The organism is Rhizobium sp. 22-785-1, from assembly GCF_053521965.1.
In genome coordinates, this window is sequence record NZ_JBNWDI010000001.1 from 857,727 (window position 1) to 914,055 (window position 56,329).

The following is a 56,329-nucleotide window of genomic DNA, read 5'->3' on the forward strand; positions in this document are numbered from 1 at the left end:
TTAAAAGAGTGGGAACGTCATGCTTTTCGGCCAGTCGGTTTTTCAGTCTGTTGTCACCCGCCTTGAGCGCGAAGCGGAAGAACTGCCCGAGGAGGAAAATCCGGCAATCTTGAGCCGCCGCATCATCTTCGATCCTGGCCCACTCAAGACATCCGACATGCCGGAGATGGAGGCGGACAATCGACCGCTCTCGGCCTATCTCGACCTTCTGGAAGATGCGCCACTCTTGGAAGGGCCCGTGCCGGCACAAGAGATAGAAGACCCGCCTCCAGCCGTCATGCCCGCCTACCTGCAGAAGACATCGCTCGCCGAGGTGAGCGATGAGCTTGGCATTGGCGAACACGATACGCTGGACAGCCTGACCGAGAAGCGCCGCCGCTTCGCGCGGCTCAATCATCCAGATGCGGTGTCCGCCGCATTTCGCCAGAACGCCCATCTACGCATGACCGCAGCCAATCTCCTTATCGATCAGGCCATCCGGCTTCTGGAATTACAGGGCGTAAACCGTCGCTAACTGATCCTTCAATCCTGCTCTGATGTCGAAATGGTTTCTTCAGGCTTATCCACGGAGGGCTTGAAGGTCAGCAGCAACGCATAGGCAGCATAGAACGCCAGTCCACCGACAAGCGTCGACCAGAAGGGTTCATGATTGACGAATTCAACGACTGCCCAGCCAGCGCAGGCGCCGACGATCAAGAGCCGCACCCAGAGCGGACGATACATGGGGTGGTTGGTGTCGATAAAAAGCATGGTTTCTCCATCGTGCCACGCGCGCCTCTCCGTAAAGAAACCGGCGCAAGCTCGAGATCAGCGCGTTCGGGCAGCATATCCCCCCAAGAGGCGGCAGAATGCAAGACCGCAAAGGTGAGAGCGGGAGGATAATCGAACGTTCAACTGGATTGTGATCGATCGGAAATCTTCTTCCACCCGAAAATTAACCGATACCGGTTGCGCAGGCTATCTCAGCTCACGCGTAAAGAACTCTTATAAAACAAAAACGGTGCGCACCGGCACCGCTTCGTCATCGTTCCTAAATGCGGGGGCGATGAGTGATGATCACTCTTCGATCTTGCGCAACAGGCCGACCAGCTGATCGCGGGCTTTCTCGCCGCCCAGCCTGCGAACTACCTTGTCCTCATGCGCCTTCCATACCCGCTGGATATCGTCGAGCAGGGCGTTCCCATCTTCTGTCATTTCCAGATAATGAACACGCCGGTCGGTCAGGGATTTGCGTCGGCTCAGAAGCCCCTTCTCCTCAAGCCCGTCGATGATCGCGACGAAATTCGCCCGCTGAATGCCGAGCGCTTCAGCCACATCGCTCTGCTTTAGATCGGAATTGTTGGACACGACGACAAGAACGGAAAAATCTGCCGGCCGAAGACCGTAGCCGAGAAGATTTTCGTTAAACTCACTGACCACTGCAAGTTGTGCCTTACGAAGCCGATAAAGCACTGCATCGGACAGGATGGAGTAGTCGATATCCAGCTTCGCACGTTTGGACTGATCAGGAGACGACTCTTTCGTCTCCGAATATTTCCCCTTCGCCCGACCTTGCTCGAAAGCGATATCCAAAGTCATCCCGGTCTCCTGTCGACAATCGTCATATAGTGGAAGCTGTTGAAATATGTTTATTAGAACAATGTTTAATAGTAATTAATCCAGCGGTCTAGTCTTTGAAGGAGCGAAAACTTATAGAGCGCTGATCGCCATGCGCCGCTTCTATACTGAAGGACTGAATATTAGCGTCGATAACCAATATATTGTAAATGCATCATTAATTCAGTCTCCGACACCCTTTAGAACACTCCCAGAAAGCGTCGCTGCGCCCGGGTAATTGCGGTTCAGTCTTCGAAAAAACGCCGACTGTTAATTTACGCCCGCAAGAAATTGGGTGCAATCCAAAGATGTGACATATAACAGATGATTTATCATGCTTCTTCACCTTTCAGCCTTTGGTCGGAGCCAGCGGCATTTTAAAGATTGAAGAGACGTGAAAGCTGGTTTAAGAAACCGACCATATTAAAACGCGACTCGAAACCGCGTCTTAAGGGCACCCGTAGCTCAGCTGGATAGAGTGTTGGATTCCGATTCCAAAGGTCACAGGTTCGAATCCTGTCGGGTGCGCCAAATACCGCCGATTTCCCTCCGCAATACGCTATAGCCGCCGAGCGTGCCACGCTTCGTTTCGGGTTTCTGGAGAATACCGCGCTAACGCGTAGAAGCGACGGCGGTTGACGATAAAAAGTTCGAACAGTGTTGGGCCGAAAAGGCGTGCGCCTTCGACGATTGTTACCACGGAACGTCACGTCCTTCCCGGTCGAGATAGCGAAGACCGGGCTTTCCCTGCTGTGTGAGAAGCGTGGTGACGATTTGCGGTATGGTTTCTTCCATACCAAAGGGCGCATCGGGGCCGCCGAGCCCGGTGCGTATCCAGCCTGGCGCCATCAGCACCAGGGAGCGAGAATCGTGGGCATGGCGAGCCGCGTAGCTGCGCATATATTGGTTTAGCGCAGCCTTGGAGCCGCGATAGACCTCATGACCGCCATTGGTATTGTTGGAAATGCTGCCTTGCCCGGACGACATGACGCCGATCAGGCCAGCCGGCGTCACACAGTCCTGCAAGCCTTCGACCACCCGCATGGGGCTGAGTGCATTCGTGACCATCACGCGGATGAACTCATCGGTTGAAACCTCCGCAATGGTCTCATCCTGATTGGTATTCGCCGTACCAGCGTTCACGAACAGGATGTCGACCTGTGTCTCTGCCAGCCAATCACGCAACCCTGCGATCTCATCCGGCCGCGTGATGTCGAGTTGAGCAATTTCGACACGGCCTGGATGTGCATCGCTGAGGTCATGCAACAATGTTCGATCAGGTCCGCGCACCGTTCCGATCACATTCCAGTCGCGTGCCAAAAATTCCGCCGCCATTGCATGGCCAAGTCCGCGCGATGCGCCGACGATGAGTGTGGTTTTATTGGTTTTGTTTGCATGGTTCGAGGTCATGATCTCACTGTTCCTTCTTGGTGTCGGACGCCATCATCCTCCCCGCAAATAAAATGCGCCAGACGCATAGGATGCAAACTATTGTTGCATGAAGCGCTATCCATCTGTCGGGTATCGGATAGAGTGTTTCGATGGACACCATTGACCTCAATCTTTTGCCGGCACTCGATGCGCTTCTGACAGAAGGCAGTGTAACGGCGGCAGCGCGGCGATTGGGCCTGAGTGCATCCGCCATGAGCCGGACGCTTGCCCGATTGCGTACCGCGACCGGCGATCCTCTGCTCGTGAGGGCAGGTCGTGGGCTGGTACCAACGCCACGCGCCATCGCCCTGCGTGAGCGCGTTCATGTGCTGGCGCGCGATGTGCGCGCCGTTCTCAGCCCGCAGGACGCCACCCTCGATCTGGCCACTCTGGAGCGGACCTTCACGATCCGGGCCAATGAAGGTTTCATCGCCTTGTTTTCCGCTCCCTTAGTGGCCGCGGTGGTCGCGACCGCTCCCCATGCGCGACTGCGCTTTGCGCCAAAGTCGGTTAAAGAGGCAGGTCCGCTCCGGGACGGAACGATCGATCTGGAAATTGGAGTGCTGGGGGACTTTGCGCCCGAGGTTCGAACGCATCTTCTCTTTCGCGACCGCTTTGTCGGCGTTGTCCGAAACGAGCATCCGCTGCTCTCAGCACCGGTGACGCCTGAGCGATATACCGCCGCCCGGCATGTCGTCGTGTCACGGCGCGGGCAATTCACAGGGCCGGTCGATGACGCTCTTGAGGCGCTCGGCCTTACCCGCGAGATCGTGGCCGTGGTGCCGGGCTTCCCCGATGCGTTTAGGATTGCGCGCCAGTCCGATCTCGTCGCGCTGGTGACGCAATCCTGCTTATCCGACCCACAGTTCGAAGAAGGGTTGGTAAGCTTCCCCCTGCCGGTGGAAACACCGGCGATCGCCGTCGTCGCGTTCTGGCATCCCCGCACGGAAGCCGACCCTGCGCATCGCTGGCTGCGCGAAACAGTTATGTCCGTTTGCCGGCCCTCCCAGTTTTCGTTGAAACAGCAGGACAATGGCGGCTCAGCAGAATCTGCAAGCCACGTCCGCCACGACAAAAGTGACAGGCAGTCCACATAATTCTCCAAGCTCGCATCGACGGAGCCCGTCCCACCGGCTGTCATGCGAATTTGCCTCTGACGCTTGATACTGTGATCCACGTCGACATCGCCTCTATCAAGGGCAGGTCCGTCCAGTTGCACGTGTGCCTGCGTGATGACGCTGGCTGGAGGAGCCTCTCAGCCAGCGAAGACACGATCCGTGCCATGCGCGTGCGGGCAGCCGGTGGCAACGGCGTCTCAAAGCAAACTTACGCCAGGGGTGGCCCGCTGCCCGCTTGGCACAAGCGCCTGCCAAATCAAGGTTTGTCGATAGAGCCAGCTTATCGCGATACAAGCCTGACCAGATTGTAGAGTGAGGCGTTGTTCCCGGTTTCTGTTCCTCGGATCATTGCGTCGCCGCAGAACGACATTACCTGAACCATCATATGGACCTTGGTTCCGCCGTCCCGATCTTCGAGCAATGTGGTGATAAGACGCGCCGCCAAAGGTCTAGCCTCCCGATTGCACAACTTCACACCACACGATCCGGGCATTGGGGACGATGGAAATATAGGTGGCGGTACCCGTGTACTGCGGATCATCCTTCCTCCATAGGAAGGTACCCTGGCAGCCTTTTCCCGGAAATCGTCCAGATGCCACCAAGCGAACTCGACGGTTTTTATCTTGCCCAAAAGTGCGCAGCGTCCTGGCCGGAAATTGGTATCATAATCGCGTCCGGACAGATTGAACCGAAAGCCGACGACCTGCCGGAAGGCGCAGTTTTCGTGAGGAAGCCGTTCAGCGCAGACGTCGTTCACGATCATCATCAGCAACTGTTGCCGGACGGAAAGAAGCCCGAACCGCTCAAACGGCGTGCGTCTTCATTAGGCTGACATTTAAGGCGACGAGACCCCGCGACGCAGACCCACGCCTTGTCACGCGCGTTCATCGCATTGGGGCATGTTACAAAACTTCGTGCCGCCAGATCGCGGCGCAGGAGTGACAACGGGTCAGCACGACGGCTCAGGCCAACGTCTCGTTACCCCTCGACCACGTTGTGGCCCTCGATCATCTGCCCGAGTCCGACTCCCGGCTCGTGGTAATCCATCGATCCTCAACGCCAGTCCGATTTTCATGCCGGGTAGCATAATTTCAGAGTGAAACGGGCGAAGGTGTGGACGAGCAAACAGACTTCACTTCGAGCCGAAGTCGGAATGTTCTCATGTAAAATCGTGAGATCGATAAGGATGCGAGCGCCAACGCTCAGACCTGCCAGCGGCTTCTCCATCACCTGAAATGCGGCGCGCAGCCGGCCTCACTGTTCGATTGCGCCGCAAGGCATACGCAAGGCATAGCCGGTATTTACCAGCGACAATCCCAGTCTGGCTGCAGAATAAAGGCCTCCAATGAGCACCCCGAATAACGGTATGCAGACCATCCACGCGATGGCAAATTTCATGGCTGAGCAACACCCCGAAATTCTGCTGATCATGGCGCAGAAATTGAGGCTCCATCTATCGAACTCCCTGGCCAGTTTTCACGGCAACAGGGTTGCGCATGGGCCGTTCAAGGGTTTGCTGCTCGGCGCGGATACGCATTGGGGAGAAGGTGCTGATAGAGGGGGCATGATCCTTGGGCTCTACGAGCAGGAAATTCTCAATATAGTGGACGAGATTCCGGCCAGGTATCGGACATTCATCGATCTGGGCGCTGCCGACGGATATTACGGCTTGGGCATGCTGGTGAACAACCGGTTCGATACGTCCTACTGCTATGAAATAACCGAACGTGGCCGCGAGGTGATCGCCGCTAACGCCGTTCTGAACGGTGTGGCAGACAGGGTCATCATCCGTGGCGAAGCGACCCGTAAGTTTTATAACGACCTTCCCGCGGAAGTGCGTGACCAGTCGCTGGTCCTTGTCGATATCGAGGGCGCCGAATTCGATCTCATCGATGCCGGTACGTTCGCCGCCTTTTCCAAGGCTATGATCGTCATCGAGATTCACGATTGGATGGTTGAGAACGGGCCTGAAAAGATGGCCAAGCTGCAGGTCGATGCTGCACGCACGCATCGCGTCACAGAAATCAAGATGGGTGCCCGCGATCTCTCCGGCATCCCAGAGCTTCAAAGCATGCCCGACACCCAACGCTGGTTGCTATGCTCGGAAAACCGCGCGCGGGTGATGGTGTGGCTCAGATTCGATCCCATCGAGATGGACGACACTCCTGACGCGTGAGTTAGGCTCATTCGTTGCTCTTCGGGCAACGGTAAGCGCCGGGCAAACGGATATCGCAGATGACAGCTCCGGCGCGGATGCGGCAGAGCTGCGATGAACATCCAGCAGGTTCCTGAGAGTGTCTAATCCATACCGGACCGGACGGGCATCACACTAGCGGCTGTATGACCGCCCTCCTCAAGGGTGATTTTCCCTCTCAGACGAACAAGCCCGTTCTCCCGACCTTGGCAAACCGGCTTATACGAAATTTTTCTGCAGGAGCACCTGCGCTATCGTCAGTCGCAGTTCGGAGGTCTTGTCGGTCTTTGTCAGCGCATTGAGAACATGGACCAGGGTATGTGGGTTTTGTACCGACACGCCGGACGATGAGCGGACGATCTGCACGTGCTTGTCCATCAGCGTAAAGTCGCCGGCGCCCAGCGCATGCAAAAAGAAATTGAGGAAGGGCTGATCGCCCAGCGTGAGGATGGCGCCTGGTTGACGTACCAGTTCGACGACGCACGAGAAGGCATCCTTGCAGATCCGGGCATTGCGCATACCGATGATGCCCGAATTGCCAAAAGCCACCTCGCCCGAATAGGGAACGATGTTCGTATCGAAGAGAAACTTCCCGAACCAGTTGCCATAGCCGCCCCATTCGGACGGAATGCTCGGCATGCCAGCATATTCTGCCCACTCGGTCGCAATACAGACCTTGTCCGACATCAGGATGTCGATCAGGAGATCGTCGATCGGGCCCGCGCAGACCACGTCGCAATCGAGGTACAGGATTGGCTGGAATTGTTCGAGGGCAGCATCGTCCAGGCAATAGCGCCCAAGCCAAGGTGAACCATGCGGCATGGGAAAGATCCGCAAGGACTTTTGAAACCGCTCGGGCACATGCTTGCGCACCGCCGCCTCGGTAAAGCTGGTGATGATCCCGACCGTGCCATCAAATCGACCGTAGCGATCAAGGCTTTCCAGAGAGAGCGCCAACGTCTCCAGATACTCATAGCTGCCATATACGCAGTAATACACAAGCGGGTTGAAGCTTGAGACAGCCGCGTCGGCTCCCTGCTCTATTTCAGCATGTTCAGATGTTGGCGGCCAGTCACTGAAGTCAACAAGCCCGCCCATCTTGTCGGTCCGGTTGAGTGACCGAAAATCCAAAAGGCGCTCCGGTCGCTGAAAGTCAAGAAGGGTGCGCGTTGCGTGGTGCAGCCACCGACCGTTCCACGCCGCAACCTTGGCTATGCTCGACAGCGGCACGAGCTGATAGATTTCCCAGTCGTTTACAGAAGAGCGCATCTCATTGGAGCCGTTGCGCATATTGGATGAGAGATACAGCCCATCCGCCGAGAATACCATTCGGCCCTTTCGATCCGGCAATTCGAGGGCGCCCAGATCGGCAATCCGGTATGCGGAATTTTCAATCCGGGCAGCACCTCCACTCAGGCGGCGGAAAATCGCTGCGTCCGGGTCGGGCTTGGCACAGACACATAAGAAGGAAGTATTGGGTGAGCCGATTTTGGTGTGCGTCAGCAGACCCGAGGCTGCGTCCAGACTGAGGAACGAGTTGTGATGCGTGGAAACGAGAAAGACATCGTCATCGTTAAGCTTCGACACATCGTTCGCGTCAACGGTAAAGAAGTTGTTTGTCTTGAGCAAAATCGTTTCCGCCGATCAAAAGTGTGCCTTCGTCGCTTGCCTCCGTTTTCTCGGCCTCGAGACTTTACCGAATGCACGAGCCGCTCGAGGGTTGGGAAAGCAATAGAAGAATGACCGATGCGTATCGAAGAATCCTTGCTTGAAGCTAACCGCTGAAACCAGTGGTCAAGTGTTCCCGCCCAGGGACCAAAAACAGCGTCGCGGATGAGGGACGCTACAATTTTACCGCTAAACGCCAACATCGCACAACAGCGCTTGACTCTGTTTCAAACAAGAACATAATAAGAACATTCAAACATCTACAGAGGCTTGGAGGCTTTCGATGATACGGCGTGTTGCGGTTCTGTGTGCAGTTCTTTCGGTCGCGCCAACCTTGGCGTTGGCGTGTTCGGAGCCTTCCAGCGACATTCGTACGCCCCGCGCACCGTCGAGGATTTCACAACCCTCCTGCTTATATTCGTCTAACTGCACAGAATACGATATCCGCTCCTACAAGAACGATGTGGGGTACTATATCGAAAGGCTGAACAGATATGCCAGGGACGCTGAATATGCAGCCGATGCGGCCAAGCAGTTTGCAAATGCGGCGGAAGAATATGCCAGATGCGAAGGCAGCAACGCCCAGTCCGCTGTTCGATGACCGTTGCAAGCCTTGATGCTCCATCCGGATCGTCTTCGCTGAGCGCACTGAAATGATCAAGACAACCGATATGAACGGACGGCATCCCGGCTGAAGACGGGTGCCTTGCCGTCGCTCGCTCATCCGCCCCCCAAAGAACCAGTCATCGCGGCAAGTCAGGCACCACTGATGACTGCCGTAAGTTTTGCCAGAATAGAAACCAACTCGAAATAGAGAGCAGGAGCTTACAATGAAGCGACTTATTCTTTCCTCCATTATGATACTTGCAGCCAACAGCGCCTTTGCCGAATGTGGAATGAACAGTTCCAAATGCTTCAAGAAAGACGGAAAGACGTATGAGCTTGAGCAAAAGCTCGGAGGCGGATACTCCGTCACTGAAGACGGCTCCAGTTACGGTGTCCTCTCGCAGAATTTGAGCGGCTCGTGGAAGCTGACCAAGCCGGACGGCACGACCGAGACGTTTGATCGCAAACCATCTTCCATTTCAAAATACTAGAGTTCTGCGCCCTCCATCGAGGGCGTGAAGGATGTTTCATCGTCTCACATCTCAGCCTTAAGCCCCGAAAATCGGTTTCGAGTTTCGGGGCTTAAGGCTTGGAAACAGCCATGATGCAGGCCTTCGCCGCATCTCATACTTGGCTTCCTGATCAGGCGGTCAGCCGCTGCGGTCAGTTGAATGCGTTGCACGGCATCTTTGACAACGGTCTTGCCATTCACATCATTATAAATTATAGAATATTATATAATGAATTTGAATGGAGGGAGTCATGCCAGTCAGCAAAATCTCCGAGACGTTGTCTGTCTCGACCCAGCCAAGCCTCGAGGAAATCAAGACGCTGCGCTCGCAAGGCTTTACCACAATCATCAACAACCGCCCCGATGGCGAAGACGACGCGCAGCCTGGCACGAAATCGGAGGCGCAGGCGGCGGATCAAGGTGATCTCGCCTATGCCTATATCCCTGTCACGCTCACAACGATTACCGAGGCCGATGTTCGGGCATTTCAAGCAGCACTCCTTCGCTCCAATGGGCCCGTTCTAGCCCATTGCAAAAGCGGCACCCGTTCCCTCAGCCTCCACATCATCGGTGAGGTCCTGGACGGGCGCATGGCAGCTGAAGATCTCCCTGCCTTCGGCCAGCAGCACGGCTTCGATACGAGTGCAGCGCAAAAATGGCTGACCCGCCATGCAGCACGTCGAGCGCAGGTAAAAGCCTTTTTCGACGCACGCACCTCGAGCGTTCAATATGTCGTTTCCGACCCGCAGACGGATAGGTGCGCCATCATCGATCCGGTCCTGGATTTCGATGAGAAGTCAGGTGCGACGGCTACGCGTCATGCCGATGCCATTCTCGATCACGTTCGCGATCGAGGCCTGACGGTCGAGTGGATTCTCGACACACACCCTCATGCCGACCATTTCTCCGCCGCCCACTATCTGAAGCAGAAGACCGGCGCGCATACCGCAATCGGCACACGTGTCGTTGACGTGCAGTCCTTGTGGAAAGACATTTATCACTGGCCGGAACTTCTTGCCGACGGTTCTCAATGGGACCGGCTTTTCGCCGATGGGGACAGCTTCAAGATCGGCTCCATCGACGCGCGAGTCCTGTTTTCGCCAGGGCATACGCTTGCCTCTGTCACCTACGTTATCGCGGACGCCGCATTCGTTCACGATACCCTGTTCATGCCCGATAGCGGCACCGCGCGCGCTGATTTTCCAGGCGGCGATGCCGCCGCCCTTTGGCGCTCGATCCAGGCTATTCTCGCGCTGCCAGACGAAACACGGCTCTTTACCGGGCATGACTACCAGCCCAATGGGCGCAGTCCACGCTGGGAGAGCACGGTTGCCGAACAGAAAGCGTCCAACCCGCATCTTGCCGGCGTGAGCGAGGATGAATTCGTCGCACTCCGGGTTAAACGCGACAGGACATTGCAGATGCCCAAGCTCATCCTGCATGCGCTTCAGGTGAATATTTGCGGCGGTCGCCTGCCGGAACCCGAAGAAAACGGCAAGCGCTACCTGAAATTTCCGCTGGATGCCTTGCAGGGAGCGGCGTGGGAATGACTATTGAACCCAAGGCAGCCACGCTCTCTCCCGCCGAAATGGCGGGCCGCGCCACAGAGGTTGCCAGCCTCCTCAAGACATTGTCGCACCCGGCGCGGCTGATGATTGTATGCACCCTGATCGAGGGTGAATTTTCCGTTGGCGATCTGGAGGAGAGGATCGACCTTCATCAACCCCATCTTTCCCAGCACCTGACCGTGTTACGAAATTCCGATATCGTGGAGACACGGCGTGATGGCAAGCAGATCTTCTATCGCCTCACGGAGCAGAAGGCCGTTCAACTGATCGCCGCCCTCTACGATATTTTCTGCGTGAGGGATGAGCCATGAGTCTTTATTTCTCCTCTCTCGCAGGCGGCATGTTGATCGGAGCCGGGGCAGTCATGCTTCTGCTGCTGAATGGCAAAATTGCAGGAATAAGCGGCATCGTCGGGCGTCTGGCCCGGGGCATTGGGCTTTCCACCAATCTTGCCTTCATTCTTGGGCTGATACTGGGACCGCTTGTCTATTTCTATCTTTTCGATGACTGGCCGGACATTCACATCGCCACAGGCTGGCCGCTGATCATTGTAGCCGGGCTGCTCGTAGGCTTCGGTTCGCGCATGGGGTCGGGCTGCACCAGCGGCCACGGCGTGCTCGGCCTCGCGCGGCTATCGCCGCGCTCGATTGCGGCAGTCGCGACCTTTTTGACCACAGGTGTCATCGCAGTTACGGTCTTGAGAGGGTTTGGATTATGAAGCACACAAAATTGCAGCTTCCCGCAGCACTCGCATCCGGTCTTGTCTTTGGCTTCGGCCTGTCGCTTTCAGGCATGCTCAACCCCTCTCGCGTCAAAGCCTTTCTGGATGTTTTCGGCGCTTGGGACCCAAGCCTTGCCTTTGTTCTGGGCGGGGCCGTCGTCATTGCCGCCATCGGTGTCCAGGTCATGAAGCGGATGGACGGCCCTCTCCTTGATGCCACCTTTCATCTGCCAGAGGGCCGCAGCATCGATACGCCACTGATCATGGGTTCGGCGCTCTTTGGTCTCGGCTGGGGCATTGGCGGTTTCTGTCCAGGTCCAGCGGTTGCGTCTCTCTCGGTCGCATCGCTTAAAGGCGACATACCGCAGCTGTTCCTCTTTATTATCTCGATGCTGACCGGCATGGCGTTTCACGACCGGATCTGGAGCAGACAGCGTTAAGGTCAAACCCGAGCGCCGCTTCGAAATTCTCTGTCTTTCACGCCTTAAATAGTTATGATATCGAATTATACTGCGTTTTCTTAATACCCTTTTTTATTCAAGGTCTTCTTCATTGTTCGAGGGTCCAGACAGTTTTCGTTTCGTCGCCGCTGCATTCGCCGCGTCTGATGATTGCATCAAGGTCATCGCGATCGACGGTTCGTTACAGTTCATGACCGAAGGTGGCCAGCGGATAATGGAGGTGGACGACTTTTCGGCGATAAAAGGGTGCTACTGGCCGGACTTTTGGCAGGGAATAGGCAACAAGGATGCAATCGCGGCCATCGATGAAGCCCGCGCCGGACGCGCTGCCCGCTTCACCGGCTATGCCAATACCGCCAAGGGAAATGAGCGCTACTGGGACGTGAAGGTTTCGCCGATCTTCAACGAACAAGGCGCTGTCGAAAGCATCCTCTCCATTTCAAGAGACATCACCGCGCTCAAGGCGTTCGAGGACGAACAGATCCTCTTGCGCAACGAACTGGCCCACCGCATCAAGAACATCCTAGCGCTCGTCCAGGCCGTCGCCTCGCAGACGCTGAAAGACGATGCCGATATGGCGACGGCAAAGCCAACCTTTCTTTCGCGTCTGGGCGCTCTAAGCCGTGGTCATGAAATCCTCATCAACGCGCAACACAGCTCCACCCAGATGAGTATGCTGGCAGACGCTGTGGTACAGGATCATGGGACAGACCGCGTTGCGGTCGATGGGCCGGAGATCAACCTCTCGGCCAAATGCGCGCTGGCACTGACGCTCGCTTTCCATGAGCTGGCCACCAATGCGCTGAAATATGGCGCGCTTTCCAGAGAAACCGGCCGTGTCTCACTGACCTGGACCATCAGCTCAGAAACCGGCGAACCCATGCTGCACCTCACCTGGCGGGAAACCGGTGGCCCGGAAGTGTCTGCACCTTCGCACAAGGGGTTTGGATCGCGGATGATCGAAAAGGCGCTCTCCTCCTATCTCGGCGGGACGAGCTGCATCGATTATCGAAAAGACGGGCTTGTGTTCTCCATCTCTGCGCCGGTCGTGAATCTGACTGAGAATTGAAAAAAGTCGCTGGCGCTGGTGTTTTTAACATCGGCACCTTGCAAACAGTTGACGGCATCAAAATATCCATTATTCTGGATATATGGATACCAACCAGGCCATCGCAGCGCTGTCGGCCCTTGCGCAGTCTACTCGTCTTGAAACCTTCCGCCTGCTCGTCAAGGCGGAGCCAGATGGCGTGCCGGCTGGTGAGTTGGCGAAACTGGTGGACGTGCCGCAAAATACCATGTCGGCACATCTCGGCATCTTGCAGCGTGCAGGCGTTGTGAGAAGCGATCGGCAGAGCCGATCCATCATCTACCGCGCCGACCTTGACGGTTTGCGCGCACTCACGCTTTTTCTGCTCAAGGATTGCTGCAACGGGAACGCTGACCTCTGCGCGCCGCTGATCGCCGATTTGATGCCCTGCTGTACGGCTGAAACGGCAGGTTCAAACACCAGAAAGACAAGTTGATGTCCGCATTCGAACGCTACCTGACGGTCTGGGTCTTTCTCTGCATTCTGGTCGGCGTTGCGCTGGGCCACTTGGTACCCGGTGTCTTTCACGCGGTGGGCATGGCAGAGATCGCCAAGGTCAATATACCCATCGCCTTGCTGATCTGGTTGATGATCATCCCGATGCTGCTGAAAATCGATTTCGGCTCTATGTCAAAGGTCGGGCGCTACTGGCGCGGCATCGGCGTGACGCTGTTTATCAACTGGGCGATCAAGCCGTTCTCCATGGCGCTTCTCGGCTGGCTGTTCATCGGCTGGCTGTTTCGCCCGATTCTGCCGGCAGATCAGATCCAATCCTATATCGCGGGTTTGATCATCCTTGCTGCGGCGCCCTGCACGGCAATGGTTTTCGTCTGGTCGAATCTGACGAAGGGCGAGCCGCATTTCACCCTGTCGCAGGTGGCGCTGAATGACGCCATCATGATCATCGCCTTCGCGCCGATCGTCGGCCTACTTCTCGGCCTCTCCTCCATTACCGTGCCCTGGGATACGCTGACCATCTCGGTCGTTCTTTATATCCTTATCCCGGTTGCCATTGCGCAAGTGCTTCGCAAGGTGCTGACCGCTGACGGAACGACGAGGGCGCTGGATGCCTGGCTTGCCCGGCTGCAGCCGCTTTCCCTGGTCGCGCTGCTGGCAACGCTCGTCCTTCTCTTCGGCTTTCAGGGCGAACAGATCGTCAAGCAGCCTGCGATCATCGGACTTCTTGCGATCCCGATCCTGATACAGGTCTACTTCAATTCCGGCTTAGCCTATCTTCTCAATCGGGTATCGGGCGAGCAGCACTGCGTGGCGGGGCCATCGGCCCTGATCGGCGCCAGCAATTTCTTCGAGCTGGCGGTAGCAGCAGCCATCAGCCTGTTCGGTTTCCAATCAGGTGCGGCACTTGCCACCGTCGTCGGTGTCCTCATCGAGGTACCCGTCATGCTCTCCGTCGTCTGGATCGTGAACCGCTCGAAGGGCTGGTACGAAAGCGCCTCATCCGTTTCAAAGAACACCCGAACAGAAGGCACATAACCATGCATGTCACTATCTACCACAACCCATCCTGTGGCACGTCGCGCAATACGTTGGCCATGATCCGGAATGCCGGTATCGAACCCACCGTCGTCGAGTATCTCGAAACTCCGCCGTCACGCGCAGAACTGAAGACCATGATTGCCGATGCGGGGCTAACGGTCAGGGAAGCGATCCGGGAAAAGGGAACGCCCTATGCTGAGCTCGGGCTGGATGACTCTACCTTGAGCGACGAAGAGTTACTGGATGCGATGGTGAAAGAGCCGATCCTCATCAACCGGCCATTCGTGATCACGCCGCTCGGCACAAGACTGTGCCGCCCATCTGAAGTGGTGCTCGATATCCTGCCCGATAGCCACAGGGGCGCGTTCACCAAGGAGGATGGAGAAAAGGTTCTCGACCAGGAGGGAAAGCGCGTTGTCTGAACCCCTGCCCGCGTTGAACCGCGAACATCTTCATCCGATCGATGCAGAAGCCCTGCGGCCTGCCATGTCCACGCATAGGCCAAGGATATTGATCCTTTACGGCTCGCTGAGGGAGGTGTCCTATAGCAGGCTTCTCGCCTTCGAAGTCCGTCACCTGCTGGAGCAGCTGGGATGCGAGGTCCGGCTATTCGATCCGGCTGGACTACCGCTTCCGGATGAAGCACCAGCCAGCCACCCGAAAGTGCAGGAGCTTCGTGACCTTTCCCAATGGTCGGAGGGGCAGGTGTGGATCAGCCCGGAACGTCACGGCGCCATGACCGGCATCATGAAATCGCAGATCGACTGGATTCCCTTGTCGCTCGGTTCCGTTCGTCCAACCCAGGGCAAGACCCTGGCGGTGATGGAAGTATCCGGCGGGAGCCAGTCCTTCAACGCCGTCAACCAGATGCGTATTCTTGGCCGCTGGATGCGGATGATCACGATCCCCAACCAGTCCTCCGTCGCCAAGGCCTTTGAGGAGTTCGATGCTGAGGGGCGGATGAAACCTTCCTCCTATTACGACCGCGTCGTCGATGTCTGCGAGGAACTGGTGAAGTTCACCATTCTTACACGCGATGCCTCCTCCTATCTGACCAGCCGTTACAGCGAGCGAAAGGAAGAGGCTGCCGCGCTCGAGAAGCGGGTGTCGCTGAACTCCATTTGACCGACCGTGGCGCTTGTGCCGGTTAAGCCCGGCATGAGCGCGCAACCACGATGAAGGCAGCGATGCTGATGGCCCCGAGGCCCGCATTGACGGCCAGCGCAAAGCTCAAGCCGACATTTTCCATGGCAGCGGCAAAGGCGAACGGCGCGACAGCGCCGACCGCCAGACGGGCGGCGGTCAGCTTGCCGGTGAGCGCGCCATATCCCTGCGACCCGGCGAGATAGAGAGGCAGGCTGCCTTGGGCGATGCTGTTGATGCCGGAACCGAGGCCCAGACAGATGGCAAAGGCTACCGCACCCGGCAACCAGTCCGCACTCGCAAGCAGGATCACGACGCCGGAAACGATCAAGCCTGCCGATAGGACAGCAAGCCCGGGTGGCGACAGGCGCTTCCCGAAAACCATATTGATCAGACGGCTAAGAACCTGTGCCGGCCCAAAGAGGGAGCCGATCACTACCGCTGCAGCACCCAGTCCAAGCGACCCCAGCATGGGCACCAGATGCACCAGCATTGCCGAGAGCGTAAATCCTAAAAGCGCGAAAGCAATGGAAACGATCAGCAGGGTCCGCTCGCGCCGATGAGCAGGCACCGCCCCCACAACGGTTGGTCGCGCATGACAAGGCGCACCACGCGCAGTTTTGCTTCGGCTCCTGATCCAGACATGCAGCGGCATGCAGACAAGAAGATTGAGCGCGGCAAAAACGAGATAGACCTCACGCCAGGAAAGATGGTTGGCAAGGACCGTGGTAATCGGCCAGAAGATCGTCGAGGCAAAGCCTCCGATAAGCGTCAGATAGGTGATGCTGCGTGAGGCGCTATGAGCATCGCTCTCGACCAACGTCGCGAAGGCCGCCTGATACTGCACCATACCGGACGAAACCTCCAGCAGGATGATCGCAATCGCAAAGGTGGCGACCGAAGGCGCTGCGGCGCAGAGTACGAGCATGAGTGATGCCAGTGCAGACCCCGCCGCCATAATGGTTGCCGCTCCCAGGCGATCCATTTGCCGGCCAATGTAAATCGCCGATAGTCCGCCGATGAACAGGGAAACAGAGAAAACCCCGAAGACTTGCGCCAGCGACAGCTCCAGATCCTCTGCCATTCCCGGGGCCAGTATACTGAAGCTGTAATAGAGCGTGCCATAACCGAGGATTTGCGTCAGGCCGAGCGCCGAAACAATCGATGCCGAGACTCTTGACTCAACCACCGACATTCACCCCCGCAGCAGACCGGCAACGGTTTTCACCCGGCTGAACACTCTGCCGGATTGCAGAATGGCCGGCGCAGCAGTCTTCCATGAGAAATGTGACTAGGTCGGCCAACGTCGCGTAATTGGCACGATAGACGATAGAGCGCGACACGCGCTGCCGGACAATCAAGCCGGACCGCTCCAGTTCCTTTAAATGGAACGAGACATTGGTGGCAGACACACCCATGAGTTCGGCAATTCTGCCAGCCGCAAGTCCTTCTTCCCCGGCCACCACAAGCGCACGCACGATACCGAGCCGGGTTTCCTGCGACAGTGCCGCAAACGATGACAGAGCCTGATGCTTATCCATATTTCAATAATCCTTGAATTATTGAATAGAGGCATAGCACGTGACATGGCGATCGGCAACGCGGGATGTTGCTCCTGAAACAGATGGGAGCCGCTACAGCGTGCCTTTGTCGCTGGCGATCTTGCTTTCGAGCGTCCTGGCGATAGCCTTGAGATTGCGCGGTTTGCCGGCGATCTTTTCCAGCGCAGCTATGACGAGGTCGCGTGCGACATAATCCGATTTATGCCCGAGATTGTGAACGACGACGAGCTCTGCGCCCGGCACATCGCGCGCCAGATGCTTGGAGTGGATCTCGGTCGAGACGACTCCGTCCTTGTCTCCGGCGATGATGATCGTTTTTGCTCTGATGTCCTTGTAATGCGCGGAGGCGTCTTTTGCCCAGCCATTCAACGCGCCTACTTCCTGGGCGTTGTGGCGGAAGGCCGCAGGGCGGAGCGCACGATACGCCTTGGTCTTGGAGACGTAATCGGAAGGCATCGGGTTTGGCGCAAAGACCCCCTTCACCGCACTGTTCAGCGCTAGAAGCCCGGCAGGTGGCGCAATCAGCGTGCTGAAGAACACCCCGGCCACGGGCGCGCGTGCGGCATCATAATACCAGCTGATCCCACCCGGCCATGGGTAGAGCGCAGGCGACAGGAACACCAGACCCTCCACCATATCCTTGTGGCGAAGGGCAAAGGCCGCGGTGATCGCCCCTCCGAAGGAATGACCGACGATGATCGCCTTGCGAATGCCGCGCTTCTTCATCGCCTGGGCAATGGCGTCGGCCTGCGCATCCGGAAGAATGTTCTCCTTCGGGCCGATATCGGAAAGGCCATGCCCCGGCCTGTCGACAAACAGCAGCGTCGCACGACCTTTCAGCGGCTCGCCGAACGCATAAAGCGGATCGTAAAGGCTCGTGCTGGCCCCATGGATGAAGACGATTGGCGGCAGATCGGCTTGCTTCCCCGCAGGCACGATGATGCTGTTCAGCTCGAAGCCGCCAACATCGACCCTAGCCTCACCCTTTGCTGGACTATCCGCTGCTGCAATGGCAGGCGTCATAGCGCTCATGGCAAGAACCGTTCCAAGCATCGGCAGCAAAGTGTTGGGCATGATGGTCCTGAAGAAAAAGGTCTTATGAGGGTTTAAACCCGGCCCTCTCGAAAGGCGAGATGGAAATGGCAGGTCTCGTCAATGGGTGGAGCGTCGGTTCATTTTTCCCGTGAGCCAGCAGGAGCCAAAGGCAGTAGCCGCAGACAGGACCGATCCCCAGATCAGGTCCGCGATCGTGAGTGTCGTTGGCCAGGTGACGAGGGTCGCCTGATTGGTGAGATCGTAGGTGCCGTAGGCGGCAAAGCCGAAAAACGCGCCGTTTCGCAGAGCCACACTCAGGCTTTCCCGTTCTAGGCCCGGCAAAACTGCAAAGAAGGTGAGTGCTGCGCAATAGATCAGATAGAACAGCACGGCGGGGGCGAGCCGGAATTGCGGCGCAAGCAGGTCGCCGAGCAGCGGACGGTACAGGATATCGGCCATCGTACTCAGCCATACCGCATCAATGGCCAAAAAGAAGACCATGGTTGCTATGTAGGCGATGACGAAGCGTTTCATGGGAACTCCTGAAGCCCGAGACGGGCTAGATATGGATGGAACGACGGGCGAGACCGCACAGGTTTCAGGCAATCTCGCCGGAAGCGTTCCGGATCAGTTGATGCGCGTCCAGTTAACGCCCTTGCACAGGATACCCGCCAAGACGCATCCTTTGGTCGTCATGCTGTTGCCTTTCACCGATACGGTAAGCTTATAGGTAAGGTCGCGTTGCGGATCGAAAGCGGTACCGGAATATCCGCCACCGGATGTCGGCTTGATGCTCATGACCAGCTTGTCGCCGGTTTTTTCCTTGGGCGTGCCGGGTTTGATCCAGGTGTTGACCGCGCAGATATCGGAGCCGCAGGGTGCAATCTTGACCTTGGCGTTGCCGTCGCCTCTTGCCCATTGACCTTCGATAGTGTCGGCAAATGCACTGCTGGTGCTGATAACAAGGGCAAATATGGACAGTTTCAGAGCTGTTTTCATGCTGAAATCCTCTTACTATACGCAGTCTGCGCCGGGTGATGACGAGAACAACGCGCCGACCACGGTTTCGGATCACAAGAAACCGGACAAGAATTTTTTTCTTCCGCGAGGAAACCGCAGACACCGCTCATCCGTAGATTTGGATTATATAGGCTCGATCACGGAAAGCACCTTTCGATGGATGTCCTCTTCCTGTTTCTCATCGCCATTGGCCTCTCGCTTGCCATGGTAGCGGCCTGGGCCGTGCAGCGCCGCACCGGCGCCAGCGGCTGGATCGACACGATTTGGTCCTTTGCGATCGGCATCGGCGGCATAATCGCGATCCTGATTGCCTCCGGCACGACGCAGCGCAGGCTCGCAGCGTTTCTTCTGATCGTTGTCTGGTCCATTCGTTTGGGAAGCCATATCGGCTTTCGAACGAAGGGTGGTGGCGAAGATCCGCGCTATGCCAAGCTCATAGAGGAATGGGGAGGCAGCGCTTCTAAACGTCTCTTTCTTTTCCTGCAAATTCAGGCTTTAGCTGGGTTTATTCTGGTGCTCGCCATTTATCTGGCGGCATTCAATACGGCGTCCTTCCCGCATTCGCTCGATCTCGTGGCAGTTGTGATCGGACTTCTCGCCGTCGCGGGCGAAGCGCTTTCCGACCGGCAGCTCACGCGTTTTCGCAAGAAGCCTGAAGCGAAGACGGAAGTGTGCGAAGAGGGTTTCTGGCGATACTCTCGCCACCCCAATTATTTCTTTGAATGGCTCTACTGGTGTTCATGGCCACTTCTGGCTCTGACTGGCCCCTCGCCCTTCGCATGGGCGGCACTTTTGGCGCCCGCGCTGATGTATTGGTTGCTCGTCCATGCATCGGGCATACCGCCGCTCGAAGATCACATGCTGCGCTCGCGCGGCGAAAAGTTTCGCGCGCTTCAGCGTCGCGTCAACGCGTTTTTCCCCGGACCACGCAAAGAGGAGGCATGACATGAATATGTTGGCATTCGCCATCAACGCTGCGGAAAAGGCACCTCTTTCCGATAGTCTGACACTGACCGGCATCGACTTCCTCTGCAACCGCACCAAGCGCCGACTTGAAAAGGTACCGGACGGCGACGAACTGGCCTTTGCCCGAGACATGGCGGACTTCCCGGTCGCAACCCATACGGATGAGGCCAATCGACAGCATTACGAGGTTCCGGCCGAATTCTTCTCGCTGGTCCTTGGTCCGCAGCGCAAATATTCCTGCTGCTACTATCCGAGCGACACCACTACGCTGGCCGATGCCGAAACCGCCGCCCTGGCAGAAACCGTCAAGCACGCCGATATCTACGACGGCATGGATATCCTCGAACTTGGCTGCGGATGGGGTTCGCTTTCACTCTATCTGGCGCGGCAATTTCCCAATTCCCGCATCACCTCCGTTTCAAATTCCTCCTCCCAGCGTGCCTATATCGTTGGCGAAGCCGAGCGGCAGGGTCTGACCAACCTGACCGTCATCACTGCTGACATGAATGACTTCGCGCCATCGGGCATCTACGACCGTATCGTTTCGGTGGAAATGTTCGAACACATGTCCAACTGGCGGGCGCTGTTTGAACGCACCAACGGCTGGCTAAAGACGGATGGCCGTTTGTTCATCCATGTCTTCACCCACAAGAACCGCTCCTACCGTTTCAATCCGGACGATCCAGCCGACTGGATCGCGCATCACTTCTTCACCGGCGGTATCATGCCGGCGCACGACCTGCCGCATCGGTTTGGCGATGTGTACGCGGTGGAGGCGGAGTGGCGTTGGTCCGGCACTCATTATCGCCGCACGGCCATGGACTGGCTTGCCAATTTCGACCGCGAATCTGAGCGTATCAGGCCGATCCTGCAACGCGTCTATGGAAAGGACGCCGCGCTCTGGCATCGGCGCTGGAGACTGTTTTTCCTCGCGACCGCCGGGCTCTTCGGCCACGACCAGGGTCAGGTTTGGGGCGTCGGACACTACTTGCTGAAACCGGTCGGCAAATGATGCCGTCCGGTCGAAATGGCAGACAAGACGCCCTCACGGCGGCCACGGTAACGGTTGCCTGGGTTATCGTCGCCAACAAGCCATTCTACCCGCCAACGATCTGGTGGGTGGTGGGCAACGGCGTCGAGGCGGCGTGGATCAGCGTCCTTTCCATGCCCTTCTTCCTCGCCATCCCGTTTATCGCCAAGCGTTCGGCACTCGCAGCAAGGATCGCACTGCCGGTCATCGGGACGATCGATACCGTGTTCGAAACGAAACTTTTCGGCACCGGATCGGGGACCGAGCTATTCTTCGCCGCCTGCATCATGCTGGTAGCACTGTCCTTCAGGGCGAGCGAAAAACTCTGGCAGATCGGCCTGACGGGCTTCGTCTTTGCCGGCTTCCTGGCCACCCGGTATCTGATTGGCGACGCGCTTCACCTCTGGAGCGCGCAGGATCTGGGCAAACTCTTCAACCTCAATGCTTTCGCCGTCGCCTGCCTCACCGCTTTTATCGCGCTGCGCTATTCAGGCATTCGAGGCGCCGATCACTCCTCCGGCACCAACCCGTCATAAACTTCGAGCAGGGCTGCGGAGATTGCCGCACCCAGCGCATTTGCCGCCTCGCGAATGTCCTCCTCCTTGCCATCGCGCGATGCAATGGCAAGCTCGGAAGCCTCCACCGCGATAATCGCCTTGGCGCGCTCAATAGCCCAGAGGCCGAAATCGCCACGATTGTCGATCGATACAGTGTCCATTCTATCCTATCCCGTAAACGTCACTCGCCGGTATAGAACATGGATCGAAAGACACCAAGCTTGGCGCATGACTGCTATGGCGACAAGAAAACAGACCCTTCCAACGTCAGCGGCAATAGAATACCACCGTTTAGGCGATGGAGCGGGATCAATGCCGGACGTTTGGCGTTAGGGATGGCGAGGGCCTCTCATAAACAGGCCGCCGACAGTTACAGCATAAGGAGCTTTGTCAGATGAGTCTGAAGTTTGGAACGAGCGGTTTGCGCGGTCTTTCGGAAGATTTGAAGGGTAAGGCCTCTTCCCTCTACGCCACGGCCTTTGCCCGGCACCTGCTGAACGCTGGGTTGGCGCAACCTGGCGATCCGATCCTGATTGGCCAGGATTTTCGTGACTCCAGCCCCGCCATCGCGTCAAGCTGTATCGCAGCGCTAGAGGGCGCAGGTTGGAAGCCGATCGATTGTGGCGCGCTGCCCACACCTGCCCTTGCGCTTTATGGCCTGTCTCTCAAGGCGGCTGCGCTGATGATCACCGGCTCGCATATCCCGGCAGACCGGAACGGCATCAAATTCTACCGTCCCGATGGCGAAATCGACAAGCAGGATGAAACAGCAATTGCCGATCTGGCTGCGAACCTGAAGCAGGACGAACTGACGGAAGAAAAAGGCGCTGCCCAAACCCGTGCCGCCGAAGCGACCCGGCTCTTTTACGAGCGCAACATCGGCCTCCTGCAGGAAAATGCGCTGCAAGGCTTGAAGATTGGCGTTTATCAGCACAGCACGGTGGCGCGGGATCTATTTGTCGATGTACTGGCGCATTATGGCGCAGAGGTCATTGCGCTCGGTCGTTCCGAAAGTTTCATTCCGGTGGACACCGAAGCCGTTTCTCCTGAAACGCTGGAGAAGTTGAAAGCCTGGGCGCCCGAGCATGGGTTGGACGCGATCGTATCTGCCGATGGCGATGGTGATCGACCCCTTCTGGCGGATGAAACCGGCACACCGTTGCGTGGCGATCTGATCGGCCTCATCACTGCCAACTTCCTGAAGGCACAGGTCGTCGTCACACCGGTTACCTCCAATTCCGGTATCGAAGCGGCAGGCGAGTTCCAAGTTGTCCGCACCAAGGTTGGTTCGCCCTTCGTCATTGCCGGTATGGCGGACGCGCTCGGCGAGGGAAGCGATCGCATCGTCGGCTTCGAAGCCAATGGCGGTTTCCTGACCGGAACCCCCTTTAACCTGCATGGCAAGATCATCGCGCCGTTGCCAACCCGAGACTGCTTCCTGCCGATCCTCGCAACGCTGCAATTGAAAGCTTTGGAGAAGAAAAAGCTCTCGCAGATTGCCGCAGCCTATAGTCTGCCCGTCGCCGCAGCCGACCGCCTGCAGAATTTCGCTCAGGAGAAAAGCTCGGCGCTGATGGAGCATCTGCGTGCCTCGCGCAGCAATCTCGAGCAGTTCCTGCGCCCGGTCGGCGAAGTCCAGTCCACGAGCGATATCGACGGGTTGCGGGTCACATTGACTAATGGCAACACCATCCACTTCCGCCCGTCCGGCAATGCGCCGGAAATGCGCTGCTATGTGGAAGCGGCCAATGAAGACGAGGCCAATGCGTTGCTCAATCAAGGACTGGATCTCATCCGCAATTTCGGCTGATCCGTTCAACCCATCACCCGGATGCGGCGACGCAAATTGCCGCATCCACCGCCTTTACGATTGCACTTTGCGTGGTTACGCGCCAGAAAGCGGATCAGACGGAGGCGGCACGGCTTGGCAGACGAAACGATCACTCTCTATGAAGCCATTGGTGGCGACGCGACGGTTCGCGCCCTGACCAGGCGCTTCTATGAGCTGATGGATACCCTTCCGGAAGCTGCGCATTGCCGCGCTATCCACCCGCCGGATTTGACCGGCAGCGAAAGCAAGTTCTACGATTACCTCACCGGCTATCTCGGTGGACCGCCCGTTTATGTGGAAAAACACGGCCACCCAATGCTGCGCCGCCGCCATTTCGTTGCACCCATTGGCGCAACGGAGCGCGACGAGTGGCTGCTGTACTTCCGACGCGCGATGGATGAAACAATCGAGAACCCGAAGTTGCGCGAAATCATCTGGGGACCGGTCGAGAAACTGGCCTTCCACATGCAGAACCGGGAGGAAGGCCAGCAATGAAAGATGGTATTTTGAGAGCCGCGACGCTGTTTCTGGGCGGCCTGCTCGGCGCATCCGGCGTTGCACTTGCTGCGGCCGCCACCCACACCGGCGCCACCTATATGCTTGGCAACGCGTCTGCCATGTGTCTAGCCCATGCGCCGGTGCTGCTTGGCCTCCATCTCGGCTGGGACCGTATTAAAACCGCCCTGCCCTCTGCCATTCTTCTGGGTCTGGGCACCGCACTTTTCGCCGGTGATCTGGTGTCGAAGCATTTCACCGGCGCAAGCCTTTTTCCCATGGCAGCACCTGCTGGCGGGCTTGGCATGATTTTCGGCTGGCTGGCGCTTTCACTTTCGGCCTTCTTCAAGACCGCGCGCGACTGACCTGACGACGAGAGCCGCCGCGGCAGGCCATCAGCGCCGGCTGCGCTAGAGACGGAACGCCGTTTGCGTAACCTCGTTATCGCTCCAACAGAGTATTCAAGCCGGCGGCGACGGACGATCGGGCTGCAATGGAGCGGGGGCTAAATGACATCGAAATGGCAGTGGTGGATCAACCAGATTGTCCGGCGGATATGGTTCAGGGCCACTCTGTTTTCACTCGGAGGCGTCGCATCCGCGCTTCTCGCCGTTGCCTTTTCCTCTTACATTCCTGCAGATCTTCCGGCGAAGATCGGCGCTGACGCTGTCGACAAGATCCTCGGCATCATCGCGTCGAGCATGCTGACGGTCACTACCTTCTCCTTGAGCACGATGGTCGCCGCCTATTCGGCAGCAACCAACAATGTCACGCCGCGAGCCACCAAGCTCGTGATGGAAGACAGCACGACACAAAACGTGCTGGCCACTTTCGTCGGCTCTTTCCTCTTCAGTCTCGTCGGCATCATCGCGCTGGCGACCGGTGTCTACGGCGACCAGGGCCGGGTCATTCTTTTCGTCGTGACGATCGGCGTCATCATTCTCATCATCGTCACCTTGCTCCGGTGGATCGATCATCTCTCACGCCTCGGTCGCGTCACCGAGACGACCGAGAGGGTGGAAAAAGCGACCATAGAAGCCCTTCGGGCCTGGATAAAAAGTCCCTGCCTTGGCGGGAAAAAACTGGAGGAGAATGATCCGAGGCTCGGCGCGCCAAACACGCCCGTCCACCAGCCAAAGGTCGGCTACGTCCAGCATGTGGATGGTGGCGTGCTGGGGCAAATCTCGGAAGAATTCGACATAGACATCGCAGTGGTGGCGATCGCCGGCAAGCTTGTTGCCCCGAATATTCCCCTGGCCTGGATTGTCGGCGACGTCGATGAAGAGGTCCAAAAGCGCATAGCCTCAGCGTTCACGATCGGCGACGTGCGGTCCTTTGACCAGGATCCCCGTTTCGGTGCCGCGGTTCTGGCTGAAATTGCGTCCCGGTCATTGTCGCAAGCGATCAACGATTCCGGAACTGCGATCGATTTGATTTCGAGATACATGCGTGTCTTGGCCGTCTGGGATGAACACGCCGACGATATCGATGTGCAATATCCAGGTCTGCATGTCGCGCCCATCAGGCTCGAAGATGTCTTTGATGATCTCTTCATTCCGCTTGCCCGGGACGGCGCCGCGATCGTCGAAGTGGGCATTCGATTGCAGAAAGCGTTCATCACGCTTTCCGGATTTCGCCACCCCGAGTTCAGACGCATTGCCCTTCACCATTCGAGAAGCGCAATAAAGCGTGCCGAGGCAACATCGATGATCGAACAAGATCTGGCTAAGCTCCGGCGCGTAGCAGGCCTTTTGGAAGCAGCCTAAGCCCGAGCGACGCAGCCAGGCAACGGCACATCTCCTACCCTCACCGCCGGTTACTTCGCTCGAGGCACGACTCGCGGGTGACGGCTACGTTTTGGCGCGTTTCCGCCACGAGACGCATGCCGCATCACATCGATTTTCGTCGAGCCCTACCAATGTTTCTTGCACGCAGCTTTGCTGCGCAAACGCATTTGACAACGCAAATCATCCCGCTACAGTATGACGCAATAAGAATGCATATTCCATTATTATGGATTTAATAGAGGGAACGTCATGCTTAAACGCACTCTGCTTGCAGCCTCCTTGCTGTTCTTGCCAGCCATCTCCACCCCCACTCTTGCCAGCGGTGTCGTCAATGTCGCCACCATCGGCGAACCACCCACACTCGACCCAATGGCCTCGACCGCCGATGTGGTGGGCATGATCACGCAGCATATCTTCGAGACGCTCTTCACATTCGATGCCGAATGGAATGTCGTTCCGCTGCTGGCCGAGGGCATGCCGACCGTCTCGGCCGACGGCAAGACCTATGACATCGTCCTGCGCAAGGGCATCAAGTTCCATGACGGCGCCACCATGACATCGGCCGATGTCGTCGCCTCGATCGAGCGTTGGGCAAAGATCGCATCGCGCGGCAAGCAGGTCGCACCCTATCTGACTTCGGTTACCGCCAAGGGCGATGACGCCATCCAGATCGTGCTGAACAAGCCCTATGCACCCCTGCTGTCGCTTCTGGCCTTCAACAACTCCGCCGCCGTCATCATGCCGAAGGCAAATCTTGCCGAAGACCCATTGACGAAGATCATCGGCACAGGCCCTTACATGCTGAAAGAACGCAAGGCCGACCAATATATCCAGTTGGTCCGCTTCGATGGCTACCAGTCGCGTTCGGAAGCGGCCAACGGTTTTGGTGGTGCGCGCAAGGCCATCCTGGATGAAGTCCGCTTCGTGCCTGTCCCCGACGCCAACACCCGCCTCGAAGGTGCCGTCTCCGGGCAGTTCGACTATGCCGATTCTCTACCGCCTGAAACCTTCGACCGTCTGAAGGCGTCGCAGGCTTCCGAGCCTGTGGTGCTGAAGCCCTATGGTGCGCCGGTTATGGTGATGAACACCAAGGAAGGCGTGCTTGCCAATAAGGAGATGCGTCACGCCATCCAGGCCGCGCTGAACCCGGAAGACATGCTGCTGGCCGCCTTCGGCAATCCGGAATTCTTCGCCGTCGATGGCGCGCTCTATCCACAAGGCTACACATGGCACACGGAAGAAGGCATCGAGCGCTATGGCGCGGGCGACCCCGAAGCTGCGGCAGCCATGGCCAAAAAAGCCGGCTATGACGGCGAAAAGCCAATCCGCATCCTGACCAGCCGCCAGTATGAATTCCATTACAAGATGGCGCAGGTCGCAGCCGAATATCTGAAGGCCGCCGGCTTCAAGGTCGAGCTTGGCGTGTTCGACTGGGCAACGCTCACAACCCGCCGCGCCGACCCGAAACTGTGGGATATCTTCATCACCCACGGCCCGTTCCCGCCAGAGCCGATTCTTAATGGCTGGATGTCCGACAGCTATCCCGGCTGGTGGTCGACGCCTGCCAAGGCCGCATCAGTCGAGCCCTTCATTGCTGAATCCGATCCTGAAAAGCGCAAGGCGCTGTTCACCGAAATCCAGAAGGTCTTCTATGAGGAAGCCCCGGTCTACAAGGTCGGTGACTTCAACGCGCTCAGTTCGAAGAAGAAGACGCTCAAGGACTTCACGCCATCGCCCTGGCCCTATTTCTGGAATGTCAGCACCGGCAACTGAGTGCAACTCTCCTCCCAAGAACATACGTGTCCCGCATCCCGCGTGGGGCACGTCGCAAGCTTCCTTCATCGATAATGAGCACATGTCATGACGCGATCCTTTCCCAAGGACTTTCTCTGGGGCGTCGCCGCCTCCGCCTTCCAGACAGAAGGCGCCGTCAACAAGGATGGCCGCGGCCAGAGCGTATGGGATGTCTATGCCCACACGCCGGGCCGCACCACCAATGGCGAGACGGCGGACATCGCCTGCGATCACTACCATCGCTATCCGGAAGACATCGGCCTGATGAGCGGTCTCGGCGTCGGCGCCTACCGCCTGTCGACCGCATGGCCACGCATTTTCCCCGAAGGGTCGGGTCAGATGAACCAGCGCGGGCTCGATTTCTACGATCGCGTTATCGACCTCCTTTTGCATGAAGGCATCGAGCCGTGGATCTGCCTGCATCACTGGGACATGCCGGTGGCAGTGGAGGAAAAGGGCGGCTGGCGCTCACGCGAGACGCCCAAGATCTTTGCCGATTATGCCGCGACGATTGCCCGGCACTTTGGCGACCGCGTCAAGCGCTTTGCCCCGATCAATGAACCGAATGTCATTCCCTGGGTCGCCTATAATGTCGGCCGCCACGCGCCGGGCAAGCAGTCCTACGAGGACAGCCTGAAAGCCATCCACACGCTGAACCTCGCCCATGGCTATTCGGTCAAGGCCGTGCGCGCGGAAGCACCAAAGGCAGAGGTCGGCAACATCGTCTCGCTTGGTCCCGTTCGCCCGCATTATGACGACGCTGCTCACGAGGAAGCCCGCATTCTGGGCGACTGCCTGTGGCGCCGCGTTACCGTCGATCCCCTGTGGCTAGGCACCTACCCAGAGCCGATCGGCAGGGAAATGGAGCCGCTGATCATCGGCGACGACATGGCCGACATCAACCAGACAATGGATTTCTTCGGGCTCAACCACTATAATCCTGTCTTCGTCGGCCCCAACAAGAACACGACCTTCGGCGTCGCAGAAACCGCGCCGCCTACCGGCATGGGGCCGCTGACAGACGTCAACTGGGTCGTCGATCCGCAGGCATTCCTTGAACAGATCCGCGACACCAGCGAGCGCTATAACAAGCCGACGATCTACATCACGGAAAATGGCGCGTCATATCCGGACGCTCTCGGCCCTGACCGCAAGGTCATCGACAAGGATCGCATCGCCTATTTCGAAGGATATCTGAACGTCCTTCTCGACGCGCTGGAAGAAGGCCACGATATCCGGGGCTATTTCGCCTGGTCGCTGATGGACAATTTCGAATGGGGTCGCGGATATTCCAAGCGGTTCGGTCTGGTCTATGTCGATTACCCGACACTGCAGCGAATTCCGAAAGCGTCGTATCACTGGCTGAGCGACGTGATCCGGAAAAACGCTTTGTAGAGGGCGACAAGAAACTCTCCCGCGGAGAGGCGGCAGCGCAGCCTGAACCTCTCCGTCATCCTCGGGCGTGACCCGAAGGTCCATGTTTTCCAAACGCATACGGGTGCGGCTGTGGATCCTCGGCTCAAGGCCGAGGATGACGGGAGAACACGAAGACACATCATGAACTTGAGACGCCTTAAAGTCCTGCTCCACCCCCGCTCACAGACAACGGGGCGCTAGCGCATCAGCCCTTAATTCGCACCGCGCTCATTCATCGTCTGCAGCGCCCGCTCAAGGCTCGACTTGCTACCGTTGCGCAGCGGGATAAACGTCTTGCCGAACTTCTTGCAGCCGGATTTGACGCGCAGACACGCGTCGTGGCTGATACAGTCGATGGGGCAGAAGACGCAGTCGACCGAAGGCAACAGCGTGTCGATGCGGGACACCGCTTCGCGCAACCCCCCGTCATGATGGATCAGTTCGGCATCGAAATTGCTGGCGATCTGACGCAGATGCGCCACCTGGCAATCGCGCCCGCCGACATAGAGAAAGCTTTTCGGACCGGACGGTGCCTGCTGCTGGACGGATGTCACTGGCGATTGAGAGCGTTCATCCTGCTTGCCCCGGACTGCCTTCTTTTTCTCTTTCCGCGCCATGCCTCACCTTGCTGTTGAAACCCGACCCTCCGCCGGTTCTTGCCGCCACGATATTAAAGATGAGTTTTAGAGTAAAGAATAAAGTTGATGATAATCGTCATGTTTTCTCGTCAAGATGGTCCGCCTTGGGAAAAACACGTAACCACCAGCGATCTCAGCCCGTAACTGTCGATCCCGATCGCGAGCCATTATTCATAAATGTATAGCCGAACCTCTGGCTACACGGATTGAAAAGTAGCGATTGCGCATTTAAATTCCCTGTACAAGAGCTCTTACCAAGCTTGCGCCAGGGGGATGGGACACGCTGGTGCAGTATCGTCGAAATCAAAGTTCGGAAAACCGGATGGACGCCGATATCGTATAACGGTCTAACGAATATCGCATGCACTTCTCGCTTGGGATAAACGGCGCCGATGATGGCGCACGAGCATCACGCGACCCACTTTGGACGGACACATTATGCGCATCGCACCGATTGCAGGTTTTACTGCCCTTCTTCTTCTCGGCTCGGCTCTCCAGACGGTGGCATGGGCAGAAGGCGAGCCCGTGCAGGCAAGCCGCAATAACCTGCCCTCCATCGTGGTAACGGAAGTCGCGAAGCGCGATCTTGTGGACCGCGTGATTGCCACCGGCACCATTCGCCCGGTGGACGAAATTTACGTGCAGCCACAGGTCGAAGGCCTTGCCGTCGATAGGCTCAATGTCGATGTTGGTGACAAGGTGGAAGCGGGTGCGGTTCTGGCCGAGCTTTCCCGCGACAGCCTGGTTTTGCAGAAGAGCCAGCTGGAAGCCAACAAGGCAAAGGCGCAAGCGGCTGTAGCGCAAAGCAAGGCGCAGGTCATCGAAGCCCAGGCCAATCTGGATGACGCCGTCCGCCAGAAGGACCGCGCCGCCCGCCTCGGCCAATCCGGCTCGGGCTCCGTGTCTCAAGTCGAGCAGACCGCAGCGGCGGCAGATGTGGCCAAAGCCCGGCTGGAAGCCGCCAGGCAGACCGTGACGGTCGGCGAGGCCGATATCAAGGTGGTGGATGCGCAGATCGAGGATATTGATCTGAAGCTTGCGCGCACCGGCGTGAAGACGCCCGTTGCAGGCATCATCTCCGCCAAGAATGCCCGCATCGGCGCCATCGCCAGCGGGTCGGGCAATCCGCTTTTCACGGTCATCAAGGATGGCGCGATCGAACTCGTCGCCGAACTGTCGGAAACCGACATTCAGAAGATCGAAGTCGGCCAGAAGGCAAGCCTGACGGTCGCCGGTGGCAATCGCAAGATCGAGGGCACGGTACGCATCGTCTCACCGACCGTCGATCCAACGACGCGCCTTGGCTCGGTTCACATCGTACTGCCGGCCAATAGCCCTGCGCGAGCGGGCATGTATGCGAACGCCGATATCATCGTTGCCTCTGCCAATGCGCTTGCCCTCCCCTTGTCGGCGGTCATCTCCGGTCGCGAAGGCTCCACCACGCGCAGGGTGGAAAATGGCGTCGTCAAGCAGGTGAAGATCGAGACCGGCATTCAGGATTCCGGCTTCGTGGAAATCAAGCAGGGCCTGTCGCTCGGCGATAAGGTCGTGGAGAAGGCAGGCGCGTTCGTCCGCGACGGTGACAAGATCAACCCGGTCCCGGCTGCTGCCGCGGCCTCGAACTAAAGCGAAGGCAAAACCATGAACTTCTCTGCATGGTCCATCCGCAATCCGATTGCGCCGCTGCTTGCCTTCGCGCTGCTGATTTTCCTCGGCATCAAGGCATTCTACGACCTGCCGATTACACGCTTCCCCAATATCGACGTTCCTGTCGTTGCCATCACGGTGACGCAGAGCGGCGCCTCGCCCTCCGAGCTGGAGGCGCAGGTGACGAAGGAAGTGGAAGATGCCGTCGCCTCGATCAGCGGCATCGATGAAATCCAATCCACCGTGACCGACGGTCAGTCGCTGACGACTGTTCTCTTCCGCATCGAAAAGCCGACAGAAGAGGCCGTGCAGGATACCAAGGACGCGATCGACAAGATACGCTCCAATCTGCCCGCCGGCATCGAAGAACCCGTCGTCAGCAAGATCGACGTCGAAGGCCAGGCGATTCAGACCTTTGCGGTCTCCTCGCCGAACATGACGCTGGAAGAGCTCTCCTGGTTTGTCGATGACACGATCAAGCGCGCACTCCAGGGGCAGCCAGGCGTCGGCAAGATCGACCGCTACGGCGGTGCCGATCGCGAAGTGCGCGTGTCGCTCAATCCATCGAAACTCGATGCCTATGGCATTACCGCAGCCGAGGTGAACAACCAGCTGCGTGGCACCAATATCGACCTCGGCTCCGGTCGCGGACAAGTGGGCGGCAACGAACAGACGATCCGAACGCTCGGTGACGCGCGCAACGTGGCGGAGCTTTCCAGCACCACAATCGCTCTGCCCAACGGAAACTTCGTCAAACTATCGGAACTCGGACGGGTAACCGATACGTACGAAGAGCCAAAATCCTTCTCGCGCTTCAACGGCAACCCGGCCGTCACCTTCGCCGTCTTCCGCGCCAAGGGCGCCAGCGAAGTGACAGTGGCCGAGACCGTAGCGCAGAACCTCGACAAGGTTCGCACCGACCATCCGGATGTCGCCATCCAGATGGTGGATGATTCCGTTTACTTCACCTACGGCAACTACGAAGCCGCTCTCCATACGCTGATGGAAGGCTCGATCCTCGCCGTCATCGTGGTTTTGCTCTTCCTGCGCAACTGGCGCGCCACCCTCATTGCCGCCGTGGCCCTGCCGCTGTCGGCCATCCCCACCTTCTGGGTGATGGATCTGCTCGGCTTCTCGCTCAATCTCGTCAGCTTCCTGGCGCTGACGCTCGCCACCGGTATTCTCGTCGACGATGCGATCGTGGAGGTGGAAAACATCTCGCGACACATCAAGATGGGCAAGACGCCCTATCGCGCAGCGCTCGAAGCTGCAGATGAAATCGGCCTTGCGGTGATCGCCACCAGTTTCACCATCATCGCCGTCTTCGTGCCGGTCTCGTTCATGCCGGGCATTCCCGGTCAGTACTTCATTCAGTTCGGCCTCACCGTCGCCTTCTCCGTCTTCTTCTCGCTGATGGTCGCGCGCCTGATCACGCCGCTGATGGCTGCGTACCTCATGCGCGCCGACGATGCTGTCGACGATCATCACGACAATGACGGTCGCCTGATGAAGGCCTATACGCGCATGGTAACGGGAACGACGCGCAAATGGTGGGCACGTTATCTGACGCTGCTAGGTGCGATCGGCTTCCTTGTTGCATCGCTTATGCTTCTTGCCCAAGTTCCCGGCAGCTTCCTGCCGCCGGACGACTCCTCACGCGTCGTTCTGTCAATCGAGCTTCCGCCGAATGCAACGCTGGATGAGACGGACGCCACGACCGCCAAGATCAACAACGCGATCAAGGGCATCGATGGCGTCGAAAGCGTCTTCATCCTCGGCGGCGCTTCGCCAAAAGGCGATCTGGAACTGCGCCGCGCAACGGTGCGCGTCATCCTGAAGAAGATCGACCACTCTCTGCTGAAAACCGTCGTCAATGATGGCCTCGGCTCTCTCCCGCTCATTGGGTCTTATCTGCCAAAGGTCGAAGATAATGGCAGAACCCGACCGCAATGGGATGTGGAACGCGAGATTTTTGCCAGCATCCACGGCATTCCGGATGTGCGCATCATAAAGCTCAACGACCGTGGCGAGCGCGAACTGACCTTCAACTTCCTCTCCTCCAGCGAGGAGGATTTGAACAAGGCAGTCGGCATCCTGGAAACGCGCCTGCGCGCTTCGCCGATCCTTGCCAATGTCAGCTCCGAGGGCGCACTGCCGCGCCCCGAATTGCAGATACGCCCTCGCAAGGACCAGATCGCCCGCCTCGGCATTACGCCGCAGCAGATCTCGCAGACCGTACGCGTTGCCACTATCGGCGATATCGATGCGCAGTTGACGAAGATCTCACTCGATGACCGGCAAATCCCGATCCGTGTCCAGACATCGCTTGATGTCAGGCGCGATCTGGCTGCCATCCGCGCACTGAAGATCAAGACTGCTTCCGGGGCCACGGTTCCCCTCTATAGCGTTGCCGATATCGACTACGCGGAAGGCCCAAGCTCGATCAAGCGCAATGACCGAAGCCGCGTCGTCGCCATCGGCTCCGACGTGCCTTTCGGCACAGCCCTCGATACGTCGACGGCTGAGTTCAAGCGGATCGTCGAAGAAACGCAGCTTCCGTCCACCGTCCGCCTGGCGGAAAGCGGTGATGCCAAGGTGCAGGGCGAAATGCAGCAGGGCTTCGTCAATGCCATGCTGCTTGGCCTGCTTCTGGTGCTTGTGGTTCTCATCCTGCTCTTCAAGGACGTGATCCAGCCCTTCACCATTCTCTTCTCACTGCCGCTTGCGATTGGCGGTGTGGCTGTGGCACTGATCGTGACGCAGAATGCACTCTCCATGCCGGTTCTCATCGGCATTCTGATGCTGATGGGCATCGTCACCAAGAACGCCATCCTCCTCGTCGATTTCGCCATCGAGATGCGCCGTCACGGCATGGAGCGCGTTCACGCCATGGTGGAGGCGGGGCGCAAGCGTGCCCGCCCGATCATCATGACCTCGATCGCCATGTCGGCTGGCATGCTGCCATCCGCGCTCGGCGTCGGCGAAGGCGGCTCCTTCCGCGCCCCGATGGCAATCGCCGTGATCGGCGGCATCATCGTCTCGACGGTTCTGTCGCTCATCGTCGTCCCGGCTTTCTTCCTGATCATGGACGATCTCTCTGGTCTCCTCGCCCACCTGTTTAGCCGCTTCGTCGGCAAGAAAGAGGACGAGCATCCGATCCTGTCATCGGAAGAACTGTCGAACGTCGCGCGAGAAAACAGCCAGGCAATCGCTGCCATGGACGAGCGGATTTCGGCAGTGGAGAAAAACACACCAAAGGATGCCCGCACTGGCAAATCCGACAATGTGCTTCGACTTCCGCCTCTCGCGGCGGAGTGACGTTCTCCAGCCTTCGATCATGTCGCGCAACATAAGGCGTTCTGCGCGACATGATTTTCTATCTGCAACGCTGGGAACCACCGCGACGTACTGATTAAAACGGCCCCATCATGATTTTTGTCAAAGTTTGATCGAAATCAATTTGAGCTTCGCGGAGCGCGCTATTCTCTTTCCATGACAACATCCATAGCCGAACTTCGCGCTTCTCACAGTCAACGGGCCGAGAGGACATGAAGGAGGGGATGGTTTGGAGGGCCGAGCGTGAATAGAACCGAGAAACTCACCAGTAGGGACAAATCCCTTCTCATTCGCAGCGATCTTCTGTCGTCCATGAGCGAGGCGTCTGCAAGGTCGGTGATCGATGCCGCGTCGCTGCTGACGCTACCAGCGCGCCATATGCTGTTCACCGAGGCCGGAACGACGGATTTTCTCTATTACGTTCTGACCGGCCATGTGCGGCTTTTCCGCGCCAGCAGGGATGGTCGCGAAGCCGATATCCGCATCTGCGGTCCGGGTGAGACTTTCAATGATTGCATGATCTTCGAGACCGGCGGCAATCGCTACAGCGCCCAGACAACCGAATGCTGCATGCTGGCGCGGCTGGAGCTTGCCAGAATAAGGGCTATGCTGGAGGCCGATCCGACTGTCGCACGGGCCGTTATTCAAACTCTCTCGAAGAACAATCTCAAGGTCATGGACTGCGTTGCCAATGACCGGCTGCAAACCGCACCTCAGCGGGTGGCACATTACCTGATGACGCAGGCGCCTTCGGATAACGGATCCTACTCCCTTCGCCTGCCTTTCCAGAAAAGCGTCCTGGCAGGCAAACTCGGCCTGGCGCCGGAAGCACTGTCGCGCGCCTTCTCCACGCTCAAAAGCTGCGGCGTCAGCGTGCGCGGCCGCGTCATTCACATCGACGACCCCGCTGCCCTGAACAGGCTTTGATTTTCAAGACCAGCCTTGGAGCATGTCGCGCCACGGTGTGCAGCAGCTTTGCGACGCCGGCATGCGAGATAACAAGGGCTTGAAGAGCAAGATCACGACACGCTTTTGAGGCGGGACTGTCCTGGCGAACCGCCCCTCCCCTAGCGACTTTTTTACAATCCGCCCTGCTGCTTCAGAAAACCGACGATGCGGTCGATGCCCTCTCCGCGCTTCATATCGGTAAAAAAGAACGGCATCTCCTTGCGCATGCGCGTAGCGTCACTGTCCATCACATCGAGATCGGCGCCAACATAGGGCGCCAGATCCTTCTTGTTGATCACCAGAAGATCGGATCGGGTAATGCCTGGGCCGCCTTTGCGCGGGATTTCCTCGCCTTGGCAAACCGAGATGACGTAAATCGTGATATCCGCCAGATCCGGCGAGAAGGTCGCGGCGAGATTGTCACCGCCCGATTCGATGAAGACGACATCGAGATCGGGAAAGCGCTCATTCAGACCGGCAATCGCCTGTAGATTGATCGTCGCATCCTCACGGATTGCTGTGTGCGGGCATCCGCCTGTCTCGACACCGACGATTCGCTCCGATGGCAGCGCCTGCATTCGCACCAGCGCTTCGGCATCTTCCTTGGTGTAGATATCGTTTGTTACGACCGCGACCGAAAATTCTGCGCTCATCGCCTTGCAAAGCTTCTCCGTCAGTGCCGTCTTGCCGGAACCGACAGGCCCCCCGATACCGACTCTGAGCGGGCCATTTCCCGATTTCATCTGCTTCCCCTTCCGGATGTGTTTTGCCGACAATAGCGGCCTCAAGCCCGCCCCATCAACAGCAAAATAGAAGCGAAGTGGTCAGGAGCGGAAAAGCCGCGTGGCCTGTACTTCGTGCCGCATGGGTGCGGTATCAGCAATGATCGTGGCCGATCCGAGATCATCCAAGGTGGTTGAACCGGCACGGCCTGCGACATCCGCCACCATCTCCTCCAGCCTTGCCATGATCGCCACGCCGTCCGTCTGCCCTGCGACGCCAAGACGGATGCCCGCCGAAATCAATTGCGATAGTCCCGCGTGAAGATAGGCAGCGAGAACGTCCTCCAGTCCGATATCGTGGGCAGCGGCCACTGCGCCTATGGCAACGGGATAGGTGGGAGTTTGGGGTAGCCGCTCGAAGACCGACGACGGCCAGGCGCGCGCTGCGCCGACAAAGGCATCACCCAGCAGAATCGTTTCACGATAACGCTCCGCCGAGCCTGCGAGAGCACGAGACAAGGCCGCGATCTCGTCCAGCACGGCGCGGTCTTCAAAGCCTTTCCAGGCCTGACACAGCATGACTGCATCGTTCCAGAGCGTGCCGCGTCGAAGCGACAGAGCGATCCATTCATCGAGCCCGGCAGCATTGGAAACGCGCCGGTCGTCCACAGCGCTTTCCAGCCCACCGGAATAGGAGAACGCCCCCACGGGAAAAGCCGGCGACATCCAGGCCATCAACCTCAGCAGGCTGTCGACATTGCGTTTCGCTGTCATGCGTCATTCGTGATGATGATGGGCGTGATCACCGTGGGAGTGTCCCCCATGCGAATGGCCGCCATGCGCATGATAGGCCCCGCGCGCAGGCTGGAAAGGTTCCTCCACATCGCGAACCGTCGCGCCCAGGCCTTCCAGCATGGCGCGGATGACGTGGTCGCGTAAGATGAGGATCCGGTCCTCTTCGATCTGCGCAGACAAATGCCGGTTGCCCAGATGCCATGCGAGTTCGATCAGGTGCAGCTGGTTCTTTGCGGTGACTTCGAACAGCTTCTCATCTGCTGCCCGCACCTCGACCAGATCGCCATTTTCAACGACGAGCAAATCGCCGTGGGCAAAGAGGACGGCTTCCTTCAGGTCCAGCATGACCATCTCGTCATTCTGGAGATGCAGGAGCTTGCGCCGCAGATGCCGTTGATCGTGAGCCAGAGTGACGTAGCCGCTCGGCTCATCGCCGGGCGTGCCGGCAGGAAGATAGGATTGAACGCGTAACATGGAGCTTCCGGTCTGAATGTGATCCTGAAGCATCAAGTCTTGCCGGATGGAGCGGTGGATTGCAAGCCGCTGACTGTCGGCCTTCTGGCAATCGCGCTACAGAGCGCAATGTTTCAGGATGCAGCCTGCAATGGCCTCGCCAGACCACTGTCGATCTCACTGCGCGCATGGTATGCATCGCCATGGCAAAGGCGGTTGCGCCCGGCGGCCTTAGCGCTGTAGAGCGCCTTGTCCGCTATCGCGAAAGTATCGTGCTTGGAACGATTAGCCTCTATTTCCGCCACGCCGACGGATACCGTGGTCTGCAAAAGATGTCCTTCGAAGTTGACCGAGAGACAGGCAACCCGCACGCGCGCAAGCTCGATCAGCGCAACACGATCCTTCCGGTCCCCTCCGCAGACGATGACGCCGAATTCTTCGCCGCCGAGCCTTGCGACGCAATGAAAATCGCCAAAGACGTCCTCGATCGCCGAAGCGACGCGCTTGATTACCATGTCGCCGGCGCCATGGCCGAAATTGTCGTTGATCGACTTGAAGCGGTCGAGGTCGAAGATGGCAAGCGAGGCATCGCCGGTAATATCTTCGAAGACCTGATTGAAGGCGCGCCGGTTTGCAAGTCCCGACAACGTGTCCGTTTTACTGAGGCGCTCGAATTCCGCCTGGGACTCGCGCAGATCGCGAATGGCGCGCCCGAGCACCGTACAGAGGATTCCTGCAACCAGACCTCCGACGATCCAACCCATAGCCACGCTGTAGAAGACCGCATCGAGCACCGGAAGAGGCAGTATCCTCAAGGCATTGCCAATGCAGATCACGGCGAGACTGACCACGATGGACAAGGATATCGAAATAAACACCATTTTCAGCGCGAAGCCGCGCAGCGACTGCCCACCGGCAGGGTCGCTGACGCTCATGTCGAGCGAGATAAATTTTGCGAATCCGTCCGCCATCAATCTCCAACCTCCAATGAGCAACCGATAGGGAGAAAAGGTTGCAGCATCGATAATGCATATAGTAAAAGTTTAATCATCTTTTATTCACTTAATGGCGTGAGAGTACATCCGCTTTATCTTAAAAAAGCGGAAATACGATATTCCCTCACGCCCTGTCATGAACGAGACAAGCGCGGGAACGATCCGCAAGAAATTGTTGAATGCGAATGACGGAGGCCTGAATGCAAAGCTCTCGGCCCTCCTCTTTCTGTCACCCGCGCATATTGAACGGGTAAAACGATCAGCAAAGGGGCTCAGGTTTACGCACCATGAAACCGGCCTGATTTCACGAAATCCCTCAGACAGCGTCGAGCAAGATCCCGCTCCGTCCATGGAGAATACGTGGAGACAAGGGCTGGGGGTGTGACAGGCGAAGCCGTTTTTACCGGGGATGTACGCAGACGTACAGCGATCTGTCAGATTCGCTTACAGCCTTCAGGTCCTTGTGCCATCGCAGTCGTCGGCGCAAAACCGCTACACGCTTTTGTGACGACCGCGCTTGTGGCCAAAACCCAATCAGAACAGGAAGTAGCGCTGCGCCATGGGCAGCACTGTTGCCGGTTCACAGGTCAGTAGCTCGCCATCAGCGCGCACCTCGTAGGTTTCAGGGTCCACTTCGATATGCGGGGTCAGCGTATTGTGGATCATCGAAGCCTTCGAGATACCGCCGCGGACATTCCTCACTGCCACCAGATTCTTGGCCACGCCGAGACGCTGGGCCAAGCCGCCATCGAGCGAGGCCTGCGAGACGAAGGTGACGGAGGAATTGGTGCGCAGCTTGCCGTAAGCGGCAAACATCGGGCGATAATGCATAGGCTGCGGCGTGGGGATCGACGCGTTCGGATCACCCATAGGAGCTGCCGCAATCGAGCCGCCGAGCAGCACCATCTCCGGCTTCACGCCGAAGAAGGCAGGCGACCATAAAACGAGATCGGCGCGCTTGCCGACTTCGACCGAGCCGATCTCGTGGCTCACACCATGGGCAATGGCCGGGTTGATCGTGTATTTGGCAATGTAACGGCGAACACGGAAATTGTCGTTCTCGCCCGTCTCTTCCTTCAGGCGACCACGCTGGCGCTTCATCTTGTCCGCCGTCTGCCAGGTGCGGATCGCCACTTCGCCGACACGGCCCATCGCCTGGCTATCGGAAGAAATGATCGAGAAGGCGCCGAGATCGTGCAGAATATCTTCCGCCGCAATCGTTTCCTTACGGATGCGGCTTTCGGCAAAGGCGATGTCTTCCGGGATTGACGGCGACAGATGGTGGCAGACCATCAGCATGTCCAGGTGCTCGGCCAGCGTATTCACCGTATAGGGCCGTGTCGGATTGGTGGAGGACGGAATGACGTTGGGGTTGCCGCAGATCTTGATGATATCCGGCGCGTGACCGCCGCCTGCCCCTTCCGTATGGAAGGCATGGATGGTGCGGCCCTTGATGGCGGCCACCGTGTCTTCCACGAAGCCGCTTTCGTTCAGCGTGTCGGTATGGATCATCACCTGCACGTCGAAGGCATCGGCCACCGTCAGGCAATTGTCGATGGCGGCAGGCGTCGTTCCCCAGTCCTCATGCAGCTTCAGCGAGGAAGCACCGGCGAGGATCATTTCTTCCAGCGGCTTCGGCAGCGAGGCATTGCCCTTGCCGGCAAGCGCCAGGTTCATCGGGAAGCCGTCGAAGCTTTCGATCATCCGTTCGATATGCCATGCGCCGGTACAGGTGGTGGCAAGCGTTCCGTGTGCCGGACCCGAGCCGCCGCCCAGCATGCAGGTGACGCCGCTCATCAGCGCTTCTTCGATCTGCTGCGGGCAGATGTAATGAATGTGGGCGTCCATGCCGCCAGCGGTCAGGATCTTGCCCTCGCCGGCAATCGCCTCCGTCGAAGGTCCGACGATGATGGTGACGCCCGGCTGCGTATCCGGGTTGCCCGCCTTGCCGATGCCGTGAATGCGACCGTCCTTCAGGCCCACATCGGCCTTGTAGACGCCGGAGTGATCGACGATCACCACATTGGTGATCACCGTGTCCACCGCGCCTTCAGCGCGGGTGGCCTGGCTCTGGCCCATGCCATCACGAATGACCTTACCGCCGCCGAATTTCACCTCTTCGCCATAGGTGGTGAAATCCTTCTCGATCTCGATGAACAGTTCCGTATCGGCCAGGCGCACCTTGTCGCCGGTGGTCGGACCGAACATGCTGGCATAGGCGGCGCGGGAAATCTTGTAGGACATGGGTTCAGGCTCCTTCGGAGACAGAGAATTTCGATACGGAAGGCAGTCTTCTCAGCCTTCCCTGACCGACCAGCAGATCGACCAACTGTTTTTCGGCAATAAAGGGATGCCCGTCCCAACCTTGATGACCAAAACCGGCAATGGACACCTCGTCTCCCTCCACCATCCTGTCGAGCATATGGCGAATGGTCACGAGCCCGCTGCTCGGGCATACATAATTCTGCGATGAGAGGGATCTCAACTCATCGTCCAGACGATCATGCACCTGCCTGTCTATGATAAGATGCGTCTTTCCGGTCTCGGCAGCGATAGCCGCAAAGCCGACGCTGTAATCGACGCAGAAATCCTCAAGTTCAGGGCGGTCGCGGCGAATGTCCGGCTCCATTTCGCTGAACTTCGCCGGGTCGCGGACGCACCAGATCGCCGTAGCAGACACGACGCCCGGGCTTTCGCGCCAATGCCTCTCCTGGGTCATCTCGCGTCCCGGACGGCCGGTATTGCAAACGGCAACGACATCGGTGCGCCTACCGCCTGCGCCGAGCGAGCGGCAATGATTGAAGCGAATGACGATGTCCGCACGGTCGATGACATCCGCCACCCCGTCCGGCACCTCTCCATTTCCAACAATCATGATCCTGCGGCCCATTCTCGATCAGAAACCTTCCGAAAGTGCGCGCAGTTCATCCGTGCGCTTGCGGCTCATATCGGCAAGGCAAGACGCGACCAGTTGCGGCTCCATGGAACCGCCACGCGCCTGAAATCCTTCGAAGTCACAATTGGCATCGCGAAAGGCAACCCATGCGCGCTGGGCGGCAACAAGCGCATCGACGGCACCCTTGGTGCTCTCATCAGCACTTTTGTCCCGCTCGGCCAGAAGCTTGCGAAGCTTCTGGTACTGGACATTCAAGTCCTTGTCGGCCTTGTCATAGTCTTCACCGGCGCACTGAGTCATTTCCATCTGCGTTTGCGGATTGGCGCAATTCACCTTGTCTTCCTGGGAGAATGCGCCTGTCGCGCCACCCAAGCCCACCAGAAAAACGGACGCCGACAGACTGAGGAACGAGCGCTTCGGCATCAGAGCTTTCCCATGACCTGCTGGCGAAAGCCGTAAACCTCGCGTTTGCCGGAAAGCGGCACCAGCGTTACCTCGCGCTTCTGCCCCGGCTCGAAACGTACCGCCGTACCGGCTGGAATATCGAGCCGCATACCGCGTGCCTTGTCACGTTCGAAGATCAGCCCGGCATTGGTCTCGAAGAAATGGTAGTGGCTGCCAACCTGAACCGGACGGTCACCGGAATTGGCAACCTCGATGGTGATCGTCGGCTGGCCGGCATTGAGCTCTATCGTGCCCTCGGCAGCAATGATCTCGCCTGGTATCATCGCGGTTCTCCCTTCAGCGTGTCCAGCAAAAGCCTGGGCGGTTTTGCCTTGGCAAATGCATAAAACAAAATTGGTCGGCCTTAACGGATCGGCTCATGCACGGTGACGAGCTTGGTGCCGTCCGGGAAAGTGGCTTCCACCTGCACGTCATGGATCATCTCGGCGATGCCTTCCATGACCTGGTCGCGTGAAATCACATGCGCGCCCGCTTCCATCAGTTCGGCCACGGCGCGGCCATCGCGCGCGCCTTCCACCACATAGTCGGTGATCAGCGCGATTGCCTCGGGATAGTTGAGTTTCACGCCGCGTTCGAGCCGCCGGCGCGCCACCATGGCGGCCATGGAGATCAGGAGCTTGTCTTTTTCCCGGGGAGTAAGGTTCATCGTCGTCCCATTCCAGCGCGGCGTGGTCCCTCAACGAAAAAGGGCACGCTTCAATTCATCGTAGCTGCACAGGCACTTAACCGAAATTCCAGACGGTTCTACAGTCGCTGCGCCAGCGTCACAGATTCCAGACTTTCGGCACTGGCGCGCCATTTCGCAAGAGCGAAATGATGGGAAAAAGCATTTTTCTTAAGGAGAATCCGTCCGCAGCAGATAGCCGAACGACGAGCTTTCCCTGCCATTCGCTGGCGCCGCCGCTTTCTCCGGCAAACGCCCTGATTTTAGGCAGCAAGGCCTCAGCCAGCGGGCCGATATAGAGAATGGTGGCAAAGGCGACGCGGCCTGATAGCACTGATGCATGCTGCGTCAGGTCGGCAATGCGGCCGTCGAGGAAAAGCTCCTCCGCATGGATAAGTTTGCCGCCGTGGCGAATGCGCCAGCGGTCCCGAAACAGCCCCTCCTCCATTGCTTCGCCCATGGCCTGGCGACCGAGCAAGACCGCCTCGACGGCGAGGAATTCGGATGAGACATGTAGGTTGGCATCCAGCCTGCGGGTCAGCGAGGCGCGGTCGAACAGAATTGTTTCCTGGGGAAGCCAGTGCAGCCGGGTGTTTTCTTCCGCTGTGATACGAACGGAGACATTCGCAGTCCCGGCAGCAGCCTTGTAGACCTTTTCGCAGGCCTGCGTCGTCACGACCAGACTGGTACCGGCCTTGGCATGTGCCTGCCATTCCAACTCATCTCCCCCGGTCAAGCCGCCGGAGGAGTTGATGAGAATGGCTTCCATTTCATTGGAAAACGTATCGGGAAGCCTAATCTTGGCGCAGCCTTCCTGAAACAGTTCGTCCAGACGGCTGCGGCCATTCAGTGCTTTGGTTACAATGCGTCCTCGGCCACGGGCGCGCTGCGGACGGGGTTGGCTGAGGCTTTCAAGGACTGGCTGCTGCACGTCGTCTCCGAGGGCTTCGCGGATGCGGAAACCGCTTTCACAGAGCAATCCGTCTTCGACTTTGCGTCGACAACCATCTGCCCTTCCGTATTCTGGAAGAAATCCCACATTCTCTCGGCGGCATCAACCTGTCTTGCGCTCTCATCACCCGCAGTTTTGCGGTCGACCGCAGGCTGCGCCTTCGGCGTTGCGTCGCTGCCAGGCTTGCGGGTCAAAACAGCAGACGTTGCAATCACTTCCGATTTCATCGTGGCGCGTGGCCAGGCGTGATCCCAGGCGTCGATCACATAGGAATGGATGCGCGAACCGCTCTTGCAGACATCGTAGGAATTGACCGTGAAATTGCCGAGCGACTTGCTTTTCACCGCGCCCTTGCAGCCATCGAGCTCGGCCCAACGCTTCAGCGCCGTCTCGCCGCCATACCGCCAGTAAGGCTTTCCGCCACCCTGATAGGGATTGGCAGGATCCTTCGTGCCGGCGAACGCGATGATCGACATGGGCTTGGCAGGCGTGCAGCTTGCCATATCCGGACGCCAGCGGCCTTCGGCTTCGACCGGGACGCCAGCACGCAACGAGGCAACGAAGCCCGCCGCGGCAAAATCATTGCTGCCGCTGCACAGATACTGCGACAGCATGCGCCCGCCGCCGGAATAGCCGGAGCCATAGAAGCGCTCTTCATCGACACAGAACTTGGATTTTACCATGGAGACTGCATCGCGAATGAAGGACACCTCATCCAGCCCGCCCGGCCTGGTGGTCACACCCGGCACGTTCCAGGCATGTGTATTCGGCAATTCTCCATCGAGACTACCCTGCAGTGCCACGACCATCACGCCCGTGCGCTCGGCGACCTTGTCCCAGCCGCTACGGTCCAGTTGGCCATTCGGGTTGCTGTTGCTGCCATGAAAATCGAAAACGACCGGTACCGGCTTCGATCCATCATAAGAGGATGGAACGAAATAGACGCCCTCGCGTTCTGAACCCTGTGACATGAGCGAAAACTCATGCCGCCCCGGTTTCACAGCCTGACCGCACATCGATGCCGATGCAGCGGCGCTCATGCTTGTTAGGATTGCAAAACCTGCAAACAGCGTTTTGGCAGGAAATGTGAACCGGAACGTCCGGCCAGCAACAGTCAAATTCATCGGCACGCCTTTGATTGGCACAGTTCCCCGACAAGATGCCGGAAAATTCGCGGAATGTAAGGGATCGACGGTGGCGGCGTGCAAAAGACCTCGTGGGTGTGTCTTGCAAGCAGCATTCATGGTGCCAATAACACAGGATTTTGGTGAATGAAATGTAAAAGCCCGCATGAAAGCCATGCTTGAGCGCATGGCTGTTCACTTTATCACGAGGTTTTTATTACAGCGTGAGCAAATCCGCAGCAACTATACTGTCAAATGCCGCCGCGCTTCCGGCGTGTCGAGCGTTTCCGCCGCACCTTGATGCACCACCTCACCCCGATCCATGATGTAGACATAGTCGGCAAGCTCGCGGCAAAAATCCAGATATTGCTCGACCAGCAGGATCGCCATGCCGGTGGAGTCCCGCAGATATTTGATCGCCCGACCGATGTCCTTGATGATCGACGGCTGAATGCCTTCGGTCGGCTCGTCCAGAACGAGAATCTTCGGACGCGTCACCAGCGCCCGACCGATCGCCAACTGCTGCTGCTGACCACCGGAAAGGTCGCCACCCCGGCGTGACAGCATCGTCTGCAGCACCGGAAACAGGCTGAAGATGTCGTCTGGAATAAACCGCTCCTTGCGCGGCAGCGGCGCGTAACCGCTCTCCAGATTTTCCTGCACCGTCAGCAAGGGAAAGATTTCACGCCCCTGCGGCACATAGCCGACCCCGCGCTTTGCCCGCTGATAGGGCGCCAAGCCATTGAGGCTTTCGCCCCCAAAGGTGATCGAGCCACCGCTAATGGCGTGCTGCCCGGTGACCGCACGCAACAGCGAACTCTTGCCGACGCCGTTACGCCCCAGCACGCAGGTGATCTTGCCCATCTCGGCATTGAGCGAGATGCCACGCAAGGCCTGTGCTGCGCCATAGTGAAGATTGATGTTTTCGACGCTTAGCATGTTCACCGCCCCAGATAATTCTCAATGACCTTCGGATCGTTCGAAACGAAATCGATCGATCCCTCGGCCAGCACGGAGCCTTCGGCAAGGCATGTCACCTTGACGCCAAGCTCGCGGATAAAGCCCATGTCGTGCTCCACCACCACAACGGAACGGGTCTTGGCGATTTCCTTCAACAGCACCGCCGTCTCCGCCGTCTCGGCGTCCGTCATGCCCGCCACCGGTTCGTCCACCAGAAGAAGCTTCGGCTCCTGAGCCAGCAACATGCCAATTTCCAGCCACTGCTTCTGGCCGTGCGAGAGGTTCGCCGCCAGATCGTCCCGGCGATGGCCAAGGCGGACGGTGGAGAGGATTTCTTCGATGCGTGCCTTGTCTTCCGCCGTCAGGCGATAGAACAAGGTGGCGAAAACGCCGCGCTTGCGGTTCAGCGCCAGTTCCAGATTGTCCCAGACCGTGTGGCTTTCGAAAACGGTCGGCTTCTGAAATTTCCGGCCGATGCCGAGCTGGGCGATGTCCGCCTCGTCCTTCTTCGTCAGGTCGATCTGGTCTTCGAACAGCACCGTGCCGCTGTCAGGCCGCGTCTTGCCGGTGATGATGTCCATCATCGTCGTCTTGCCGGCTCCATTCGGGCCGATAATGGCGCGCAACTCGCCGGGCTCCACCACAAAGGAGAGAGAGTTCAGCGCCCGGAAGCCATCGAAGGAAACGGAAACGCCGTCGAGATAGAGCAGGCTTTTTGCTCTCGTATCAGAAACTGTGTTCATATCCGCCTCACTCCGCTGCCTGATGCGCCACCGCATCGTCATTGCCAGGCTTTGCCGGGTTGTCTTTCGGCTTCGTCACCTTGCCGCGAGGGCCCGCCCAATGATGCTGGATGGTGCCGACAATACCCTTGGGGAAGAACAGCGTCACGGCAATGAAGAGGCCGCCGAGCGCAAACAGCCAGAATTCTGGAAAGGCACCGGTAAAATAGCTCTTGCCGCCATTCACCAGCAGTGCGCCGATGATCGGCCCGATCAGCGTGCCGCGGCCGCCGACCGCCGTCCAGACCACCACCTCAATGGAGTTGGCAGGCGCGAATTCGCCTGGATTGATGATGCCCACCTGCGGCACGAAGAGCGCGCCGGCAATACCTGCCATCATCGCCGAAACCACGAAGGTGAAGAGCTTGATGTTTTCGACGCGAAAGCCAAGGAAGCGAACGCGGCTTTCGGCATCGCGCACACCCACCAGCACCTTGCCGAATTTGGAATTGACGATGCCAGATGCAATTATCAGCGACAGCGCCAACATCAGTGCCGTCATGGCAAAGAGCACCGCACGTGTGCCGCTCGACTGCACGGAGAAACCGAGGATGTCCTTGAAGTCTGTCAGGCCGTTATTGCCGCCAAAGCCCATGTCGTTGCGGAAGAAGGCGAGCAGCAGCGCATAGGTCATGGCCTGGGTGATGATCGACAGATAGACACCGTTGACGCGCGAGCGAAAGGCGAACCAGCCGAAGATGAAGGCAAGCAGGCCGGGCACGACCAGCACCATCAGCATGGCGAACCAGAACATGTCGAAGCCGTGCCAGAACCACGGCAGTTCCTTCCAGTTGAGGAAGACCATGAAATCCGGCAGCACCGGATCGCCATAGACGCCGCGCGAGCCGATCTGGCGCATCAGATACATGCCCATCGCATAGCCTCCGAGCGCAAAGAAGGCGCCGTGGCCGAGCGAGAGAATGCCGCAATAGCCCCAGACGAGATCAAGCGCCAAGGCCAGCAGTGCATAGGCGAGATACTTGCCGAGCATCGACATCATATAGGTGGGGATGTGCAGCGGGCTGCCCGGCGGCATCAGCAGGTTGAGCGCTGGAACGATGAGGGCTACGGCCAGAATGATGCCGATGGCAATCGAGATGCGGCGGTCGAGTGCGCGAAGGAGAAAGCTGGTAATCATGCTTCGATCGCCCTTCCCTTGAGTGCGAAGAGACCGCGTGGCCGCTTCTGGATGAACAGGATGATGAGGACGAGGACGAGGATCTTGCCGAGAACGGCGCCGACAGTCGGCTCCAGGAACTTGTTGAGGACACCAAGCGACAGCGCGCCGACCAGCGTTCCCCAGAGATTGCCGACACCGCCGAAGACGACGACCATGAAGCTGTCGATGATGTAGCTCTGGCCGAGATTGGGCGACACATTGTCGATCTGGCTGAGTGCCACGCCTGCAAGACCGGCAACGCCGGACCCTAGCGCAAAGGTAAAGGCATCGACCCAGGGTGTGCGGATACCCATGGAAGAGGCCATGCGCCGGTTCTGGGTCACGGCGCGCATCTGCAGACCGAAGGAGGAGCGCTTCAACAGCAGAAGCAGGGCGAAGAACACCGAGAGCGAGAAGCAGACGATCCAGACGCGGTTCCAGGTGAAGTTCAGATAGCCGACGCTGAAAGAGCCGGACATCCAACTGGGGCTGCCGACCTCGCGGTTGGTCGGCCCGAAGATGGAGCGCACACCCTGTTGCAGGATCAGCGAAATGCCCCAGGTGGCAAGCAGCGTTTCCAGCGGACGGCCATAGAGAAAGCGGATCACGCCGCGCTCGATGACGAGACCGACGAACCCGGTAGCCAGAAAAGCGACCGGAAGCGCAATGGCCAGCGACCAGTCAAACAGGCTTGGGAAGTGGCTGCGAATGATCTCCTGCACGATGAAGGTGGCATAGGCACCGATCATCACCATCTCGCCATGCGCCATGTTGATGATGCCCATCACGCCGAAGGTGATGGCAAGGCCGATGGCAGCAAGTAGCAGTACGGAGCCGAGCGACAGGCCGTACCAGATGTTCTGTGCCGTATCCCAAAGCGCGAGGGAAGATTCGATATGGGAGATCGCCGCGTCGATGTCCGGCTTCAGACTGGCATCGACAGACGAGGATGCAGCCATCAGAATGCTGATCGCATCCCGCCCGCCGATCGTCTTGATGGTGTCGATGGCACTGCGCTTGTCTTCGACGGAGCGATCGGAACTCAGGACCGACACCGCCCTCGCCTCTTCCATGCGGGCGCGAACCTGGGCATCGGTTTCTTTCGCGAGAGCGGCTTCCAGAAGCCCGAGATTTTCAGCACTGGGCGCTTTCAACACGGCGTCCGCCGCGGCAAGCCGCACGCCGCGATCGGGGCTCAGCAGCGTCAGACCGCCGAGCGCGGCACGGGTGACACGGCGTAGCGTGTTGTTGACCTTGATCTTTGTCACCGCCGCTTTCGGCGCTTCACCGACTGCCCCGCCTGTCACCGGATGGATCAGTGTCAGATTATCGCCGGCGGGCTTGGTGAGAAACACCAGGCTGTCGGCCTTGCGAACATAGAGCTCACCGGCAGCAAGCGCTTCCAGTGCTGGCACGACGCGTGCATCGCCCGTCGCAGCAATCTGCCCGATCAGCGCTTCAGCCTGCTTGAAGTCGGCCTTGCCCAGCGCATCAATCAAGGACTTGGCATCGCCCTGCTGGGCAAAGGCCGAAGCCGTCAGGCTGAACAAAAGGCCGATCACGGCCAACAGTCGGAAAAACATGGTCCCAAGTCCCCCTTGGATGCCTGCGGTCGAATCGGCGCAGGTGGAAATCAGAAGGGAGGGCGACACCGCCCTCGTAGTCGTTGGCCCTCGTCGGCTTTTGCTCTCGCGGCCTGTTGGCCGCAGAGCCTTCCTCCCCTCGACGTCATCCTCGGGCTTGACCCGAGGATCCATCACCGTCAGCGCAGACATCGGCGGCAAAGAGAGTGAGGAGAGGAATGGATCCTCGGGTGAAGCCCGAGGATGACGGCAGTGGGTGTTGTGCGCGCTCCGGCCCATCTCGATCCGAGCGCCAATGCCATCAGAGAACCGGCAAGATCGCGGTCCGCACGATCGGCGGGCCGCGACCAATCACCCAATCACATTCCCTTGCCGCCGCACTTGCCCGACGCAACGTTGAAGTTGCCGCAGGACATTGGCTTGCGCCAGTCGGAGATCAAGTCCTTGGAGTCCGGCAGATAATCCGACCATTCGTCACCCACGACCTGGGCGGTCTGCTGCACGATCTGGAACTGGCCGTCGGACTGGATTTCACCGATCAGCACCGGCTTGGTGATGTGGTGGTTCGGCATGACGGTGGCGTAGCCGCCAGACAGGTTCGGCACGGAAACACCGATGATGCTGTCCAGAACCTTGTCTGTATCGGTGGTGCCGGCAGCTTCGACGGCCTTTACCCAGGCGTTGAAACCGATATAGGCGGCTTCCATCGGGTCGTTGGTCACGCGTTTGTCGTTCTTGGTGAAGGCATGCCATTCCTTGATGAACTCGGCATTGACCGGCGTATCGACGGACTGGAAATAGTTCCAGGCGGCAAGGTGGCCGACGAGCGGCGAGGTATCGAGACCGGCAAGCTCTTCTTCACCGACGGAGAAGGCAACGACCGGAATGTCTTCAGCCTTTACGCCCTGGTTGGCCAGTTCCTTGTAGAAGGGAACGTTCGCGTCACCATTGATGGTGGAAACGACGGCAGTCTTCTTGCCGGCAGAGCCGAACTTCTTGATGTCGGAGACGATCGTCTGCCAGTCGGAATGCCCGAATGGCGTGTAGTTGATCATGATGTCCTCTTCCTTGACGCCCTTCGACATCAGGTAGGCCTTCAGGATCTTGTTGGTTGTCTGCGGATAGACATAGTCGGTGCCAGCCAGAACCCAGCGCTCCACACCTTCGGTGCTGGCAAGGTAATCGACAGCCGGGATGGCCTGCTGGTTCGGTGCCGCACCGGTGTAGAAGATGTTGCGGGAGGATTCTTCGCCCTCATATTGGACGGGATAGAAGAGGATGGAGTTCAGCTCTTCGAAAACCGGCAGAACGGATTTGCGCGAAGACGAGGTCCAGCAACCGAAAACGGCTGCGACCTTGTCCTGGCTGATCAGCTGACGGGCCTTTTCGGCAAAGAGCGGCCAGTCGGAGGCCGGATCGACGACAACGGCTTCGAGCTTCTTGCCGAGAACGCCGCCCTTCTTGTTCTGCTCTTCGATGAGCATCAGCATGGCGTCTTTGAGCGTCGTTTCCGAAATGGCCATGGTGCCGGAGAGCGAGTGCAGCACGCCGATCTTGATCGTGTCGTCAGCGGCAAAAGCGCCGTGGAAGGCGGTGGTGGACATGATGGCGCCGAGCAGCGCGCCAGTGAGCATCTTGCTGAAAGTCATCGGAAGAACCCCTCTTCGTGTTGGGCCGTGAAGGCCTCAGCGGCATGTTGAACCGCTGCTGGAGGGGACTATCGGGCTCGGTGCCGCGAAACCGTATACGTCGTTTGACGTAGGTGGGGTGGCGAAATCAGCACAAGTGGGAAAGGCACCGGTGGTCGCTACGACCGCAACCGGCGTTACGTGGCAGAGACAAGCCCTTAGTTGTGGGGCTTGTCATCTTGGGCGATGGCGTCCTGATGATACCAGCTGTCGAAATCGACACGCGGTGCCTGGGCTTCAGCGGACGCAATATCAGCGTCCTTGCGGAAACGGCTGTAGCCTGCGCGCCCGCCAACCGGGAACTGATAAATCTTGGCACTTTCCAGATTGGGTTCGGTTCTCATGACGGCCTCTTTCTTTTGATCAAAACACCGCAGCACTATGCTTCGTTCCGAAGAATAGCCGATTTCTAGCCGAATTTCACCCTATTCGCTTAAAAAAATATCACAAAGGCTATTTTTTAGGCACAACCGTTGTGCATCGATTAATCGAATAGTCTTTATGCAGCTAATCACTCAAAATTAGCGCTTTCGGCTGAAAAAACATTCAGAACGACCCTCCCGCCTACAGTTTCGGCAGAAAATCAGCCGATTTCACTTCATAAAGCCTTCATAATTCTCAAAAATCGCGAAAAACGGCTTTTGCGCCATCAACCCGTATTTTGCCGTACCGATGGGTTCGGCAGCCATTTCGCTTAAAAAAATGAAGCGTCGATTCGGCTGCTCGCACAAACTGGCACGGCGCATGCATATCTATCGGCAGCCCTTGAAAGCGAGAGCGTTTTCCACCGGTAACCGGACGAAAACAATCAAGGCTTCGCATCTTAACCCATGAGAGGTTCGTAATGACTAAGTTCAAACTCGAGTACATCTGGCTGGATGGTTACAAGCCGGTAGCAAACCTGCGCGGCAAGACGCAGATCAAGGAATTCGACGAATTCCCGACACTCGAGCAGCTTCCGCTTTGGGGCTTTGACGGCTCCTCCACCATGCAGGCCGAAGGCCACAGCTCTGACTGCGTTCTGAAGCCAGTCGCAATCTACCCTGACCCAGCCCGCACCAACGGCGCGCTCGTCATGTGCGAAGTCATGATGCCGGATGGCGTAACCCCGCATCCGTCCAACAGCCGCGCAACCATCCTCGACGACGAAGGCGCATGGTTCGGCTTCGAGCAGGAATACTTCTTCTATGAAGACGGCCGCCCGCTCGGCTTCCCTGAGCAGGGCTACCCCGCTCCGCAGGGCCCATACTACACAGGCGTCGGCTACAAGAACGTTGGTTCGATCGCTCGCGAAATCGTCGAAGAGCATCTCGACCTCTGCCTCGAAGCAGGCATCAACCACGAAGGCATCAACGCCGAAGTGGCAAAGGGCCAGTGGGAATTCCAGGTTTTCGGCAAGGGCTCCAAGAGTGCCGCCGACCAGATCTGGATCGCTCGCTACCTGCTTCTTCGCCTGTGCGAAAAGTACGGCATCGACGTCGAATTCCACTGCAAGCCGCTCGGCGACACCGACTGGAACGGCTCTGGCATGCACTGCAACTTCTCCACCAAGTTCATGCGTGAAGTTGGCGGCAAGGACTATTTCGAAGCCCTCATGGCTGCCTTCGAAAAGAACTGGAAAGAGCACATCGAGGTTTACGGTCCGGACAACCACCTGCGCCTGACCGGCAAGCACGAAACCGCTCCTTGGAACAAGTTCTCCTACGGCGTTGCAGACCGTGGCGCGTCGATCCGCGTTCCGCACTCCTTCGTCAACAACGGCTATCGTGGTTACCTCGAAGACCGTCGTCCGAACTCCCAGGGCTGCCCATACCAGATCGCTTCCGTCGTTCTGAAGACGATCGCAGAAGTCCCGACGGCAAAGTCGGCTGCTGCCTAATCTAAAACAAGTGGCGTCGCTCGATCCGGGCGACGCCATTTTTCTGTCCGCCGTTGGCGGGCAAGGTGGACTCAACGACCGCGGCGCGCTCGTCATCCTCGGGCTTGACCCGAGGATCCAGGTTTCCATCCGCTGGTGGATGGTCGGGTCAAGCCCGACCATGACGCCGGAGAGAGATACGGACACCAAGCTCTAGTGGAGGCTGTGAAACACTGGCATGGCCGCACGGCAACGCATCATCCCCGTCAGGCGCGAATATAATCGCTGGGTCGCGAACCAGACGCTGGAAGATTACGCGCTGCGATTTACCGCCAAGAGCGCCCGGCAATTCTCCTCGAGCCGCATTTCCCACACCGCCATCGGCGCGATCTCCTTTCTGGCACTGGAAGCCATCGGCGGCGCCATCACCCTCTCCTACGGCACGACCAACGCCTTTTTCGCCATCGTTGCTGCCGCCATCGCCATGTTGCTGGTCGGTCTGCCGATCAGCCGCTACGCCATCCGCCACGGCGTCGATATCGACCTTCTGACGCGCGGTGCAAGCTTCGGCTATATCGGCTCCACCATTACCTCGCTGATCTACGCCGCCTTCACCTTCATGCTCTTTGCGATTGAGGCATCGATCATGTCCGGCGCGCTGGAGCTGGCACTCGGCATACCGCTATGGATCGGCTATATCGTCTCGGCGGTCATGGTCATTCCGCTCGTCACCCATGGCGTGCGTCTCATCAGCAAGTTTCAGATCCTGACGCAGCCCTTCTGGATCGTCCTCAACGTCCTGCCCTTCCTCTTCATCGCCCTGATGGACTGGCAGAAATTCGATCTCTGGCTCGCCTTTTCAGGCATCCACCATGCACCGGCGCCACCCGGAGACACCGCGCCCTTCAACCTCATCGAGTTCGGCGCGGCCTCCGCCGTCATCTTGGCGCTGATGTCGCAGATCGGCGAACAGGTGGACTTTCTGCGCTTCCTGCCGGCCGAAGGTCAGAGCAAGTGGCGCCACAAGTTCGGCGTTTTCCTCGCCGGTGCCGGCTGGGTTCTGGTCGGCGTTCCCAAGCTTCTGGCGGGCTCCTTCCTGGTGGTGCTGACGCTGTCCTCCGGCGTGCCAGTGGATCGTGCCGCCGACCCCTCGCAGATGTATCTGACTGCCTTCGGCTACATGATCCCGAACCACAATGCCGCGCTGATCCTGATGGTGGCCTTCGTCGTCGTGTCGCAGTTGAAGATCAACGTGATGAATGCCTATGCGGGCTCTCTCGCCTGGTCGAACTTCTTCTCGCGGCTCACCCATAGCCATCCGGGCCGCGTCGTCTGGCTGGTCTTCAACGTGGCGATTGCGCTGCTTCTGATGGAGCTTGGTATCTATCGGCTGCTGGAAGAAACGCTGGGCATCTTCTCCATTGTCGCCATGGCCTGGCTCTGCACCATCTCCGCCGATCTCTTCATCAACAAGCCGCTGGGCCTTGCCCCACCCGGCATCGAGTTCAAGCGCGCCCATCTCTACGATATCAATCCCGTCGGCGTCGGTTCCATGGCGCTCTCCGCGACGATCGCACTCACCGCCCATTTCGGTCTGTTCGGCACGCTTGCCGCATCGCTGGCGCCCTATATCACCCTCATCGTCGCCTTCATCGCCTCACCGCTGATCGCCAGGGGAACGGAAGGAAAGTTCTATCTCGCCCGCAAGCCGCGCCAGAGATGGAAGGAGCTTTCCAGCATCACCTGCTCCATCTGTGAGCATCCCTTCGAGCCGGAAGACATGGCCTGGTGCCCCGCCTATGCCGGTCCGATCTGTTCGCTCTGCTGCTCGCTGGACAGCCGCTGCCACGATATGTGCAAACCGAAAGCCCGGCTGAACTACCAGACGGCCCAAGTGGCAAAGACCTTCCTGCCGGAACAGCTGGTTGCGAAGCTCGCTTCACGGCTCGGCCGCTATGCGATCTTCTCAGCGCTGGCCGTTGCGGCGATCGGCGGTATTCTGGGGCTGATCGCCCATCAGGTTGGCACCGGCACGCCGGCGACGGCGGATGTCGTCAATCGCACCATCCTCATCGTCTTCTTCGTCTTTGCGGTCATTGCCGGCATCGTCTGCTGGTTCCTGGTGCTCGCGCATGACAGCCGCGTCGTGGCGGAGGAGGAATCCTCGCGGCAGAACACACTGCTGCTCAAGGAAATCGCCGCCCACCAGAAGACCGACGCCGCCTTGCAAAACGCCAAGGAAACGGCCGAAGCCGCCAACCGCGCCAAGAGCCGCTATGTGGTGGGGCTCAGCCACGAATTGCGCACCCCGCTTAACGCCGTTTTGGGTTACGCTCAGATCCTCGAACGCGACGAGACCATCCCCGCGCCGCGCCAGTCCGCCATCAAGGTCATCCGTCGCTCCGCCGATCACCTCTCCGGGCTGATCGACGGTCTCTTGGATATCTCCAAGATCGAGGCGGGCCGCCTGCAGGTGCAATCCAACGAAATCAACATTCAGGATTTCCTCGACCAGATCGTTGATATGTTCCGCCCGCAGGCGCAAGCCAAGGGGCTGGCCTTCCGCCACGAGCGCGCACGAGGCCTGCCGCAATATGTGCGCAGCGACGAGAAACGCCTGCGCCAGATCCTCGTCAACCTGCTCTCCAATGCCATCAAGTTCACCGACGAAGGCACTGTCAGCTTCGACGTGACCTATCGCAGCCAGGTCGCCACCTTCACCGTCACCGACACCGGGCGCGGTATTGCGGAAAAGGATCTCGCCCGCATCTACGAGCCCTTCCAGCGTGGCGAGGCTGAAATCATCAAGCCCATGCCAGGGCTCGGCCTTGGCCTCACCATCACCCAGCTTCTCACCAATACGCTGGGTGGCGAGATTTCTGTCGAGAGCCAGAAGGACGTCGGCTCGACCTTCCGGGTGCGGCTGATGCTCTCCTCGGTCGACAGGCCTAGCACGGCACTCGCGCCGGAAAAGAAAATCGTTTCCTATGCCGGTCCACGCCGCACCGTCGTCGTCGTCGACGACAATGAGGATCACCGCGACCTGATGATGGAGGTGCTCTCGCCGCTCGATTTCGTCGTGCTGACGGCGCAAAGCGGGCCGGACTGCCTGGCGCTGATGGAAGCGATGCAGCCGGATGCCTTCCTCATCGATATCTCCATGCCGGGCATGAGCGGCTGGCAGCTGGTCGACAGGCTGCGTGACGCAGGCCAGACCGCTCCCATCATCATGCTTTCGGCCAATATCGGCGACACGGCCATCATCGGTGCGGGTACGGATGGCCATAATGATGCGCTGGCAAAGCCCGTGGATATCCGCAAGCTCTGCGATCGGCTTGCCGTGCATCTTGGCCTGCAATGGGTCTACGACACCGATCTGCCGACGGTGAACCTCTCCGCGAAGGGGGAGAAACCGAGCGCGATCCGCCCACCGGAGCCAGTCCATTTGCAGGATTTGCTAGCGCTTGGCGAAATAGGCTATATTCGTGGCATAGAGGCGAAGCTCGACACTCTTGCCGCTCAACCGGAAAATCTGGCCTTCACCGAAGAGGCACGCCGCTTCGTCCGCGC

Annotated in this window: 56 protein-coding genes, 1 tRNA gene and 1 pseudogene (1 of these 58 running past the window's edge); 28 read left to right on the forward strand and 30 right to left on the reverse strand. The window is 58.5% G+C overall.

All coding sequences use genetic code 11. From position 1 onward, the window contains the following. Window positions 1-19: 19 nt before the first annotated feature. Entirely contained in the window at window positions 20-514 is a 495-nt protein-coding gene (locus ACQZ5M_RS04010; RefSeq protein WP_296073648.1) for a hypothetical protein, read from the forward strand. Window positions 515-522: 8 nt separating this feature from the next. On the opposite strand, the gene ACQZ5M_RS04015 is transcribed toward ACQZ5M_RS04010, so the two are convergent. Both ACQZ5M_RS04015 and ACQZ5M_RS04020 read right to left on the reverse strand, forming a co-directional pair. Continuing rightward, a complete protein-coding gene (locus ACQZ5M_RS04015) occupies window positions 523-750 on the reverse strand; it encodes a hypothetical protein (protein WP_296019980.1) in 228 nt (75 codons plus the stop codon). A gap of 306 nt (window positions 751-1,056) precedes the next feature. Continuing rightward, window positions 1,057-1,578, reverse strand: a complete 522-nt coding sequence (locus ACQZ5M_RS04020) for a MarR family winged helix-turn-helix transcriptional regulator (protein ID WP_296096672.1) — start codon at window positions 1,576-1,578, stop codon at window positions 1,057-1,059. A 472-nt stretch (window positions 1,579-2,050) separates the two neighbouring features. Between ACQZ5M_RS04020 and ACQZ5M_RS04025 the strand changes: the two genes are divergently transcribed. Further along, window positions 2,051-2,127, forward strand: a tRNA-Arg gene (locus ACQZ5M_RS04025). Window positions 2,128-2,289: 162 nt separating this feature from the next. Here the strand turns inward: ACQZ5M_RS04025 and ACQZ5M_RS04030 are convergent. Then, window positions 2,290-3,006 (reverse strand): SDR family NAD(P)-dependent oxidoreductase, encoded by a 717-nt coding sequence (locus ACQZ5M_RS04030; RefSeq protein WP_449079130.1) that lies wholly within the window; start codon window positions 3,004-3,006, stop codon window positions 2,290-2,292. 131 nt (window positions 3,007-3,137) lie between these two features. On the opposite strand from ACQZ5M_RS04030, the gene ACQZ5M_RS04035 reads away from it, so the two are divergent. Beyond that, the gene (locus ACQZ5M_RS04035) at window positions 3,138-4,124 is read left to right on the forward strand and encodes a LysR family transcriptional regulator (RefSeq protein WP_449079131.1); all 987 of its coding nucleotides are present in this window, start codon (window positions 3,138-3,140) and stop codon (window positions 4,122-4,124) included. A 1,366-nt stretch (window positions 4,125-5,490) separates the two neighbouring features. Continuing rightward, the gene (locus ACQZ5M_RS04040; RefSeq protein WP_449079132.1) at window positions 5,491-6,321 is read left to right on the forward strand and encodes a hypothetical protein; all 831 of its coding nucleotides are present in this window, start codon (window positions 5,491-5,493) and stop codon (window positions 6,319-6,321) included. A gap of 237 nt (window positions 6,322-6,558) precedes the next feature. Here the strand turns inward: ACQZ5M_RS04040 and ACQZ5M_RS04045 are convergent, their stop codons facing one another. Beyond that, window positions 6,559-7,968, reverse strand: a complete 1,410-nt coding sequence (locus tag ACQZ5M_RS04045; protein ID WP_449079133.1) for a hypothetical protein — start codon at window positions 7,966-7,968, stop codon at window positions 6,559-6,561. Window positions 7,969-8,259: 291 nt separating this feature from the next. Further along, entirely contained in the window at window positions 8,260-8,439 is a 180-nt protein-coding gene (locus tag ACQZ5M_RS04050) for a hypothetical protein (protein ID WP_449079134.1), read from the reverse strand. 398 nt (window positions 8,440-8,837) lie between these two features. Between ACQZ5M_RS04050 and ACQZ5M_RS04055 the strand changes: the two genes are divergently transcribed. From ACQZ5M_RS04055 to arsH, 10 genes are all read left to right on the forward strand, one after another. Further along, window positions 8,838-9,104 carry a hypothetical protein gene (locus ACQZ5M_RS04055; protein WP_296020011.1) on the forward strand — a complete coding sequence of 89 codons (267 nt, stop codon included), beginning with the start codon at window positions 8,838-8,840 and terminating at the stop codon, window positions 9,102-9,104. Between the two features lie 271 nt (window positions 9,105-9,375). Continuing rightward, on the forward strand, window positions 9,376-10,674 hold the full coding sequence (gene blh / locus ACQZ5M_RS04060; protein ID WP_449079135.1) for a bifunctional sulfur transferase/dioxygenase Blh: 1,299 nt from the start codon (window positions 9,376-9,378) through the stop codon (window positions 10,672-10,674). Next, window positions 10,665-11,003 (forward strand): sulfite-sensing transcriptional repressor BigR, encoded by a 339-nt coding sequence (gene bigR / locus ACQZ5M_RS04065; RefSeq protein ID WP_296020015.1) that lies wholly within the window; start codon window positions 10,665-10,667, stop codon window positions 11,001-11,003. The genes blh and bigR overlap by 10 nt, the downstream gene beginning before the upstream one ends. After that, window positions 11,000-11,410: a YeeE/YedE family protein gene (locus ACQZ5M_RS04070; RefSeq protein ID WP_296020018.1), complete on the forward strand. Its 411-nt coding sequence runs from the start codon at window positions 11,000-11,002 to the stop codon at window positions 11,408-11,410. Before bigR ends, ACQZ5M_RS04070 begins: the two co-directional genes overlap by 4 nt. Further along, on the forward strand, window positions 11,407-11,853 hold the full coding sequence (locus ACQZ5M_RS04075; RefSeq protein WP_296102281.1) for a YeeE/YedE family protein: 447 nt from the start codon (window positions 11,407-11,409) through the stop codon (window positions 11,851-11,853). Before ACQZ5M_RS04070 ends, ACQZ5M_RS04075 begins: the two co-directional genes overlap by 4 nt. A 112-nt stretch (window positions 11,854-11,965) precedes the next feature. Continuing rightward, entirely contained in the window at window positions 11,966-12,943 is a 978-nt protein-coding gene (locus ACQZ5M_RS04080; protein WP_296040657.1) for a sensor histidine kinase, read from the forward strand. An 82-nt stretch (window positions 12,944-13,025) separates the two neighbouring features. Further along, the gene (locus tag ACQZ5M_RS04085; RefSeq protein ID WP_296077406.1) at window positions 13,026-13,397 is read left to right on the forward strand and encodes an ArsR/SmtB family transcription factor; all 372 of its coding nucleotides are present in this window, start codon (window positions 13,026-13,028) and stop codon (window positions 13,395-13,397) included. Continuing rightward, window positions 13,397-14,455, forward strand: coding sequence for an ACR3 family arsenite efflux transporter (arsB, locus tag ACQZ5M_RS04090; protein WP_296077408.1), 1,059 nt, complete (start codon window positions 13,397-13,399; stop codon window positions 14,453-14,455). Before ACQZ5M_RS04085 ends, arsB begins: the two co-directional genes overlap by 1 nt. A 2-nt stretch (window positions 14,456-14,457) precedes the next feature. Further along, complete coding sequence (gene arsC, locus ACQZ5M_RS04095; RefSeq protein ID WP_296077409.1) at window positions 14,458-14,880, forward strand: arsenate reductase (glutaredoxin); 423 nt, start codon at window positions 14,458-14,460, stop codon at window positions 14,878-14,880. Next, the gene (gene arsH, locus ACQZ5M_RS04100) at window positions 14,837-15,583 is read left to right on the forward strand and encodes an arsenical resistance protein ArsH (RefSeq protein WP_296020033.1); all 747 of its coding nucleotides are present in this window, start codon (window positions 14,837-14,839) and stop codon (window positions 15,581-15,583) included. The genes arsC and arsH overlap by 44 nt, the downstream gene beginning before the upstream one ends. Window positions 15,584-15,605: 22 nt before the next feature. On the opposite strand, the gene arsK is transcribed toward arsH, so the two are convergent. The 5 genes from arsK to ACQZ5M_RS04125 all read right to left on the reverse strand — a co-directional run bounded on the left by arsK (window position 15,606) and on the right by ACQZ5M_RS04125 (window position 19,197). Further along, entirely contained in the window at window positions 15,606-16,796 is a 1,191-nt protein-coding gene (arsK, locus tag ACQZ5M_RS04105; RefSeq protein ID WP_296077413.1) for an arsenite efflux MFS transporter ArsK, read from the reverse strand. Continuing rightward, the gene (locus tag ACQZ5M_RS04110; protein WP_296077415.1) at window positions 16,783-17,142 is read right to left on the reverse strand and encodes an ArsR/SmtB family transcription factor; all 360 of its coding nucleotides are present in this window, start codon (window positions 17,140-17,142) and stop codon (window positions 16,783-16,785) included. The genes arsK and ACQZ5M_RS04110 overlap by 14 nt, the downstream gene beginning before the upstream one ends. Before the next feature lie 93 nt (window positions 17,143-17,235). Beyond that, entirely contained in the window at window positions 17,236-18,237 is a 1,002-nt protein-coding gene (locus ACQZ5M_RS04115; protein WP_449079136.1) for an alpha/beta fold hydrolase, read from the reverse strand. A gap of 78 nt (window positions 18,238-18,315) precedes the next feature. Next, the gene (locus ACQZ5M_RS04120) at window positions 18,316-18,732 is read right to left on the reverse strand and encodes a DUF2177 family protein (RefSeq protein ID WP_296077417.1); all 417 of its coding nucleotides are present in this window, start codon (window positions 18,730-18,732) and stop codon (window positions 18,316-18,318) included. A 93-nt stretch (window positions 18,733-18,825) separates the two neighbouring features. After that, window positions 18,826-19,197 carry a DUF2147 domain-containing protein gene (locus ACQZ5M_RS04125; protein ID WP_296077419.1) on the reverse strand — a complete coding sequence of 124 codons (372 nt, stop codon included), beginning with the start codon at window positions 19,195-19,197 and terminating at the stop codon, window positions 18,826-18,828. 177 nt (window positions 19,198-19,374) lie between these two features. On the opposite strand from ACQZ5M_RS04125, the gene ACQZ5M_RS04130 reads away from it, so the two are divergent. The 3 genes from ACQZ5M_RS04130 to ACQZ5M_RS04140 are packed head-to-tail and all read left to right on the forward strand — an operon-like array spanning window position 19,375 to window position 21,750. Next, on the forward strand, window positions 19,375-20,163 hold the full coding sequence (locus ACQZ5M_RS04130) for a DUF1295 domain-containing protein (protein WP_296040682.1): 789 nt from the start codon (window positions 19,375-19,377) through the stop codon (window positions 20,161-20,163). Between the two features lies 1 nt (window position 20,164). Continuing rightward, window positions 20,165-21,196 carry an SAM-dependent methyltransferase gene (locus tag ACQZ5M_RS04135; protein ID WP_296077421.1) on the forward strand — a complete coding sequence of 344 codons (1,032 nt, stop codon included), beginning with the start codon at window positions 20,165-20,167 and terminating at the stop codon, window positions 21,194-21,196. After that, window positions 21,193-21,750, forward strand: a complete 558-nt coding sequence (locus tag ACQZ5M_RS04140; RefSeq protein ID WP_365999341.1) for a hypothetical protein — start codon at window positions 21,193-21,195, stop codon at window positions 21,748-21,750. The genes ACQZ5M_RS04135 and ACQZ5M_RS04140 overlap by 4 nt, the downstream gene beginning before the upstream one ends. On the opposite strand, the gene ACQZ5M_RS04145 is transcribed toward ACQZ5M_RS04140, so the two are convergent. After that, window positions 21,723-21,932: a hypothetical protein gene (locus ACQZ5M_RS04145; protein ID WP_296020052.1), complete on the reverse strand. Its 210-nt coding sequence runs from the start codon at window positions 21,930-21,932 to the stop codon at window positions 21,723-21,725. The two genes, ACQZ5M_RS04140 and ACQZ5M_RS04145, sit on opposite strands and share 28 nt — an antisense overlap. A 233-nt stretch (window positions 21,933-22,165) precedes the next feature. Between ACQZ5M_RS04145 and ACQZ5M_RS04150 the strand changes: the two genes are divergently transcribed. The 6 genes from ACQZ5M_RS04150 (at window position 22,166) to ACQZ5M_RS04175 (ending at window position 29,073) form a co-directional block, all read left to right on the forward strand. After that, entirely contained in the window at window positions 22,166-23,581 is a 1,416-nt protein-coding gene (locus ACQZ5M_RS04150; protein WP_296077423.1) for a phosphomannomutase, read from the forward strand. A gap of 114 nt (window positions 23,582-23,695) precedes the next feature. Next, window positions 23,696-24,097, forward strand: a complete 402-nt coding sequence (locus tag ACQZ5M_RS04155; protein WP_449079137.1) for a group II truncated hemoglobin — start codon at window positions 23,696-23,698, stop codon at window positions 24,095-24,097. After that, the gene (locus ACQZ5M_RS04160; protein ID WP_296077425.1) at window positions 24,094-24,462 is read left to right on the forward strand and encodes a DUF423 domain-containing protein; all 369 of its coding nucleotides are present in this window, start codon (window positions 24,094-24,096) and stop codon (window positions 24,460-24,462) included. The genes ACQZ5M_RS04155 and ACQZ5M_RS04160 overlap by 4 nt, the downstream gene beginning before the upstream one ends. A 144-nt stretch (window positions 24,463-24,606) precedes the next feature. Then, entirely contained in the window at window positions 24,607-25,863 is a 1,257-nt protein-coding gene (locus ACQZ5M_RS04165; protein ID WP_296077427.1) for a DUF2254 domain-containing protein, read from the forward strand. Between the two features lie 270 nt (window positions 25,864-26,133). After that, window positions 26,134-27,657, forward strand: a complete 1,524-nt coding sequence (locus ACQZ5M_RS04170; RefSeq protein ID WP_449079138.1) for an ABC transporter substrate-binding protein — start codon at window positions 26,134-26,136, stop codon at window positions 27,655-27,657. A gap of 87 nt (window positions 27,658-27,744) precedes the next feature. Further along, complete coding sequence (locus ACQZ5M_RS04175) at window positions 27,745-29,073, forward strand: GH1 family beta-glucosidase (protein ID WP_449079139.1); 1,329 nt, start codon at window positions 27,745-27,747, stop codon at window positions 29,071-29,073. Window positions 29,074-29,306: 233 nt separating this feature from the next. Here the strand turns inward: ACQZ5M_RS04175 and ACQZ5M_RS04180 are convergent. Then, window positions 29,307-29,612: pseudogene (locus ACQZ5M_RS04180) on the reverse strand (DUF2325 domain-containing protein); the annotation flags it as partial. 558 nt (window positions 29,613-30,170) lie between these two features. Here ACQZ5M_RS04180 and ACQZ5M_RS04185 point away from each other — a divergent pair. The 3 genes from ACQZ5M_RS04185 to ACQZ5M_RS04195 all read left to right on the forward strand — a co-directional run bounded on the left by ACQZ5M_RS04185 (window position 30,171) and on the right by ACQZ5M_RS04195 (window position 35,642). Then, window positions 30,171-31,358, forward strand: coding sequence for an efflux RND transporter periplasmic adaptor subunit (locus ACQZ5M_RS04185; RefSeq protein ID WP_449079140.1), 1,188 nt, complete (start codon window positions 30,171-30,173; stop codon window positions 31,356-31,358). A gap of 15 nt (window positions 31,359-31,373) precedes the next feature. Further along, window positions 31,374-34,697: an efflux RND transporter permease subunit gene (locus ACQZ5M_RS04190; protein ID WP_449079141.1), complete on the forward strand. Its 3,324-nt coding sequence runs from the start codon at window positions 31,374-31,376 to the stop codon at window positions 34,695-34,697. A gap of 261 nt (window positions 34,698-34,958) precedes the next feature. Next, entirely contained in the window at window positions 34,959-35,642 is a 684-nt protein-coding gene (locus ACQZ5M_RS04195; RefSeq protein WP_296073931.1) for a cyclic nucleotide-binding domain-containing protein, read from the forward strand. A 152-nt stretch (window positions 35,643-35,794) separates the two neighbouring features. On the opposite strand, the gene ureG is transcribed toward ACQZ5M_RS04195, so the two are convergent. The 18 genes from ureG to ACQZ5M_RS04285 all read right to left on the reverse strand — a co-directional run bounded on the left by ureG (window position 35,795) and on the right by ACQZ5M_RS04285 (window position 51,647). After that, the gene (gene ureG, locus ACQZ5M_RS04200; RefSeq protein WP_296020079.1) at window positions 35,795-36,406 is read right to left on the reverse strand and encodes an urease accessory protein UreG; all 612 of its coding nucleotides are present in this window, start codon (window positions 36,404-36,406) and stop codon (window positions 35,795-35,797) included. A gap of 81 nt (window positions 36,407-36,487) precedes the next feature. Beyond that, window positions 36,488-37,159, reverse strand: coding sequence for an urease accessory protein UreF (locus tag ACQZ5M_RS04205; protein WP_296073934.1), 672 nt, complete (start codon window positions 37,157-37,159; stop codon window positions 36,488-36,490). A gap of 3 nt (window positions 37,160-37,162) precedes the next feature. Next, window positions 37,163-37,654 (reverse strand): urease accessory protein UreE, encoded by a 492-nt coding sequence (gene ureE, locus ACQZ5M_RS04210; RefSeq protein ID WP_296073937.1) that lies wholly within the window; start codon window positions 37,652-37,654, stop codon window positions 37,163-37,165. A gap of 113 nt (window positions 37,655-37,767) precedes the next feature. After that, complete coding sequence (locus ACQZ5M_RS04215; protein ID WP_296073940.1) at window positions 37,768-38,604, reverse strand: GGDEF domain-containing protein; 837 nt, start codon at window positions 38,602-38,604, stop codon at window positions 37,768-37,770. 558 nt (window positions 38,605-39,162) lie between these two features. Continuing rightward, window positions 39,163-40,872 (reverse strand): urease subunit alpha, encoded by a 1,710-nt coding sequence (gene ureC, locus ACQZ5M_RS04220; protein WP_296073941.1) that lies wholly within the window; start codon window positions 40,870-40,872, stop codon window positions 39,163-39,165. A 4-nt stretch (window positions 40,873-40,876) separates the two neighbouring features. Next, window positions 40,877-41,503, reverse strand: coding sequence for a Urease operon accessory protein (locus ACQZ5M_RS04225; RefSeq protein ID WP_296035109.1), 627 nt, complete (start codon window positions 41,501-41,503; stop codon window positions 40,877-40,879). Between the two features lie 21 nt (window positions 41,504-41,524). Then, a complete protein-coding gene (locus ACQZ5M_RS04230; protein WP_449079188.1) occupies window positions 41,525-41,950 on the reverse strand; it encodes a lysozyme inhibitor LprI family protein in 426 nt (141 codons plus the stop codon). Continuing rightward, entirely contained in the window at window positions 41,947-42,252 is a 306-nt protein-coding gene (locus ACQZ5M_RS04235) for an urease subunit beta (RefSeq protein WP_296020099.1), read from the reverse strand. The genes ACQZ5M_RS04230 and ACQZ5M_RS04235 overlap by 4 nt, the downstream gene beginning before the upstream one ends. Before the next feature lie 80 nt (window positions 42,253-42,332). Continuing rightward, window positions 42,333-42,635, reverse strand: coding sequence for an urease subunit gamma (locus ACQZ5M_RS04240; protein ID WP_062426232.1), 303 nt, complete (start codon window positions 42,633-42,635; stop codon window positions 42,333-42,335). A gap of 118 nt (window positions 42,636-42,753) precedes the next feature. After that, complete coding sequence (locus ACQZ5M_RS04245) at window positions 42,754-43,476, reverse strand: urease accessory protein UreD (RefSeq protein ID WP_449079189.1); 723 nt, start codon at window positions 43,474-43,476, stop codon at window positions 42,754-42,756. A gap of 35 nt (window positions 43,477-43,511) precedes the next feature. Beyond that, window positions 43,512-44,729: an alpha/beta hydrolase family esterase gene (locus ACQZ5M_RS04250; RefSeq protein ID WP_449079142.1), complete on the reverse strand. Its 1,218-nt coding sequence runs from the start codon at window positions 44,727-44,729 to the stop codon at window positions 43,512-43,514. A 243-nt stretch (window positions 44,730-44,972) separates the two neighbouring features. Then, window positions 44,973-45,668, reverse strand: a complete 696-nt coding sequence (gene urtE, locus ACQZ5M_RS04255; protein ID WP_296083954.1) for an urea ABC transporter ATP-binding subunit UrtE — start codon at window positions 45,666-45,668, stop codon at window positions 44,973-44,975. A 2-nt stretch (window positions 45,669-45,670) separates the two neighbouring features. Beyond that, a complete protein-coding gene (urtD, locus tag ACQZ5M_RS04260; RefSeq protein ID WP_449079143.1) occupies window positions 45,671-46,432 on the reverse strand; it encodes an urea ABC transporter ATP-binding protein UrtD in 762 nt (253 codons plus the stop codon). 7 nt (window positions 46,433-46,439) lie between these two features. Beyond that, complete coding sequence (gene urtC / locus ACQZ5M_RS04265) at window positions 46,440-47,609, reverse strand: urea ABC transporter permease subunit UrtC (protein ID WP_296078117.1); 1,170 nt, start codon at window positions 47,607-47,609, stop codon at window positions 46,440-46,442. Then, window positions 47,606-49,213: an urea ABC transporter permease subunit UrtB gene (urtB, locus tag ACQZ5M_RS04270; protein ID WP_296078115.1), complete on the reverse strand. Its 1,608-nt coding sequence runs from the start codon at window positions 49,211-49,213 to the stop codon at window positions 47,606-47,608. Before urtB ends, urtC begins: the two co-directional genes overlap by 4 nt. A gap of 359 nt (window positions 49,214-49,572) precedes the next feature. After that, window positions 49,573-50,862, reverse strand: coding sequence for an urea ABC transporter substrate-binding protein (urtA, locus tag ACQZ5M_RS04275; RefSeq protein ID WP_296078112.1), 1,290 nt, complete (start codon window positions 50,860-50,862; stop codon window positions 49,573-49,575). A gap of 197 nt (window positions 50,863-51,059) precedes the next feature. Further along, window positions 51,060-51,245, reverse strand: coding sequence for a DUF2735 domain-containing protein (locus ACQZ5M_RS04280; protein ID WP_296020121.1), 186 nt, complete (start codon window positions 51,243-51,245; stop codon window positions 51,060-51,062). A gap of 249 nt (window positions 51,246-51,494) precedes the next feature. After that, window positions 51,495-51,647, reverse strand: a complete 153-nt coding sequence (locus ACQZ5M_RS04285; RefSeq protein WP_296078111.1) for a hypothetical protein — start codon at window positions 51,645-51,647, stop codon at window positions 51,495-51,497. A 98-nt stretch (window positions 51,648-51,745) separates the two neighbouring features. On the opposite strand from ACQZ5M_RS04285, the gene ACQZ5M_RS04290 reads away from it, so the two are divergent. Both ACQZ5M_RS04290 and ACQZ5M_RS04295 read left to right on the forward strand, forming a co-directional pair. Beyond that, entirely contained in the window at window positions 51,746-52,780 is a 1,035-nt protein-coding gene (locus ACQZ5M_RS04290; RefSeq protein WP_449079144.1) for a glutamine synthetase beta-grasp domain-containing protein, read from the forward strand. Window positions 52,781-52,997: 217 nt separating this feature from the next. Beyond that, on the forward strand, window positions 52,998-56,329 hold the 5' portion of the coding sequence (locus ACQZ5M_RS04295) for a hybrid sensor histidine kinase/response regulator (RefSeq protein WP_449079145.1). Its footprint extends 64 nt past the window's final position; only the first 3,332 of its 3,396 coding nucleotides appear in the window; the start codon lies at window positions 52,998-53,000; its stop codon lies off the right edge, out of view.

Excerpts from the sequence above, each read along its gene's own strand:
- ACQZ5M_RS04010 (WP_296073648.1), top strand. The coding sequence starts at position 20 with ATGCTTTTCGGCCAGTCGGTTTTTCAGTCTGTTGTCACCCGCCTTGAG.
- ACQZ5M_RS04015 (WP_296019980.1), bottom strand. The coding sequence starts at position 750 with ATGCTTTTTATCGACACCAACCACCCCATGTATCGTCCGCTCTGGGTG.
- ACQZ5M_RS04020 (WP_296096672.1), bottom strand. The coding sequence starts at position 1,578 with ATGACTTTGGATATCGCTTTCGAGCAAGGTCGGGCGAAGGGGAAATAT.
- ACQZ5M_RS04030 (WP_449079130.1), bottom strand. The coding sequence starts at position 3,006 with ATGACCTCGAACCATGCAAACAAAACCAATAAAACCACACTCATCGTC.
- ACQZ5M_RS04035 (WP_449079131.1), top strand. The coding sequence starts at position 3,138 with ATGGACACCATTGACCTCAATCTTTTGCCGGCACTCGATGCGCTTCTG.
- ACQZ5M_RS04040 (WP_449079132.1), top strand. The coding sequence starts at position 5,491 with ATGAGCACCCCGAATAACGGTATGCAGACCATCCACGCGATGGCAAAT.
- ACQZ5M_RS04055 (WP_296020011.1), top strand. The coding sequence starts at position 8,838 with ATGAAGCGACTTATTCTTTCCTCCATTATGATACTTGCAGCCAACAGC.
- blh (WP_449079135.1), top strand. The coding sequence starts at position 9,376 with ATGCCAGTCAGCAAAATCTCCGAGACGTTGTCTGTCTCGACCCAGCCA.
- ACQZ5M_RS04070 (WP_296020018.1), top strand. The coding sequence starts at position 11,000 with ATGAGTCTTTATTTCTCCTCTCTCGCAGGCGGCATGTTGATCGGAGCC.
- ACQZ5M_RS04075 (WP_296102281.1), top strand. The coding sequence starts at position 11,407 with ATGAAGCACACAAAATTGCAGCTTCCCGCAGCACTCGCATCCGGTCTT.
- ACQZ5M_RS04085 (WP_296077406.1), top strand. The coding sequence starts at position 13,026 with ATGGATACCAACCAGGCCATCGCAGCGCTGTCGGCCCTTGCGCAGTCT.
- arsB (WP_296077408.1), top strand. The coding sequence starts at position 13,397 with ATGTCCGCATTCGAACGCTACCTGACGGTCTGGGTCTTTCTCTGCATT.
- arsC (WP_296077409.1), top strand. The coding sequence starts at position 14,458 with ATGCATGTCACTATCTACCACAACCCATCCTGTGGCACGTCGCGCAAT.
- arsH (WP_296020033.1), top strand. The coding sequence starts at position 14,837 with ATGGAGAAAAGGTTCTCGACCAGGAGGGAAAGCGCGTTGTCTGAACCC.
- arsK (WP_296077413.1), bottom strand. The coding sequence starts at position 16,796 with ATGTCGGTGGTTGAGTCAAGAGTCTCGGCATCGATTGTTTCGGCGCTC.
- ACQZ5M_RS04110 (WP_296077415.1), bottom strand. The coding sequence starts at position 17,142 with ATGGATAAGCATCAGGCTCTGTCATCGTTTGCGGCACTGTCGCAGGAA.
- ACQZ5M_RS04115 (WP_449079136.1), bottom strand. The coding sequence starts at position 18,237 with ATGCCCAACACTTTGCTGCCGATGCTTGGAACGGTTCTTGCCATGAGC.
- ACQZ5M_RS04120 (WP_296077417.1), bottom strand. The coding sequence starts at position 18,732 with ATGAAACGCTTCGTCATCGCCTACATAGCAACCATGGTCTTCTTTTTG.
- ACQZ5M_RS04125 (WP_296077419.1), bottom strand. The coding sequence starts at position 19,197 with ATGAAAACAGCTCTGAAACTGTCCATATTTGCCCTTGTTATCAGCACC.
- ACQZ5M_RS04130 (WP_296040682.1), top strand. The coding sequence starts at position 19,375 with ATGGATGTCCTCTTCCTGTTTCTCATCGCCATTGGCCTCTCGCTTGCC.
- ACQZ5M_RS04135 (WP_296077421.1), top strand. The coding sequence starts at position 20,165 with ATGAATATGTTGGCATTCGCCATCAACGCTGCGGAAAAGGCACCTCTT.
- ACQZ5M_RS04140 (WP_365999341.1), top strand. The coding sequence starts at position 21,193 with ATGATGCCGTCCGGTCGAAATGGCAGACAAGACGCCCTCACGGCGGCC.
- ACQZ5M_RS04145 (WP_296020052.1), bottom strand. The coding sequence starts at position 21,932 with ATGGACACTGTATCGATCGACAATCGTGGCGATTTCGGCCTCTGGGCT.
- ACQZ5M_RS04150 (WP_296077423.1), top strand. The coding sequence starts at position 22,166 with ATGAGTCTGAAGTTTGGAACGAGCGGTTTGCGCGGTCTTTCGGAAGAT.
- ACQZ5M_RS04160 (WP_296077425.1), top strand. The coding sequence starts at position 24,094 with ATGAAAGATGGTATTTTGAGAGCCGCGACGCTGTTTCTGGGCGGCCTG.
- ACQZ5M_RS04165 (WP_296077427.1), top strand. The coding sequence starts at position 24,607 with ATGACATCGAAATGGCAGTGGTGGATCAACCAGATTGTCCGGCGGATA.
- ACQZ5M_RS04170 (WP_449079138.1), top strand. The coding sequence starts at position 26,134 with ATGCTTAAACGCACTCTGCTTGCAGCCTCCTTGCTGTTCTTGCCAGCC.
- ACQZ5M_RS04175 (WP_449079139.1), top strand. The coding sequence starts at position 27,745 with ATGACGCGATCCTTTCCCAAGGACTTTCTCTGGGGCGTCGCCGCCTCC.
- ACQZ5M_RS04185 (WP_449079140.1), top strand. The coding sequence starts at position 30,171 with ATGCGCATCGCACCGATTGCAGGTTTTACTGCCCTTCTTCTTCTCGGC.
- ACQZ5M_RS04190 (WP_449079141.1), top strand. The coding sequence starts at position 31,374 with ATGAACTTCTCTGCATGGTCCATCCGCAATCCGATTGCGCCGCTGCTT.
- ureG (WP_296020079.1), bottom strand. The coding sequence starts at position 36,406 with ATGAAATCGGGAAATGGCCCGCTCAGAGTCGGTATCGGGGGGCCTGTC.
- ACQZ5M_RS04205 (WP_296073934.1), bottom strand. The coding sequence starts at position 37,159 with ATGACAGCGAAACGCAATGTCGACAGCCTGCTGAGGTTGATGGCCTGG.
- ureE (WP_296073937.1), bottom strand. The coding sequence starts at position 37,654 with ATGTTACGCGTTCAATCCTATCTTCCTGCCGGCACGCCCGGCGATGAG.
- ACQZ5M_RS04215 (WP_296073940.1), bottom strand. The coding sequence starts at position 38,604 with ATGGCGGACGGATTCGCAAAATTTATCTCGCTCGACATGAGCGTCAGC.
- ureC (WP_296073941.1), bottom strand. The coding sequence starts at position 40,872 with ATGTCCTACAAGATTTCCCGCGCCGCCTATGCCAGCATGTTCGGTCCG.
- ACQZ5M_RS04225 (WP_296035109.1), bottom strand. The coding sequence starts at position 41,503 with ATGATTGTTGGAAATGGAGAGGTGCCGGACGGGGTGGCGGATGTCATC.
- ACQZ5M_RS04235 (WP_296020099.1), bottom strand. The coding sequence starts at position 42,252 with ATGATACCAGGCGAGATCATTGCTGCCGAGGGCACGATAGAGCTCAAT.
- ACQZ5M_RS04240 (WP_062426232.1), bottom strand. The coding sequence starts at position 42,635 with ATGAACCTTACTCCCCGGGAAAAAGACAAGCTCCTGATCTCCATGGCC.
- ACQZ5M_RS04250 (WP_449079142.1), bottom strand. The coding sequence starts at position 44,729 with ATGAATTTGACTGTTGCTGGCCGGACGTTCCGGTTCACATTTCCTGCC.
- urtE (WP_296083954.1), bottom strand. The coding sequence starts at position 45,668 with ATGCTAAGCGTCGAAAACATCAATCTTCACTATGGCGCAGCACAGGCC.
- urtD (WP_449079143.1), bottom strand. The coding sequence starts at position 46,432 with ATGAACACAGTTTCTGATACGAGAGCAAAAAGCCTGCTCTATCTCGAC.
- urtC (WP_296078117.1), bottom strand. The coding sequence starts at position 47,609 with ATGATTACCAGCTTTCTCCTTCGCGCACTCGACCGCCGCATCTCGATT.
- urtB (WP_296078115.1), bottom strand. The coding sequence starts at position 49,213 with ATGTTTTTCCGACTGTTGGCCGTGATCGGCCTTTTGTTCAGCCTGACG.
- urtA (WP_296078112.1), bottom strand. The coding sequence starts at position 50,862 with ATGACTTTCAGCAAGATGCTCACTGGCGCGCTGCTCGGCGCCATCATG.
- ACQZ5M_RS04280 (WP_296020121.1), bottom strand. The coding sequence starts at position 51,245 with ATGAGAACCGAACCCAATCTGGAAAGTGCCAAGATTTATCAGTTCCCG.
- ACQZ5M_RS04285 (WP_296078111.1), bottom strand. The coding sequence starts at position 51,647 with ATGCGCCGTGCCAGTTTGTGCGAGCAGCCGAATCGACGCTTCATTTTT.
- ACQZ5M_RS04290 (WP_449079144.1), top strand. The coding sequence starts at position 51,746 with ATGACTAAGTTCAAACTCGAGTACATCTGGCTGGATGGTTACAAGCCG.